Annotated in this window: 52 protein-coding genes (1 of these 52 running past the window's edge); 33 read left to right on the forward strand and 19 right to left on the reverse strand. The window is 63.5% G+C overall.

Going from position 1 to position 56,327, the window contains the following annotated elements:
- Positions 1–333: 333 nt before the first annotated feature.
- The 4 genes from RA20_RS09505 to RA20_RS09520 all read right to left on the reverse strand — a co-directional run bounded on the left by RA20_RS09505 (position 334) and on the right by RA20_RS09520 (position 4,402).
- Positions 334–1,107: a LamB/YcsF family protein gene (locus RA20_RS09505; protein WP_039127390.1), complete on the reverse strand. Its 774-nt coding sequence runs from the start codon at positions 1,105–1,107 to the stop codon at positions 334–336.
- Entirely contained in the window at positions 1,104–2,135 is a 1,032-nt protein-coding gene (locus tag RA20_RS09510; protein WP_039127394.1) for a 5-oxoprolinase subunit C family protein, read from the reverse strand. Before RA20_RS09510 ends, RA20_RS09505 begins: the two co-directional genes overlap by 4 nt.
- Positions 2,132–2,887, reverse strand: a complete 756-nt coding sequence (locus RA20_RS09515) for a 5-oxoprolinase subunit B family protein (protein WP_039127397.1) — start codon at positions 2,885–2,887, stop codon at positions 2,132–2,134. The genes RA20_RS09510 and RA20_RS09515 overlap by 4 nt, the downstream gene beginning before the upstream one ends.
- Before the next feature lie 99 nt (positions 2,888–2,986).
- Positions 2,987–4,402, reverse strand: coding sequence for a methyl-accepting chemotaxis protein (locus RA20_RS09520; protein ID WP_039127400.1), 1,416 nt, complete (start codon positions 4,400–4,402; stop codon positions 2,987–2,989).
- Positions 4,403–4,817: 415 nt separating this feature from the next.
- On the opposite strand from RA20_RS09520, the gene RA20_RS09525 reads away from it, so the two are divergent.
- Positions 4,818–5,858 (forward strand): radical SAM protein, encoded by a 1,041-nt coding sequence (locus tag RA20_RS09525; RefSeq protein WP_039127402.1) that lies wholly within the window; start codon positions 4,818–4,820, stop codon positions 5,856–5,858.
- Between the two features lie 97 nt (positions 5,859–5,955).
- On the opposite strand, the gene RA20_RS09530 is transcribed toward RA20_RS09525, so the two are convergent.
- Complete coding sequence (locus RA20_RS09530) at positions 5,956–6,756, reverse strand: phytanoyl-CoA dioxygenase family protein (RefSeq protein WP_039127591.1); 801 nt, start codon at positions 6,754–6,756, stop codon at positions 5,956–5,958.
- 99 nt (positions 6,757–6,855) lie between these two features.
- Here RA20_RS09530 and RA20_RS09535 point away from each other — a divergent pair, with 99 nt between their 5' ends.
- Positions 6,856–7,788 carry a LysR family transcriptional regulator gene (locus RA20_RS09535; RefSeq protein WP_039127403.1) on the forward strand — a complete coding sequence of 311 codons (933 nt, stop codon included), beginning with the start codon at positions 6,856–6,858 and terminating at the stop codon, positions 7,786–7,788.
- Here RA20_RS09535 and irrA read toward each other — a convergent pair.
- Complete coding sequence (irrA, locus tag RA20_RS09540) at positions 7,753–8,169, reverse strand: iron response transcriptional regulator IrrA (protein WP_039127594.1); 417 nt, start codon at positions 8,167–8,169, stop codon at positions 7,753–7,755. The two genes, RA20_RS09535 and irrA, sit on opposite strands and share 36 nt — an antisense overlap.
- Positions 8,170–8,383: 214 nt before the next feature.
- On the opposite strand from irrA, the gene fabA reads away from it, so the two are divergent.
- Positions 8,384–8,893, forward strand: coding sequence for a bifunctional 3-hydroxydecanoyl-ACP dehydratase/trans-2-decenoyl-ACP isomerase (gene fabA, locus RA20_RS09545; protein WP_039127596.1), 510 nt, complete (start codon positions 8,384–8,386; stop codon positions 8,891–8,893).
- A gap of 75 nt (positions 8,894–8,968) precedes the next feature.
- Here the strand turns inward: fabA and RA20_RS09550 are convergent, their stop codons facing one another.
- Positions 8,969–9,808 (reverse strand): DUF2189 domain-containing protein, encoded by an 840-nt coding sequence (locus RA20_RS09550; RefSeq protein WP_039127405.1) that lies wholly within the window; start codon positions 9,806–9,808, stop codon positions 8,969–8,971.
- A 243-nt stretch (positions 9,809–10,051) separates the two neighbouring features.
- On the opposite strand from RA20_RS09550, the gene fabB reads away from it, so the two are divergent.
- Together fabB and RA20_RS09560 are read left to right on the forward strand one after the other, a co-directional pair.
- Positions 10,052–11,281, forward strand: coding sequence for a beta-ketoacyl-ACP synthase I (gene fabB / locus RA20_RS09555; protein WP_039127408.1), 1,230 nt, complete (start codon positions 10,052–10,054; stop codon positions 11,279–11,281).
- Positions 11,282–11,287: 6 nt separating this feature from the next.
- Entirely contained in the window at positions 11,288–12,079 is a 792-nt protein-coding gene (locus RA20_RS09560) for an enoyl-ACP reductase FabI (protein ID WP_039127410.1), read from the forward strand.
- Between the two features lie 246 nt (positions 12,080–12,325).
- Here RA20_RS09560 and RA20_RS09565 read toward each other — a convergent pair whose 3' ends face one another.
- Complete coding sequence (locus RA20_RS09565) at positions 12,326–12,796, reverse strand: FKBP-type peptidyl-prolyl cis-trans isomerase (protein ID WP_052248918.1); 471 nt, start codon at positions 12,794–12,796, stop codon at positions 12,326–12,328.
- A gap of 138 nt (positions 12,797–12,934) precedes the next feature.
- On the opposite strand from RA20_RS09565, the gene RA20_RS09570 reads away from it, so the two are divergent.
- The 12 genes from RA20_RS09570 (at position 12,935) to RA20_RS09625 (ending at position 24,112) form a co-directional block, all read left to right on the forward strand.
- Complete coding sequence (locus RA20_RS09570) at positions 12,935–13,621, forward strand: haloacid dehalogenase type II (protein WP_039127415.1); 687 nt, start codon at positions 12,935–12,937, stop codon at positions 13,619–13,621.
- 8 nt (positions 13,622–13,629) lie between these two features.
- Complete coding sequence (locus RA20_RS09575) at positions 13,630–14,460, forward strand: alpha/beta fold hydrolase (protein WP_039127418.1); 831 nt, start codon at positions 13,630–13,632, stop codon at positions 14,458–14,460.
- On the forward strand, positions 14,457–15,434 hold the full coding sequence (locus RA20_RS09580; RefSeq protein ID WP_039127421.1) for a threonine ammonia-lyase: 978 nt from the start codon (positions 14,457–14,459) through the stop codon (positions 15,432–15,434). The genes RA20_RS09575 and RA20_RS09580 overlap by 4 nt, the downstream gene beginning before the upstream one ends.
- A gap of 45 nt (positions 15,435–15,479) precedes the next feature.
- Positions 15,480–16,676: an endonuclease/exonuclease/phosphatase family protein gene (locus RA20_RS09585; protein WP_039127424.1), complete on the forward strand. Its 1,197-nt coding sequence runs from the start codon at positions 15,480–15,482 to the stop codon at positions 16,674–16,676.
- Positions 16,677–16,809: 133 nt separating this feature from the next.
- Complete coding sequence (gene pcaD, locus RA20_RS09590; RefSeq protein WP_039127426.1) at positions 16,810–17,601, forward strand: 3-oxoadipate enol-lactonase; 792 nt, start codon at positions 16,810–16,812, stop codon at positions 17,599–17,601.
- Positions 17,594–18,304 (forward strand): alpha/beta fold hydrolase, encoded by a 711-nt coding sequence (locus RA20_RS09595; protein ID WP_039127429.1) that lies wholly within the window; start codon positions 17,594–17,596, stop codon positions 18,302–18,304. Before pcaD ends, RA20_RS09595 begins: the two co-directional genes overlap by 8 nt.
- Complete coding sequence (locus RA20_RS09600) at positions 18,304–19,641, forward strand: lyase family protein (RefSeq protein WP_039127430.1); 1,338 nt, start codon at positions 18,304–18,306, stop codon at positions 19,639–19,641. The genes RA20_RS09595 and RA20_RS09600 overlap by 1 nt, the downstream gene beginning before the upstream one ends.
- Before the next feature lie 108 nt (positions 19,642–19,749).
- A complete protein-coding gene (locus RA20_RS09605; RefSeq protein ID WP_052248921.1) occupies positions 19,750–20,913 on the forward strand; it encodes a TCR/Tet family MFS transporter in 1,164 nt (387 codons plus the stop codon).
- Between the two features lie 80 nt (positions 20,914–20,993).
- On the forward strand, positions 20,994–22,082 hold the full coding sequence (locus RA20_RS09610; protein ID WP_039127432.1) for a Zn-dependent alcohol dehydrogenase: 1,089 nt from the start codon (positions 20,994–20,996) through the stop codon (positions 22,080–22,082).
- 24 nt (positions 22,083–22,106) lie between these two features.
- Positions 22,107–22,475 carry a hypothetical protein gene (locus tag RA20_RS09615; protein WP_039127435.1) on the forward strand — a complete coding sequence of 123 codons (369 nt, stop codon included), beginning with the start codon at positions 22,107–22,109 and terminating at the stop codon, positions 22,473–22,475.
- Positions 22,476–22,478: 3 nt separating this feature from the next.
- Positions 22,479–23,711, forward strand: a complete 1,233-nt coding sequence (locus RA20_RS09620) for a mandelate racemase/muconate lactonizing enzyme family protein (RefSeq protein ID WP_039127438.1) — start codon at positions 22,479–22,481, stop codon at positions 23,709–23,711.
- 119 nt (positions 23,712–23,830) lie between these two features.
- Complete coding sequence (locus RA20_RS09625; RefSeq protein ID WP_039127607.1) at positions 23,831–24,112, forward strand: ArsR/SmtB family transcription factor; 282 nt, start codon at positions 23,831–23,833, stop codon at positions 24,110–24,112.
- 120 nt (positions 24,113–24,232) lie between these two features.
- On the opposite strand, the gene RA20_RS09630 is transcribed toward RA20_RS09625, so the two are convergent.
- The gene (locus RA20_RS09630; protein ID WP_039127440.1) at positions 24,233–25,081 is read right to left on the reverse strand and encodes a fumarylacetoacetate hydrolase family protein; all 849 of its coding nucleotides are present in this window, start codon (positions 25,079–25,081) and stop codon (positions 24,233–24,235) included.
- Positions 25,082–25,110: 29 nt separating this feature from the next.
- Entirely contained in the window at positions 25,111–28,068 is a 2,958-nt protein-coding gene (locus RA20_RS09635; RefSeq protein ID WP_039127609.1) for an ABC transporter transmembrane domain-containing protein, read from the reverse strand.
- 235 nt (positions 28,069–28,303) lie between these two features.
- Between RA20_RS09635 and RA20_RS09640 the strand changes: the two genes are divergently transcribed.
- On the forward strand, positions 28,304–28,696 hold the full coding sequence (locus RA20_RS09640; RefSeq protein WP_039127443.1) for a DUF3307 domain-containing protein: 393 nt from the start codon (positions 28,304–28,306) through the stop codon (positions 28,694–28,696).
- Positions 28,697–28,813: 117 nt separating this feature from the next.
- Here the strand turns inward: RA20_RS09640 and RA20_RS09645 are convergent, their stop codons facing one another.
- Positions 28,814–29,272: an Lrp/AsnC family transcriptional regulator gene (locus tag RA20_RS09645; RefSeq protein WP_039127446.1), complete on the reverse strand. Its 459-nt coding sequence runs from the start codon at positions 29,270–29,272 to the stop codon at positions 28,814–28,816.
- A gap of 147 nt (positions 29,273–29,419) precedes the next feature.
- Here RA20_RS09645 and RA20_RS09650 point away from each other — a divergent pair, with 147 nt between their 5' ends.
- On the forward strand, positions 29,420–32,842 hold the full coding sequence (locus RA20_RS09650) for an indolepyruvate ferredoxin oxidoreductase family protein (protein ID WP_039127449.1): 3,423 nt from the start codon (positions 29,420–29,422) through the stop codon (positions 32,840–32,842).
- 2 nt (positions 32,843–32,844) lie between these two features.
- Here RA20_RS09650 and RA20_RS09655 read toward each other — a convergent pair whose 3' ends face one another.
- Positions 32,845–33,510 carry a TetR/AcrR family transcriptional regulator gene (locus tag RA20_RS09655; RefSeq protein ID WP_039127451.1) on the reverse strand — a complete coding sequence of 222 codons (666 nt, stop codon included), beginning with the start codon at positions 33,508–33,510 and terminating at the stop codon, positions 32,845–32,847.
- A gap of 448 nt (positions 33,511–33,958) precedes the next feature.
- Here RA20_RS09655 and RA20_RS09660 point away from each other — a divergent pair, with 448 nt between their 5' ends.
- The 5 genes from RA20_RS09660 to RA20_RS09680 are packed head-to-tail and all read left to right on the forward strand — an operon-like array spanning position 33,959 to position 41,171.
- The gene (locus RA20_RS09660; protein ID WP_039127454.1) at positions 33,959–35,740 is read left to right on the forward strand and encodes an ABC transporter ATP-binding protein; all 1,782 of its coding nucleotides are present in this window, start codon (positions 33,959–33,961) and stop codon (positions 35,738–35,740) included.
- The gene (locus tag RA20_RS09665; protein ID WP_039127457.1) at positions 35,733–37,646 is read left to right on the forward strand and encodes an ABC transporter substrate-binding protein; all 1,914 of its coding nucleotides are present in this window, start codon (positions 35,733–35,735) and stop codon (positions 37,644–37,646) included. The genes RA20_RS09660 and RA20_RS09665 overlap by 8 nt, the downstream gene beginning before the upstream one ends.
- On the forward strand, positions 37,646–38,674 hold the full coding sequence (locus tag RA20_RS09670; protein ID WP_039127459.1) for an ABC transporter permease: 1,029 nt from the start codon (positions 37,646–37,648) through the stop codon (positions 38,672–38,674). Before RA20_RS09665 ends, RA20_RS09670 begins: the two co-directional genes overlap by 1 nt.
- Entirely contained in the window at positions 38,671–39,828 is a 1,158-nt protein-coding gene (locus RA20_RS09675) for an ABC transporter permease (protein WP_039127462.1), read from the forward strand. Before RA20_RS09670 ends, RA20_RS09675 begins: the two co-directional genes overlap by 4 nt.
- On the forward strand, positions 39,825–41,171 hold the full coding sequence (locus RA20_RS09680; protein WP_039127465.1) for a CoA transferase: 1,347 nt from the start codon (positions 39,825–39,827) through the stop codon (positions 41,169–41,171). Before RA20_RS09675 ends, RA20_RS09680 begins: the two co-directional genes overlap by 4 nt.
- A 212-nt stretch (positions 41,172–41,383) precedes the next feature.
- Here RA20_RS09680 and RA20_RS09685 read toward each other — a convergent pair whose 3' ends face one another.
- Positions 41,384–43,750, reverse strand: coding sequence for a mechanosensitive ion channel family protein (locus RA20_RS09685; protein WP_039127468.1), 2,367 nt, complete (start codon positions 43,748–43,750; stop codon positions 41,384–41,386).
- A 393-nt stretch (positions 43,751–44,143) separates the two neighbouring features.
- Here RA20_RS09685 and RA20_RS09690 point away from each other — a divergent pair, with 393 nt between their 5' ends.
- Genes RA20_RS09690 through RA20_RS09720 form a run of 7 tightly spaced genes read left to right on the forward strand, consistent with a single transcriptional unit; the run spans position 44,144 to position 50,657 of the window.
- Complete coding sequence (locus tag RA20_RS09690) at positions 44,144–45,370, forward strand: glycosyltransferase family protein (protein ID WP_241482230.1); 1,227 nt, start codon at positions 44,144–44,146, stop codon at positions 45,368–45,370.
- The gene (locus tag RA20_RS09695) at positions 45,367–46,611 is read left to right on the forward strand and encodes a glycosyltransferase family 4 protein (protein WP_039127471.1); all 1,245 of its coding nucleotides are present in this window, start codon (positions 45,367–45,369) and stop codon (positions 46,609–46,611) included. The genes RA20_RS09690 and RA20_RS09695 overlap by 4 nt, the downstream gene beginning before the upstream one ends.
- Positions 46,612–46,616: 5 nt before the next feature.
- The gene (locus tag RA20_RS09700; protein ID WP_039127474.1) at positions 46,617–47,705 is read left to right on the forward strand and encodes a glycosyltransferase family 4 protein; all 1,089 of its coding nucleotides are present in this window, start codon (positions 46,617–46,619) and stop codon (positions 47,703–47,705) included.
- The gene (locus RA20_RS09705; protein ID WP_039127477.1) at positions 47,702–48,289 is read left to right on the forward strand and encodes a histidine phosphatase family protein; all 588 of its coding nucleotides are present in this window, start codon (positions 47,702–47,704) and stop codon (positions 48,287–48,289) included. Before RA20_RS09700 ends, RA20_RS09705 begins: the two co-directional genes overlap by 4 nt.
- The gene (locus RA20_RS09710) at positions 48,286–49,422 is read left to right on the forward strand and encodes a glycosyltransferase family protein (protein ID WP_039127480.1); all 1,137 of its coding nucleotides are present in this window, start codon (positions 48,286–48,288) and stop codon (positions 49,420–49,422) included. Before RA20_RS09705 ends, RA20_RS09710 begins: the two co-directional genes overlap by 4 nt.
- Entirely contained in the window at positions 49,419–50,177 is a 759-nt protein-coding gene (locus RA20_RS09715; RefSeq protein ID WP_039127482.1) for a polysaccharide deacetylase family protein, read from the forward strand. Before RA20_RS09710 ends, RA20_RS09715 begins: the two co-directional genes overlap by 4 nt.
- On the forward strand, positions 50,178–50,657 hold the full coding sequence (locus tag RA20_RS09720; protein WP_039127484.1) for a class I SAM-dependent methyltransferase: 480 nt from the start codon (positions 50,178–50,180) through the stop codon (positions 50,655–50,657).
- A gap of 223 nt (positions 50,658–50,880) precedes the next feature.
- On the opposite strand, the gene RA20_RS09725 is transcribed toward RA20_RS09720, so the two are convergent.
- The gene (locus RA20_RS09725; RefSeq protein WP_039127487.1) at positions 50,881–52,023 is read right to left on the reverse strand and encodes an alpha-D-ribose 1-methylphosphonate 5-triphosphate diphosphatase; all 1,143 of its coding nucleotides are present in this window, start codon (positions 52,021–52,023) and stop codon (positions 50,881–50,883) included.
- A gap of 50 nt (positions 52,024–52,073) precedes the next feature.
- Between RA20_RS09725 and RA20_RS09730 the strand changes: the two genes are divergently transcribed.
- Positions 52,074–52,757 (forward strand): DUF1045 domain-containing protein, encoded by a 684-nt coding sequence (locus RA20_RS09730; RefSeq protein WP_039127490.1) that lies wholly within the window; start codon positions 52,074–52,076, stop codon positions 52,755–52,757.
- On the opposite strand, the gene phnN is transcribed toward RA20_RS09730, so the two are convergent.
- From phnN to RA20_RS09750, 4 genes are read right to left on the reverse strand one after another with little or no spacing between them, the layout of a single operon-like run.
- Entirely contained in the window at positions 52,739–53,299 is a 561-nt protein-coding gene (phnN, locus tag RA20_RS09735; RefSeq protein ID WP_039127494.1) for a phosphonate metabolism protein/1,5-bisphosphokinase (PRPP-forming) PhnN, read from the reverse strand. The genes RA20_RS09730 and phnN overlap by 19 nt on opposite strands.
- The gene (gene phnL / locus RA20_RS09740; RefSeq protein ID WP_039127497.1) at positions 53,296–53,979 is read right to left on the reverse strand and encodes a phosphonate C-P lyase system protein PhnL; all 684 of its coding nucleotides are present in this window, start codon (positions 53,977–53,979) and stop codon (positions 53,296–53,298) included. Before phnL ends, phnN begins: the two co-directional genes overlap by 4 nt.
- A gap of 10 nt (positions 53,980–53,989) precedes the next feature.
- Positions 53,990–54,760 (reverse strand): phosphonate C-P lyase system protein PhnK, encoded by a 771-nt coding sequence (gene phnK, locus RA20_RS09745; RefSeq protein WP_039127500.1) that lies wholly within the window; start codon positions 54,758–54,760, stop codon positions 53,990–53,992.
- The gene (locus RA20_RS09750) at positions 54,760–55,617 is read right to left on the reverse strand and encodes an alpha-D-ribose 1-methylphosphonate 5-phosphate C-P-lyase PhnJ (RefSeq protein ID WP_039127503.1); all 858 of its coding nucleotides are present in this window, start codon (positions 55,615–55,617) and stop codon (positions 54,760–54,762) included. The genes phnK and RA20_RS09750 overlap by 1 nt, the downstream gene beginning before the upstream one ends.
- A 46-nt stretch (positions 55,618–55,663) precedes the next feature.
- Here RA20_RS09750 and RA20_RS25760 point away from each other — a divergent pair, with 46 nt between their 5' ends.
- A complete protein-coding gene (locus RA20_RS25760; protein ID WP_193748818.1) occupies positions 55,664–55,840 on the forward strand; it encodes a hypothetical protein in 177 nt (58 codons plus the stop codon).
- Between the two features lie 8 nt (positions 55,841–55,848).
- Here the strand turns inward: RA20_RS25760 and RA20_RS09755 are convergent, their stop codons facing one another.
- Positions 55,849–56,327: the 3' end of a carbon-phosphorus lyase complex subunit PhnI gene (locus tag RA20_RS09755; RefSeq protein ID WP_039127505.1), read on the reverse strand. 622 nt of this gene lie beyond the right edge of the window; the window shows 479 of its 1,101 coding nt (coding positions 623–1,101); its start codon lies off the right edge, out of view; it ends in the stop codon at positions 55,849–55,851.

The following is a 56,327-nucleotide window of genomic DNA, read 5'->3' on the forward strand; positions in this document are numbered from 1 at the left end:
TCAGCGCCGCCGGTGAGGGGTGTTCTATGTTTAGCGCCGGAGAGTCGCAACCCCTTTTTTGAAGTTTCCATGACTTTTTACCAGCCGCCCAAATAAACTCAATAAAAACAGCATCTTGAACAGGTCTAAAACGCTCCTTGCGTGTTTGCAAGCTGGTTGCCTTGGCGCCCTTTCAAGTTCACTCCAATGGGCTTGTTGAAGCGGGGCACAAGATATTGCGGCCAACAACAGAGCGAACACAAGTGCGGCCGGAGCCAGCGAGTCGCAGCAGGGGGAATCTCCTGCGGCCTCCTTGCTGATTCCGCTGGGTTTTCCGCTGTTGCGGCCGGTATCTCAGCCTTTGCGCCCTTGGAACTGATGGATTTCCACCCCGCCTGCTGTCAGGCTGCTCCGGACTGACTGCGCCAGGTCCACGGCCTCGGCGGTATCGCCATGCAGGCAGATGGTGTCGATCGCTGCCGGGATGCGCTTGCCGCTTTCAGTGATGATGGCGCCTTCCTGCACCATCTGCAGGATGCGCGGCCCTGCCAGTTCCGGGTCATGGATCACCGCCCCGGGCTGAGAGCGGTCAACAAGCGTGCCATCGTCGTTATAGGCCCGGTCGGCAAAAATCTCACCGCACCAGTTGCAGCCGAGCCCGCGCACCACCTCTTCCATGGCGGTCGCCGCCAGCACCATGATGATGATCTCCGGATCGACGTCCAAAGCAGCCTCATAGCAAGCACGGGCCATTGCGTGGTCAACGCAGGCCATGTTGGAGAGCGCCCCATGCAGCTTCAGGTGCCGGACCCGGGTGCCCGCCGCCTGCGCCATGCCTTGAGCGGCGCCCAGCTGATACCGGATCATATTGGCCAGCGTGCCATGCGGCACATGCATCTTGCGGCGGCCAAAGCCCTGCAAATCCAGAAACCCGGGATGGGCGCCGATGCCAACGCCATTGTCCCGCGCCATCGCCATGGTCCTTGCCATCACATCCGGGTCGCCCGCATGGAAGCCGCAGGCAATGTTGGCTGAAGAGACAATGTCCAGCAGTGCCGCATCGTCGCCCATGTTCCAAGGCCCGAAGCTTTCGCCCATGTCTGCGTTCAGGTCGACGGATTTGGTCATTGGGTTTCTCCTGTGGCGAAAGGATCTGCATCTGCGGAGACAGCCCCGCTGATCAATTGATAGGATAGCAAATCGCGGATGGCGGCAGGATCACGCAGCAAAGGTTTGCAAGCGCTCGGAAGCGCCTTCACCGCAGCATCCGACTTGGCCTGCGCCTCCAGCCCCTCTTCCAGGCTGATCCAGCGGAAGCGGAAGGCGGCACCGGCCTGGGCCTGCGCCACCTTGGGCAGGTCGCAGGGCAGCACCGTGCCGATCCGGGGGTAGCCGCCGGTGGTCTGGCACTCGCGCAGCAGCACAAAGGGCTTGCCGTCGCCGGTCATCTGCACATCGCCTGGCAGGATCACCTCGGACAGGATATTGAGCTGGCCCGCGGCGGCAAAGCCCTCGCCGTCCGAAACCATCTCGATCCCCATCCGGTTGGCGCGGCTGCCGCGGCTGAAGGCCGTGGCCGTAAACCGGCTGCGCACTTCATCCGGGAACAGGTGGCTTTGGAAACTTTCGACGATACGCAATTCGCCCCCCTGAAAACGGTCCTCCGCTGTCAGAGCCAGACCTGTTTCCATGTTCTGGTCCTGGCCGCCAGGCAGAAAGTCTCCGGCTTTTGCCGCCTGCCCCAGCCCCGCCATCAGATGCACCGCGCGGGCGCCCAGAAGCGGATCTGTTGCGATGCCGCCGCCCAGATGCAGATAGCCGTAGACACCGGACCGGGCCGCACCGATTGACAGCCGCTGCCCCGCTTCCATGCGGTGCGAGGCGTTCCAGGCCAGCGCCTCGCCATCCAGCGCGGCCGCCATCGGCGCGCCGGTCAGGGCAATGCGCAAGGGGCCGGCGGCCTCAAACTCGCCGCCCATACCGCCCATTTCCAAGGCCGCAAAACCGGGATCCTGGCGCAGCAGTGCAGCCCCTTCGGCCAGAGCCAGCGGGTCTGCCGCACCGCCTTGGGAGACCCCCTGCCCCAGCAGCCCGGGGCGGCCCAAGTCCTGGACCGAGGCCGCCGGCCCGATCCGCAGGATCCGCAGACCGCTCATGCGGCGATCTCCGAGACGATGGCGCCGCCGCGCCGAGAGTCTTCTTGGCAATGCTTCAGGAAATCCGGCTTGGAAACCGGCTCAAACACCATCTCGTCCCCGGGGCGCAGAGCAAAGGGATGCGCCGCCTCCGGTTCAAACAGCGTTAGTCCGGTTTGGCCGACATGGCGCCAGCCGGTGGGAGCAGAAGTGGCAAACAGCACAAACTGGCGGATCGCCTGCACCAGAGCACCGCGCGGCACCTTTGGGGTCAGACCCGTCTGGCGCGGCAGGTCCCATTCGGGCCCCAGCGAACCCAGATAAGGCTGGCCAGGGGCAAACCCGATCGTCAGCACCCGCACGCGCGCGCTCCCCAGGCTGTCGATGGCCTGCGCTTCGGTCATGCCGGCAGCATCTGCGGCCTCCGCCAGCTGCGGTGCAAGTTCGGTGCCATAGACTGTTGGCACCCGCCAGAACCGCCGCCCTGCAGGCAAAGCCGCCAGAGACCAGTCCTGTGCCGTCAGCAGATCCTGCAGCCGGGCCTCCAGAACACTGTGCGGCAGGAGGGAGGGATCAAAGCGGACAAACACCGAGGCCAAGGAGGCCATTGTCTCGGCGACACCATCCAGCGCCAGCGCATCCACCGCACTGCGGAAGGCCAGCGCTGCCCGGTTCGAAGGCTCACTCAAACTGCCGGCGAAGCTCACCAGCAGCCCATTCAGCCCCGCCCGCCGGATCAACGGATAAGCTGGCGCTTCCTGGCTGCTGGTCATGTGTTCTCCCCGTCGTTTTGCGCGCCAGCGTCGCGGCGCGGACGGGGAGTGTCAACACATCAAATTCGGGCAATCCCTTCTGCCCGAACGGCACAAGCCTCAGAAATCGTCCCAGCCGTGGGCCGCTGCCAGCGGCGCGGCGCCAAAGCCGTCCGCCGCCGGCGCTGCCGGAGCCTGAAACTGCACCACTTCTGCAGCCGGAGCCGACGCCAGAGGAGTGCCGGTTTTGAACTTGGCCACCTCCTGTGTCAGCTGGCCGGCATCTGCAGACAGCAAACGGCTGGCAGCCGACGTTTCTTCCACCATCGCTGCATTCTGCTGGGTCACTTGATCCAGCTGCGAGACACCCATGTTGATTTCACCAAGCGACGTCGCCTGCTCCTTGGCGCCCGCGGCAATGCGGCTGATGTGGGTTGAGATTGTGCCCACGCTTTCAATGATTTGCTGAAGCTCCTCGCCGGTCTTGCCAACCAGGTCAACGCCGCTGGCCACCTGCTGTTTGCTTTCGCCAATCAGCTGCTTGATTTCCCCAGCAGCCCCGGCTGAGCGCTGCGCCAAGGCGCGCACTTCCGAAGCCACCACAGCGAAACCGCGGCCGGCTTCGCCCGCACGGGCTGCCTCGACCCCGGCATTCAGCGCCAGCAGGTTGGTCTGGAAGGCAATGTCGTCGATCATGCCAATGATCTTGGCAATCTCTTCCGAAGAGGTCTCGATCTGCGACATCGCCTCCACCGCATCTTTGACCACCTTGCCGCTGTGCTCGGCAGTGGCTTTGGCCTCAATGACAATGCCCTCCACCTTTTGCGCACCCTCCGCCGAGGACTGAACCGTTTCCGTCAGCTCTTCAATGGCGGCGGCCGTCTGCTCCAGTGTCGCCGCCTGGCTTTCAGTGCGCTGCGACAGGTCGCCCGCGGACTTCGAAATCTCGCCCGCCGTGCGCTGTACCGCGCCCGAGACCTGGGTTACTGAACCCATAGCAGTTTCCAGCTGCTCAGCCGAGCGGTTAAAAGCCTCACCCAGCGCGCCAATATCGGGCTGATCCGACAGTTTGACGCGGGCGCCCAGGTCGCCCTGGCTCATTGCATCCAGCCCCTTGGCAATTTCCTGCAGACCCTGGCGGCGCACGGTGACATCGGTGGCCACAGCTACAACCCGATCAATCGCGCCATCCGCCCCTTTCACCGGCGCATAGGCCACCTGAAGCCACACTGTGGCGCCGTCCTTCGCCCGCCGCGGAAACTGGCCGCGAACCACTTCGCCATTTGCAAGATCCTGCCAGAACGCCTTGTATTCCGCGCTTGCAGCAACTTCACTACCCGCAAACATCGCGTAGTTCCGGTCAACAACCTCCTCCAGCCGGTACCCCATTACCGCAAGAAAATTTCCGTTTGCCGCCAGAATTGTGCCATCCGGCTTGAACTGGACCACTGCCTGGGTGCGGTCCACCACACTGGCCATCAGTTTGGCCCCGTCATCCTGGGCGGCGGGCTTGGCCTTCTTGGTCTTGAAAAACAATGAGAATACTCCGCGCGTCTGTGATTCTTTGAAAGACGCCATCGGAGTACCGTGAAACCAACAGAAAATTGTTAATCCGGCTGAGGTCCCGCCCGCTCCGGTTCAACTGCGTTAATGCCGGATGAACCCGCCTTCTTCCGCCTAACGGCCAGCGCCCATATATCCGGGCCTGATTCAGCGCCGTTCCAGCCCCCAGGGAGCCTCTAACCAGGTTGAGCATGCGGACCTGCAGCAGGATATTGAAACACCTAGGAAGCTGGCAGATCCGGGTCGCAGCCGCACCCAGCATCCTGCGTGTCTTGAATTTCCCTTCAGGAACATCACGTAAAGCTCACAGGCCGTTACAGCGCAAACGCTTGCCAGCGCGCGCCAGGCCTTTAAGGTATTTCCCAAGAGCACCTTTCGGAGACCCTGAATGAAAGATCTCGCCCCCGCGCCGGACCTCCGTCCGGAGACCGCGCAGCCAGACCTGCCCGAAAATCCGCCCGGCCTGCATGAGCGCGCCCTGCACTTCCTGGCCCGCTTCCTGCCGCTGGCCTATTTCAAGCGTCCGCCCAAGATCATCATCATCGACGCCACCAACAGCTGCAACCTGCGCTGCCCGGTTTGCCCCGTGACCTTTGCCATGCAGCGCAAGCGCGGCATGATGAAACCTAATGTGTTCCGCAAGATCATCGACGACTTCAAGGACCAGCGGGAAAAGCCTGCGATCTACTTTAGCTTCTCGGGCGAACCGACCCTGCACAAGGACCTGCCGGATTTCATCGAATATGCTCATGAAAACGGACATGACACCTACCTGTCGACCAACGCCACCCGCCTGACGCCCGAAATGAGCGAACGGCTGATCCGCTCCGGCCTGGCGCGGGTCAACCTCTGCATGGACGGTTTTTCAAAAGAGGCTCAGGAAACCTACCGGGTCAATTCCGATTTCGACAAGGTGAAGGCCAGCATCGAAGAGTTCCTGACCATCAAAAAGGAGATCGGCTCCAAGTCGCCGGTCACCGTGCTGCAGACGCTGCTCACCAGCTATTCCGAGCCGCAGATGGACGAGATGGAGGCCTGGGCCAAGGACGCTGGCTTCGACCGGGTGCGCTTCAAGACCTTCTCGATCGGCTCTTACACTTCGGCCGACCAGAAGCGCGAGTTTGCCCATTTCCTGCCGCGCCAGAAGGAACTCCGCCGCCATCCGCGCCACACCAGCCACGCCATGTGCACAGTGCCGCTGTTCCAGTCGGTGGTGTTCTGGAACGGCGACCTTGGCCTGTGCTGCATCGACTACGACCAGGTGATCCAGCTGCCCAACGTCGAAAAGGACGGCTTTCTCGCAGCCTACCGCTCGGACGAAGCCGCCCGCGCCCGCAAACGCGGCTTCCTCAAGCAGTTCGGCATCTGCAAGACCTGCTCCTTCTCCAACGCCGAGAACATGGGCATCCGCCGCGATCTGAAAAAATAAGCGCGCAGCCCAGGCTGCACGCTTCCGCTTCTTTCTGGTCCCCAATACCCTGGGGGTGAAGGCCGTCAGGCCTGAGGGGGCAAAGCCCCCTCCTCCCTTACCGCTGCAGCAGCACCGGGAACCAGTCTTCGCGCAGGCGCTGGCCGGGCTGCATATCGTGGCCCGGGAACGGCGGCGAGGTGCGGCCCGGGCGCTCCACATAGCGCGCATCATCTCCGACCAGACGCAGCGAGAACGCGCGGCGGCGCGAGGCTGAGGTATTGCCCCGGGCGCCATGCAGGATCTTGTAGTTGAAGGCCACCGCATCGCCCGGCTGCATTTCGTACTCCAGCACAGTCATGCCGTCCTCGGCATCCGGGTCCGGAACCGCCATGTACTGGCCCTCATCCGGGAAGAAATCCTCCTCTGACACCCAGCGGGTCGGCAGCACTTCCTTCTCCCATTTATGCGAGCCCGCCACGCAGCGCAGCGCAGCTTCCTTCACCTCGTCCAGCGGCGACCAGAAGCTGATGGTCTGCTGGCCTTCAACAAAGTAATAGGGCCCGTCCTGGTGCCACGGCGTCGGCATCGAGGTGCCCGGCTCCTTGACCAGCACGTGGTCGTGGAACATCTGCACCGAAGAAGACTTCATCAGATCGGCTGCAACTTCGGCAACCGGCGACTGCTCGATGGCCTGCTGAAACTCAGGGATCCGGGTCCAGTTGCAGTAGTCGTCAAAGAAGCGGCCGGTCTGGCCTTCCTTCTTGTTTTCCGAAGCATAAGGCCCCGGCTTTTCCATATTCGCTGCAACGCCGTTGCGCAGCAATTCGACCTGATCCGCAAACAGGCCCCGGATCAGCACGACGCCATCGCGCTGGAACTGCTCGACATGTTCCTGGGTGATTAAGGGGTGGACCATTTCTGCCTCCGCTGCTGAATGATGCATTTCTGATGCGTCCTTCCTGCCGCGGCAAAGACATAGTTTCAAATCATATCTTTCTAATATACCCTTCATCTCATGTTATACCTCACCCTGCGCCACTACGAATACATCTGCGCCGTTGCACGGCATGGCAGCCTGTCCGCCGCGGCCGAGGCTGTGCATGTCAGCCAGCCAGCCCTGTCGGCAGCGCTCAGCCGGATCGAGGACCATCTGGGCCACCCGCTGTTCCTGCGCCGCCGCGGCGCCGCCTTGGCGCTGACGCCGCAAGGGCGGCTGTTTGCTGAGAAGGCACAGGCGCTGCTGGAGCAGGCCGCGCAGCTGGAAGATCCCAAAGGTGCAGGAGCTGGACAGCAACAGCTGGTTCTGGCGTGTTTCGCGGACCTCGCTCCGTTCCTGCTTGCGCCAGCGCTCAAAGCCCTGCGCGAAGCTCTGCCGGACGTTGAAATCAGCCATCGCGCCTGCGGGTTCGAGCCCTTGATCGCCGCGTTGACAGGCGGCGAGGCAGATCTGGCCATCACCTATGACCTGGGGCTGGATGCCGGTTTCAGCCGGGCCGAACTCGGCCGGTACGTCCCGCATGCACTGGTGCCGCCGGAGCATCCGCTGGCAAAGCGAAGCGGCATCACCCTCGAGGAGCTCACGCAATACCCTCTTGTCCTCTCACAGGAAGGCATGTCGCTGCAGCACATGCTGGGGCTGTTCAAGACGCACGGGCTGGTGCCGCGGATCGCACACCGGGCGGATTCGCTTGAGCTATTGCGCAGCCTGGCAGCCAATGGCGAGGGGGTTGGCATCAGTTACAGCCTGCCGCCCGGCGGGATGAGCTATGACGGCAAACCCCTGCGTGCGGTGCCGGTCACCGATCCGGCAGCTTCAGAGCCGGTGATTCTCGCCGCCCATGCGCAGCTGCCCGGGGCCTCCCCAGCCTTCCAGGCACATGAGATTCTGCGGAATGTTTTGAGTGCCGGCGGGTCAGACCTTGCGCAGGCGGATCACCACGTCGACTGAAGCGATTTCCATGCCTTCAGGCGCTTCCGGCAGCTTGTGAATCACCAGGTCCTGCGCCGGCGCGTCGCTGACACGGCCCTCGTCTTCCCAGAAGAAATGGGGGTGGTCGTGGGTGTTGGTGTCGAAATAGCTCTTGGAGCCGTCCAGCGGGATTTCCTGCAGCACACCGGCATCGCAGAATGCGCGCAGCGTGTTGTAGACGGTGGCCAGCGACACCGCAGCCCCGTTTTTCTTGGCGGATTCGAACAGGCTTTCGGCGGTGATGTGGCGGTGTTTGCCGTCGCCGACCAGCAATTCGGCAAGCGCCACCCGCTGCCGGGTGGGTCTCAGCCCGGCCTCTGTCAGCCAGCGTGTGGCTACTTGTTCGCTGTTTGGCGTCATGAGCAGGTCCTGCATCGCGTTGCTGACCGTATATATAGGAGCAACACCCCGGGTTTTTCAAATGAAATTCATTCGCAGCTGGTGCACATTTTCCGGTGCATCTGTGGCACATTCAGCGCAGGAAGTGACGCAGGGTACCCTTGCGGGACCCTTCGGCCCGGTGTTACAGGGTTTCAGATATACAGACACGAACCTCAGGCAGGAGATGCGCCGGATGGCCGATTACCCCAGCAGCTTTGACAAGGACGATTTGCTGAAATGCGCGCGGGGCGAGCTGTTTGGGCCGGGCAACGCCCAGCTGCCGGCGCCGCCGATGCTGATGATGGACCGGATCACCGAGATTTCCGGCGATGGCGGCGAGCATGGCAAGGGCCATGTGATTGCCGAATTCGACATCACTCCGGACCTGTGGTTCTTTGACTGCCACTTCCCCGGCAACCCGATCATGCCCGGCTGCCTGGGCCTGGACGGCCTGTGGCAGCTGACCGGCTTCAACCTGGGCTGGCGCGGCTGGCAAGGCCGCGGCTATGCGCTGGGTGTGGGCGAAGTGAAGCTCACCGGCATGGTCCGCCCGGACCGCAAGATGCTGACCTACCGCATCAACTTCACCAAAGCCATTCAAACCCGCCGCCTGACCATGGGCGTCGCGGACGGCATCGTCGAAGCCGACGGCGAAGTGATCTACCAGGTCAAGGACATGAAAGTGGCGCTCAGCGAGAGCTAAGCCCCGGCCTTTAAGGGCCAAGCAAGATCAGAAAGAGGCCGCACGGCCTCTTTTTTTGTTTCAACAAGCAACTGTTTAATGCTCTGGCCGGACAGTTTCGCCCTCCGCCGGCGGCACCGCCCGCTGGTAGAGATGCCATGTCGTGTGGCCAAGGATCGGCAGGGTAAAGATCAAGCCAAGAAACGCCGGAACAAGCGATACCAAGACAGCGGCCGAGATGATCGCCGCCCAAGACAGCATGACCACCGGGTTTTCCGTCACGACACGGATAGACGTCAGCATGGCGGACACGAAATTGGTTTCCCGGTCGAGCAGCATAGGCATGGCGACAACGGTCACCGAGAACATGACAGCCGACAGAAAGGCACCTACGCAGGTGCCGATCACAAGGAAAGTCCAGCCCTGCGGTGTGAAGAATACAGTGTGCAGAAAACCGTCGAAATCCGAGAAGGATGCATTCTGCAGAATGATCGCAAGCCAAAGCCGGACCTGGTAAAGCCATACCCAGAAAATGAACAGGGTGACAAAGGCCATCCAGCCCATCTCCCGCTTGCGCTGATTGGCCATGACGGTGAGAATTTCGTACCAGCCGAAACTCTCTCCCTTCTGCAACCGGCGGGACATCTCATAAAGCCCGGCGGCGGCAAAAGGTGCGACCAAAGGAAAACCGACAGCGGCGGGAATGATCATCCAGATCTTTCCGAGCCAGACCAGGCACCAAACAAACAGGATTCCGAAAACCGCGTAGAACAAACCGAAGAAGCCGCTCAGCAATGGGCGCGCCAGAAAGTCGGAAAATCCGGCCTTCAGTGATGCGGTGATATCACCGGCAGTCAGCTTGTTGACCTGCAGAGTTGCCGGCCTCGGCGGTGTCAGCTTTTTCGGCGGTGTGGATCCTTCGGTCTTGGATGTCATGACACGCTCCTCCCAAAGCATGGCCACAAACTGGACCCTCTGCCGACAGGCCCAGCGGAAAAACAGACATCGCGCCTCCGCATACAAGTTTGCATCAGACGCGGCACACCGACAAGGGGAGTATTGCCGCCAAGACCCGCAAACCGGACGGAACCCCTCACCGCAGCCGCCCTTAGGTCAACCCATCTTGCACCTCACCCCCTCAAAGCCTAGTAAGGCTTAAGCAAACAAGGGAGTGCACGTATGCGTCGTGTCGTCGTCACCGGTCTGGGGATCGTCTCCTCCATCGGGAACAATGCCGAAGAGGTCACCGCCTCGCTGAAAGCCGGCAAATCCGGCATCGTTGCCAGCCCGGAGATGACCGAGCATGGCTTCCGCAGCCAGGTGGCCGGCACGCTCAAGATCGACACGGCGGAACATGTGGACAAGCGCACCCTGCGCTTCATGGGCCCTGGTGCGGCCTATGCCCATATCGCCATGAGCCAGGCGATTGCCGACGCAGGCCTCTCTGAGGATCAGGTGGTGAACGAGCGCACCGGCCTGGTGGCCGGTTCCGGCGGCCCGTCGACTTCTGCCATGCTGGCTGCGCACCAGGTGGTGGCCAAGACCGGCGCGACTAAGCGGATCGGCCCCTTTGCGGTGCCGAAGTGCATGTCCTCGACGATCTCCGCCAACCTGGCGACCGCCTTCAAGATCAAAGGCATCAACTACTCGATCACCTCGGCCTGCTCGACCTCGCTGCACTGCATCGGCAATGCGGCGGAGCAGATCATGATGGGCAAGCAGGACGTGATGTTCGCCGGCGGCGGCGAGGAGCTGGACTGGACCCTGTCGTGCCTGTTTGACGCCATGGGCGCGATGTCCTCGAAGAAGAACGATGATCCGGAGAAGGCCTCGCGCGCCTTTGACCAGGACCGCGACGGGTTCGTGATCTCGGGCGGCGGCGGCATCGTGGTGCTGGAAGACCTGGACCACGCGCTGGCCCGCGGTGCCAAGATTTACGCGGAAGTGACTGGTTTTGCTGCGACCTCGGATGGCCACGACATGGTGGCACCGTCCGGCGAGGGCGGCGAGCGGGCAATGCGCCTGGCACTGTCCACCCTGCCCGAAGGCCGCAAGGTGGATTACATCAACGCGCACGGCACTTCGACCCCGGTCGGTGACGTCGGTGAAGTTGAGGCCGCCCGCCGTGTGTTCGGCGAAGGCAAGGTGCCGCCGATCTCCTCGACCAAATCGATGACCGGCCATGCCCAGGGCGCAGCCGGCGCGCTAGAGGCGATTTTCTGCCTGCTGATGCTGGACAATGATTTCATTACCCCGTCGATCAATGTAGAGGCCCTCGCCGAAGGCATCCTGCCAGGCGAGATCGCCACGGACCTGGTGGAAAATGCCGGTCTGGATTCGGTGATGACCAACAGCTTCGGCTTTGGCGGCACCAACGGCTCGATGGTTCTGAGCAAATACAAGGGATAAGTGACGATGGCGGGACTGCTGACAGGCAAACGCGGCCTGATTATGGGCGTGGCCAATGACCGCTCCATCGCGTGGGGCATTGCCAAGGCCATGGCGGAGGCCGGGGCCGAGCTGGCCTTTACCTACCAGGGCGAAGCCTTCGGCAAGCGGCTGGAACCGCTGGCGCAGAGCGTCGGGTCGGACTTCATGGTCGATGTGGATGTGACCGACGACGCCTCGCTGGATGCGGCGTTTGAGCAGCTGGCGGGCCGGTGGCCGTCGATCGACTTCGTGGTCCATGCGATTGCCTATTCGGACAAGAACGAGCTGACCGGGCGGTTCCTGGATACCACACGCGCGAACTTCAAGAACTCGCTGGATATCTCGGCCTATTCCTTCATCGAAGTGGCGCGCCGTGCGCATCCGCTGATGCAGGAGAACGGGGGCACCCTGCTGACCCTGACCTATCAGGGCTCGAACCAGGTGGTGCCGAACTACAATGTGATGGGTGTTGCCAAGGCAGCATTGGAATCGGCCACCCGCTACCTGGCCAACGATCTGGGCCCTGAGGGCATCCGGGTGAACGCCATCTCGCCAGGTCCGATGAAGACCCTGGCCGGCGCCGCCATCGGCGGTGCACGCAAGACCTTCAAGCACACCGACCAGAACGCACCGCTGCGTTCCAATGCGACGCTCGAAGCCGTTGGCGGCACAGCGGTTTATCTGGCATCTGACGCGGGTGCCTGCACCACAGGCGAGATCATCCGCGTGGACGGCGGCTTCCACGTGCTGGGCATGCCGCAGCCGGATCACCTGTAACAGACAGCCTCGCACGCCGAAGCACGAAAGGCGCCCCTCCGGGCGCCTTTTTTTACCCCGCTGCCCGGCTGCAGCGGTTTCCTGAAATCCATTCTGGAAGAGCTCCCGCCCGTCGCCAGGCTTTCTGCGAAGCCGGCTCCCGTTGGGCGTGGCACCGCGCCATGCGCGGTGCCACGCCCAAGGCCGCCAAGTATCGCTCCAGCACAGCTGGAGGGATCTGCGGGCGCGGGAGGCTTTACCTTGCCTTTAGCAGCAGCCGCAGCCGCCCTCTTCTTTTTCTGCGGCCGGAGCGTTGACCGAAACCAGCTCGATATCGAACACCAGATCCTTGCCCGCCAGGAAGTGGTTGGCATCCAAGGTTACGGTTTCTTCGCTGACTTCCACCACGGTCACGGGCAGCACGTGGCCTTCCGGGCTTTGCATCTGCAGCTGGGTGCCAAGGTCCAGCGGGATATCGGCAGGGATACCCTCGCGCGGGATTTCCTGGCGGGCGGCCGGATTGATCGGGCCATAAGCCTCGGCACAGGGGATGTTGAGTGTCTTGATTTCGCCCACGGCCATGCCTTCAAGGCCTGCATCCATGCCGGCAATCACCTGGCCGGCGCCGACAGTGAATTCCAGCGGGTCGCGCCCCTCGGAACTGTCGAAGACAGTGCCATCCGTCAGCTTGCCTGTGTAATGGATGCGCACGGTGTCGCCGTTCTTGACCTCGGTCATGGGATCTCCAGTCCAGATGAGGGTTACCAAAGCCGCGCAGCCTAAGGTGTGACGCTGCGATGTAAACCCGTAAGGGGTACAATTATCCGCTTTGCCGGCCCTGCCCTTCATGCAACTCTCCCGCCAGGGGAGGACACCATGCCGATCACCACCTGCATCTTTGACGCTTATGGAACCCTGTTCGATGTGGCCGCCGCCGCGCGGCAGGCCGCAGGCGAACCGGAGTTCCCGCATCTTCAGGACAACTGGGCGGAACTTGCCAACCACTGGCGTCTGAAACAGCTGCAATACACCTGGCTGCGGGCAATCACCCAGGCCCACGCGGACTTCTGGGATGTGACCCAGGACGGGCTGGACTGGGCCATGGAAGCCACCGGGCTGGCAGGCGACGCAGCCTTGCGCCAGCGGCTGCTGGATCTTTATTGGGAGCTGCAGGCTTATCCGGAAGTGCCCGCGATGCTGAAGGCGCTGAAAGCGGCGGGCATGAACACTGCGATCTTGTCAAATGGCTCGCCCGCGATGCTGGACGGAGCGGTGCAATCTGCCGGGCTTAGCGATGTTCTGGACGATGTTCTGTCGGTGGAGAGTGTCGGCATCTTCAAGCCGGACAGCCGCGTCTACGATCTGGTCGGCAAGCGGTTTGGCTGCGCTAAGGAGGAGGTGCTGTTCGTTTCGTCCAACGGCTGGGATGCGGCCGGCGCCTCGGGCTACGGCTTTGTCACCGCCTGGGTAAACCGCGCCGGCGAGCCTGTGGACCGGCTGCCTTGGAAACCGGCGCACATCCTGCCGGACCTGACCACCATTCCTGATCTCGCCAAGGGCTGAACACGTCTATGCCGTACTTCAAATCCTCTGACGGACTGAACCTGTTCTATTCCGATACAGGCGAAGGCCTGCCGCTGCTGTGCCTGGCGGGTCTCACCCGCGACAGCCGGGACTTCCGCTACTTTGCCCTCCATGCCGACCGGTATCGGTTGATTACCCTGGATGCGCGCGGGCGCGGGCAGTCTGACCATGACCCGGATTTCATTAACTACAATGTTCTGCGCGAGGCGCAGGATGTGCTGGAGCTGCTGGACCACCTGGGTCTTGATCAGGCCGCCATTCTTGGCACGTCGCGCGGCGGATTGGTGGCGATGACCCTGGCGGCCACTGCCAAGGACCGGCTGGCAGCCGTGATCCTGAATGACGTTGGACCGGAGATTCCATCCGGCGGCATCGCCCGTATCATGGAGTATGTGGGCCGCCGTCCGGCAGCAAAGACCTGGAAGCAAGCCGCTGAAACGCTTGAAACCTTGATGGCCCCCGCCTTTCCGGATGTTCCGGCGGCACGCTGGCGCCAGGAAGTTGAGGCCTTCTACAACGAGACGCCTGAAGGGCTTTCCCTGCGCTATGATCCGCTTCTGCGCGATGCGCTGCTGGCACAGGCCGAGGCAGGCCCACCGCCCGACCTCTGGCCCTTGTTCCTGGCGTTGGAGGGTTTGCCTTGCGGCGTGATCCGCGGCGCCAATTCGGACATTCTGAGCCGCGGCACCTATTCAGAAATGCAGCGCCGCCTGCCCGCTCTGCACGCCGTAGAGATTGCCAGCCGCGGCCATGTGCCGTTTCTGGACGAGCCGGAGGCACTTGCCCTCATTCATTCCGTACTGGAGCAGATCAAATGACCTCGATTGCCATGATCGAAGCCGCCGCTGAACGGCTGAAAGGCCATGCAAGGGTAACACCGCTCTTGTCCTCGCCGTTTTTGGACGAAATCGCCGGGCGCCGCCTGTTTGTGAAGGCAGAGTGCCTGCAGCACACCGGCTCCTTCAAGTTCCGCGGCGGCTGGTCGGCGGTTTCGGCGCTGCCGGAGAACGACCGCAAACGCGGAGTGATCGCCTATTCCAGCGGCAACCACGCCCAGGGCGTGGCTGCGGCGGCCAAGGCGCATGGGGCTCCGGCAGTCATCGTGATGCCAGCGGATGCTCCGCAGCTGAAGATCCAAAATACCCGCGACCTGGGCGCCGAGGTGGTGCTCTATGACCGTGCAGGGGGGGAAAGCCGTGAAGCGGTTGGTGCTCAATATGCGGAAGAACGCGGGCTGACCCTGATAAGACCCTATGATGAGCCGCTGGTCATTGCCGGCCAGGGCACCAGCGGACTGGAAATCGCGGAACAGGCCGCTGCAGAAGGCGTCACGCAGGCAGATGTGCTGGTCAACTGCGGCGGCGGCGGCCTGTCCTCAGGCATCGCACTGGCGCTGGAAGCCCGCGCGCCGGGCCTGCGGGTCCGCCCCGTGGAGCCGCAGGGGTTCGACGATGTGACCCGGTCGCTGGAGACAGGAGAGGTCCAGCAGAACCCCAGCCACTCCGGCTCCATCTGCGACGCGATCCTGACACCGCAGCCGGGCGAGATCACCTTTCCGATCCTCAGCCGCCTGTGCGGCCCCGGCATCGTGATCACCGAAGACGAAGCGATGCGGGCCATGGCGCTCGCCTTCCTGCGGCTGAAGATTGTGCTGGAGCCCGGCGGCGCGGCTTCGCTGGCCGCGGCACTGTTCCATGCCGACCGAATCGAAGGCGAAGCCGTGATTGCGGTCGCCACCGGTGGCAATGTGGATGCAGAGCTGTTCCGGGAGGCACTCTCGCGCTATGCTTGAAACCTGAGCGCGCGATTTGCCGCGCGCAACTCAGGGGGGCACGTCATGACACGTTTCACCATCGCATCGTTCAACGTGAAGAACCTGATCGGGCCGGAGCGGGAGTACTACCGGTTCCAAAGCTACACGCCCGAGGAATACGCGTGGAAAGCCGATTGGATGGCCGACCAGCTGCTGACACTGAATGCGGATATCGTCGGCTTTCAGGAGATTTTCGAGGAAGCGCCGCTGCGGCAGGTGATCACGGAAGCAGACCGGCGCGGGGCTGAGGCCAATGAGGCCAGCATCCCCGACCCCTCCAAGCGCTATCACCGCAAGGCGATTTTCCAGAAACTGGCTTATGGCTCTTATGCCGAAGCCGAACTGGCCTTTGCCCCCAATCTCAACGACACCGGCGAGCCGGGCAAGCGGCGGCCCGGACTGGCAGTTCTCTCGCGTTTCGGGTTTGAAGGCGAGCCGGAGGTGATCCAGGATCTGGAACAGCCTCTGGACATCCCGATGGCCTGCCTTGGCGAAGAAGAGGATGCCGGCTTTTATACTCTGCGGCGCCTGTCGCGCCCGGTCCTGAAGGTGCGGGTGCCGGTTGGGGATCAGGTGATTACGGTTTTCAACTGCCATCTGAAGTCAAAACTTGGCGAGTTCATCAAGCCGCAGGGTGCCCCCTACCCGCCCGAAACCGTGCTGACTGCCTATGACGCCGCAGGCCGGGCGATGGGCGCGCTCAGGGCCGCTCTCAGGCGAATGGGGGAAGCCTGGGTGCTGCGGCGCGCGGTGCTGGACGAGCTGGAACAGGGCCGCCCGGTGATGGTGATGGGCGATTTCAATGACGGCGAACATGCGGTCAGCAGCGAGATCATCTCGGGCGAGACACCGTTCAAAAACTACGCCTGGATGCTGCGCCATGATGCCCAGCACCCGGGCGACCGCTACAGCGAGGCGGAAGACGCGCAGATCCGCGAGGCGGTCGACCGGGTGCGGCTGCGCTCTGCCGAGAAGATGTTCCTGAAAAAGAGCCTGCGCGATGTGGTCTACACCACCGCTTTTGGCGGCGTGCATGAGAGTATCGACCAGATCTACATGTCGCGCCATTTCGACCCGGCCTGGGACAGTGCGGTTGGGGAGATGCTCTATTACAGCGTCTTCAACGACCATTTGACCGACGGCAGCCATCCTGAGGCGCCTTACAACAAGCTGGCTTCGGATCATGGGCAGATCATGGCCCACATGGAGCTGCGCCGCTGAGGGGCGCCGGAAAAATGCAATTTTTCCGGCCAATTTTCTTAAGGAAGAAAATTCCCCCGCCTGCGGCAGGCGGCTGGTTTACCTCTCTGCCCTGGCGCAGGTAGACTGCGGCGGAACAAACACGGGGCTTTCCATGCAGACCGCAGACCTGGGCGATGTACAGCTCAACTACCGCACCGACGGAGATCCGGACGGCGCGCCGCTTGTCTTTGCCAACTCGCTCGGCACGGATTTGACCGTCTGGGATTCGGTTGTCGAACGTCTGCCCGCCGGCCTGCGCATCATCCGCTACGACAAACGGGGGCACGGTTTGTCCTCCTGCCCGCCCGCGCCCTATTCCATGGGTGCGCTGGTGCGCGATGCAGAGCGGCTGCTGGATCATCTTGAGGTGCGCGGCTGTGTTTTTGCCGGCCTGTCGATCGGCGGCATGATTGCGCAGGGGCTGGCAGTGAAGCGGCTCGACCAGATCCGGGCGCTGGTGCTGTCGAACACGGCAGCCAAGATCGGCACTGCGAAGATGTGGCAGGAACGGGTTCAAACCGTGCAGGAAAGCGGCATCGAAGCGCTGGCGGACGCAGTGATGGAGCGCTGGTTCTCTAAAGGCTTCCGGACCACGCCGGAACTGCAGCACTGGCGCGGCATGCTGGTACAGCAGTCCCGCGAAGGCTATGCCGGCTGCTGCGCGGCAATTGCCGGCACCGATTTCTACACGCCAACCAGCGGCTTGCGGCTGCCCTGCCTTGGGATTGCGGGCAGCGAAGACGGCTCCACCCCGCCTGATCTGGTGCGGGAGACAGTGGAGCTGATCCCAGGCAGCCGGTTCCAGCTGATCCGCCGCGCGGGCCATATCCCTTGTGTCGAGCAGCCGGATGAATACGCGCGGCACCTGACTGCCTTCCTGCGGGAGACCGGGCACATTGGCTGAGATCCTTCTGGTCCACGGTTCCTGCCACGGCGCCTGGTGCTGGCGCGATGTGCTGCCGGCGCTGGAGGCCCGCGGCCATACCGCCCGCACCGTTGCATTGCCGGGGCACAGCGACGGGCGCGACCCGGCCGGCGTCACACTGGATGAATCCGCAGCGGCGGTACTGGCGGCCTCCTCTCCCGAAACCATTGTCCTGGGGCACTCCTGGGGCGGCTTTCCGGTTTCGGCAGCGGCTGAAGCCGGCACCGGCAGACTGCGCGGGCTGATCTACCTGTGTGCCTACCTGCCCGTCAGCGGCATGTCGCTGATTGATATGCGCAAGGCCGGGCCGCGGCAGACACTGACCGGAGCCACGCAGAAGAATGCTGCAGGCACCGGCTACAGCCTGCTACCGGAAACCACGCCCGATCTGTTTTACCATGACTGCCCCGAAGAGGCTGTGCAGTATGCCATGGAAAACCTCTGCCAGCAGCCGATCCTTCCACAGGACACGCCCATCGTTCTTGCAGAACAGTTTGCGAGCGTTCCCAAGGCCTATATCCGCTGCACCGGCGACCGGGTGATCCCGCCGGAATACCAGGCACAGATGGCGGCCTCCCTTCCGCCGCAGCGGGTTCACAGCATGAATACATCCCATTCGCCCTTCTTTGCCGACCCCGATGGTCTCGCAGAGCTGATCGGGCACATTGCAAAGGACTTCTGATGGTGGGTTCCGTCTTTGACAGCCAAGTGTATGGCGATCTTTTCAGCAGCGGCGAAGCCAGCCGCCTGTTTTCCGACAGCGCCGAGGTGCGGGCCATGCTGCTGGTGGAGGGCGCATTGGCCAAGGCACAGGGTGCGGCAGGCGTGATCCCGCAGGAGAGCGCCGCGGCCATTGGCCGGGCAGTGGTGGAAATCGCCGTCGACCCCGGCGTTCTGAAACAGCCCGCAGCGCAGAACGGCGTGCCGGTTCCGGGACTGGTCGCCGCCTTCCGGGAAGAAATGAAAGCCCCGGAACATGCCCAGTTCGTGCACTGGGGCGCCACCTCGCAGGACATCATGGACAGCGCGCTGATGCTGCGGCTGCGGCAGGTACTGGCTCTGGTGGAGGCCGATGTGAAAACCGCAGTGAAGGCGCTCGGCAATCTTGCCAAGGCTCATGCGGAATTGCCTATGCCCGCCCGGACCTATGGCCAGCATGCGACGCCGACCAGCTTTGGCGCAGTGGCAGCAGGCTGGGGGGCACCTTTGCTGGACCTTCTGGAAGAACTGCCCGCGCTGCGGCAGTCCTGCCTTGTTGTTTCGCTGACTGGTGCGGCCGGCACCTCTTCGGCCCTGGGGGCCAAGGCCGCAGAAGTGCGCGCCGCAATGGCCAAGGGCCTGGCCCTTCAGGACCCCGGGCGCAGCTGGCACACGGACCGCACACCCGTTCTGCGGATTGCGGACTGGCTGCTGCGGGTGACGCTGGCCTTTGGCAAGATCGGCGGGAACAGCACCGCCCTGGCGCAGACCGGCATCCAGGAAATCCTGCTGGGCGGCGCGGGTGCGTCCTCGACCATGCCGCAGAAACAGAACCCGGTGGCACCTTCGGTGCTGGCAGCGCTGGCCCGCCAGGGCAGCGGTCTGTTTGCGGTTCTGCAGGGCGCCTCGATGCAGCAGCACCAGCGCGACGGGGCGGCCTGGTTCACCGAGTGGATGTGCCTGCCGCAGATTGTTCTGGGTGCGGCAAGCGCTGCCAGAACCGGAAAGGAACTCTGCGCCGCAATCATGCCCAGCCCGGAGGCAATGGCCGGCGCTCTGTCCGGCGGGCTGGACATGATCCACGCCGAGGCGCTGAGCTTTGCCCTGGCAGAACAGATGCCGCGCCCCGATGCGCAGGCGGCGGTCAAAGCGCTATGCCAAGAGGCACAAGCCTCTCGCAAACCGCTGCGGGAACTGGCAGCGCGGGATTATCCCAATCTGGATACCGCGGCGCTGTTTGACCCGGCGCAGCAGATGGGCCGTGCCCCGTGGGAAGCCTTGCAGTTTGCCAGGAAAGCAGAAGAGCTTGGGAACGAATAGCGTCTGCTGAGGAGAGAAGGCTTGCCCGCGTTTTCCGCAAAGCAAGGTAGCGATGCCGGGAACGGGCGGTTCAGCCGGCTCTCGCTGGTCTTCGTGCTGGCGACCGTCATGATCGATGCCATGGGCATTGGCCTCATCATGCCGGTGATGCCTAACCTGATCACCGAGGTGCAGGGCGGTTCGCTGGCCCAGGCGGCGGTGTGGGGCGGCTTGCTCAGCACCGTTTTTGCGGTGATGCAATTCCTGTTCAGCCCGATCCTCGGCAGCCTGTCCGATGCGGTGGGGCGCAGGCCGGTGCTGCTGGTGTCGCTGTTTGTGATGGCGCTGGACTATCTGATCATGGCCGTCGCAGGAACCATGTGGCTGCTGCTTCTGGGCCGGGTTCTGGGCGGCATCACCGCTGCCACCCACTCGACCGCTGGTGCCTATATCGCCGACATCTCGCCACCGGAGAAAAAGGCGGCGAACTTCGGCCTTTTGGGTGCCGCCTTTGGCGCCGGTTTTGTGCTCGGGCCGCTGATGGGCGGGCTGCTGGGCGAACTGGGCACAAGGGCGCCCTTCTATGCCGCAGCGGTGCTGGTGCTGCTGAACTTTGCCCTCGGCTGGTTCGTAATGGGCGAAACCGTCAAAAAAGAAAACCGACGCCCGTTCGAGTGGCGCCGCGCCAATCCTTTCGGAGCCTTCCGCGCGGTCGGGCGTATCCCCGGCATCAAGGCGCTGTTGTGGGTGTATTTCCTCTATTCCGTGGCGATCTACGTCTATCCGGCGATCTGGTCCTATTTCACGCTGGAGCGCTTCGGCTGGCAGCCGCAGGTGATCGGCCTTTCACTGGCGGTTTATGGGATTTCGATGGGGTTGGTGCAGGGCTGGCTGCTGCGCTACACGGTGGTCTGGTTCGGCGAACGGCGCACGGTGATCTGGGGTCAGATTTTTGACTTCATCGCCTTTGGCATTCTGGCCTTCATTTCCAACGGCGTGCTGGCGATGATGCTGATCCCGGTGTCGGCTCTGGGCGCCCTGGTGCAGCCTGCGCTGCAAGGGATGATGTCAAAGACCGTCGAAGATAATCAGCAAGGCGAGCTGCAGGGCGTGCTGACTGCCGTCAATGCGCTGGCGATGATCCTGTCGCCCTTGATGATGACCGCAGTGTTTGCCCGTTTCACTGCAGAAGGCGCGCCTGTCTACCTGCCCGGCGCACCGTTCCTTTTGGCGCTGCTGCTGATGGCCATCGGCTGCGCTGTGTTTTTGCGCAGCAAATCTTCCGTAGCGTAAAACCGCCGCCCTGCTGCCGCATACCGGCTTGATACACTGCCTCCCCCGCGCCACGCTGGCTGAAAACGGGGAGAGAGATCATGCAAACCATCAAGGCCGCCGTCTGCCGTGAATTCGGCACCCCGCTGGTGATCGAAGAGGTGCAGCTGGCCGCGCCCGGCATGGGCGAGGTTGAGGTCACGCTGAACGCGGTTGCCATCTGCCACAGCGATATTTCATATGCCGAGGGCGCCTGGGGCGGGCATTTGCCGGCCGTCTACGGGCATGAGGCCGCTGGGGTGATCACCGCCGCGGGCGAGGGCGTGCAGGGCTTTGCCGAGGGCGATTCCGTTGTTGTCACCCTGATCCGCAGCTGCGGCACCTGCCCCTCCTGCGCGGGAGGCAAACCCACCATCTGCGAAACACCGCATGATACGGTGAACGGCCCGTTGAAAACCGCCGACGGCCAGCCCTTGGAGCAGGCCATGGCCTGCGGCGCCTTTGCCGAGAAAGTGGTGGTGGACCAGCGCCAGATTGTGAAGATCCCGGACAGCATGGCAAAGGACGCCGCGGCACTCGTCTCCTGCGGGGTAATCACCGGTGTCGGCGCGGTGGTGAACGCAGCCCAATTGCGCGCAGGCCAGGATGTGGTGGTGATCGGGGCCGGCGGCGTGGGTCTCAATGCCATTCAGGGCGCCCGTATCGCCGGCGCCCGCCGCATCGTTGCAGTGGACATGAGCCCCGAGAAACTGGAGATCGCCAAGGAGTTCGGCGCCACCCATGGGGTGCTGGCCACTGAAGAAAAACCTTGGAAGGCAGCCTATAAGGCGCTTGGCGGCCGCGGCGCGGACGCGGTGCTGATCACGGTCGGCGCCATCCCCGCTTATGAACAGGCGCCCCGCTATCTGGCCCGTGGCGGCAGGGCGGTGCTGATCGGCATGCCGCACTCCGGTGCCAAAGCGGCTTATGAACCGGTCGTGCTCGCCGCGGTTGGCCAGGGGCTCATCGGCTCCAAGATGGGAGATGTGGTGATCCAGCGGGACATTCCCTGGATGGTGGACCTGTATCAGCAGGGCCGCCTCAAGCTGGATGAGCTGATCTCGGGCCGCTGGCCGCTGGAGCAGATCAACGAAGCCATTGCCGACACCAAGACTGGAAGCGCCAAACGCAATGTGATTGTGTTCAGCTGACCCAACCCAAGCGGAGCGCGGCCCGTGCTGAAATTCCTGACCGACCTGTTCAAACCCGAAGCCCCCAAGGCGCAGCCGATCACCTCTGAAACCTCGATGAGCTTTGCCAGCATCGAAGTTGCTCCCTTCCTGACCCAGCTGACCAATAATCCGCGCTTTGGCCTGCCCGCCAATTTTGCGGCCTCCATTGCAGATGGAATTCCCAGCATGGCACTGGACGAAACCCTCCGCTGGAAGATCGAGGGCGGCTTTGACGGGGCACTGGTCGAACTGGAGATCGAAGTCTTCATGAACGGTACTGACGCGCCCGACCTCACTTTCTTCAGCAGTCAGGCTGCAATCGAAGAGATCGAACGGGAGCTGACCATCTTTGCCGCGGCAATGGAAGGATAGCGCATGAAGCTGCAGGACCTGGACATCATCGTCACCGCGCCCCCCGCCCCCGGCTGGGGCGGGCGCTACTGGATCCTGGTGAAAGTCACCACCGACACCGGCATCACCGGCTGGGGCGAATGCTATGCCTCCTCGGTTGGTCCCGAGGCAATGTCCCATGTGATCCGGGATGTTTTCGAGCGACACATGGCCGGCGAGAATCCGGAAAACATCGAGCTGATGTTCCGCCGCGCCTATTCCTCGGGCTTCACCCAGCGTCCGGATCTGACGGTAATGGGGGCGTTTTCAGGGCTCGAGATCGCTTGCTGGGACATCCTGGGCAAGGACCGCGGCCGCCCGGTGCATGCGCTGATCGGCGGCCGGATGAATGACCGCATCCGCGCTTACACTTACCTCTACCCGCTGCCTGATCAGGACATACTGGCGTTCTGGACTTCTCCGGAAATGGCCGCCGAGGCTGCCCGGCAGCGTGTTGCGGAAGGCTACACCGCGCTGAAGTTCGACCCGGCAGGCCCTTATACCCTGCGCGGCGGCCATATGCCTGCGATGTCCGACATCTCGATGTCCGTGGCCTTCTGCAAGGCGATCCGCGAGGTGGTGGGCGACAAGGCGGACCTGCTGTTCGGCACCCACGGCCAGTTCAGCACCGCCGGCGCCATCCGCCTGGGCCAGGCGCTGGAGCCCTACTCCCCGCTCTGGTTCGAAGAACCCACCCCGCCCGACAATATCGAGGACATGGCCCGCGTCGCCCGCAACGTGCGCATCCCCGTGGCCACCGGCGAGCGGATGACCACCAAATCCGAATTCGCGGCTGTTCTGCGCTCCGGTGCTGCTGAGATCCTGCAGCCAGCCCTGGGGCGTGCGGGAGGCATCTGGGAAATGAAGAAAGTTGCCGCCATTGCCGAAGTTTTCAATGCCCAGATGGCGCCGCATCTCTATGCCGGGCCGGTAGAATGGGCCGCCAACATCCACCTGACCGCCTCGATTCCCAACATCCTGCTGCTGGAAACCATCGAAACGCCGTTCCACGACCAGCTGATCAAAGGATCAATCCGGGTTGAAAACGGCTTTGTCATCCCGCCGGAAACCCCCGGCCTCGGCATCGAAGTAGACGAAGACCTGGCCCGCGCCCATCCTTTCACCGGCAGCGACCTGCATCTGAACATGCAGGAAGCCCCCTGCGACTATGCCAATGGCAATGCCTTTGCCGGTGGCTCTCCGCCGATCATTGACTGAAACGCAACGCCGGGGTGACTTGGCTGCCGGAAAGGGGCAGACTGCAAGAAAAGACGACAGCAGGACAGCGAGCATTGCCCCCTCCGGCCAGCGACGACACCTCGGAAGCACTGCAGAACATGCAGGAGAGCGCCGCAGCCGCTGCTGCGTTCCTGAAAACGCTTGCGCATGAAGGCCGGCTGATGATCCTCTGCCATCTGTCCGCAGGGGAACGGTCCGTAAGCGAACTGGAGGCGCTGTTGAACATGCGGCAGGCAGCCGTCAGCCAGATGCTGGCGCGGCTTCGCGAGGACGGGCTTGTCGCCACCCGGCGCGAGGGCAAGACGATTTACTACTCTCTGAACGACGGAAACACCGAAGAAATTATCGCATTGCTCTACAAGCAATTCTGCAGCAGTTGAGCCAGTACGTTCCGGAACCGGCAGACAGCCCGCTTTGCGTCCGCCGCCGGCCAATGAGACAGATCGGCTGCTGCGCGCGAAAAGCGCGACGTCAAGCCCAGCTGTGGCGGAAGAGCTTCCTCAGCCGTCTGCCCGCACGGTCTGCGTCTGCACCCCCAGCCCCTCGATCTCCAGCCTCATCACGTCGCCCGGCTGCAGATAGACCGGCTCCGGCTTGATCCCCATGCCGACACCCGGCGGGGTGCCGGTTGCGATCACATCACCCGGATGCAGTGTCATCAGCTGGCTCAGATGCGAGATGATCTGCGCCACCGTGAACACCATAGTGCCGGTATGGCCGCTCTGCCGCCGCTCCCCGTTCACATCGCAGGCGAGCCACAGGTTCTGCGGGTCCGCCACCTCGTCCCGGGTCACAAGCCAGGGTCCGATGGGGCCAAAGGTGTCGCAGCTCTTGCCCTTGGTCCATTGCCCGGCAAGCTTGGTCTGATAGTCGCGCTCGGACACATCGTTGATCACGCAATAGCCCGCCACATGGCTCAGCGCATCCGCTTCGCTGACGTATTTGGCCGCCGTGCCGATCACCACGCCCAGCTCCACCTCCCAATCCGCCGCAACCGAGCCGCGCGGCAGGATCACATCGTCATTGGCGCCAGCCATAGAGGACGTGGCTTTCAGAAACAGGATCGGGTGCTCCGGCACCTTCATGCCAGCCTCTTCCGCGTGGTCGGAATAATTGAGGCCGATGCCGAGAAACTTGCCCGCCTGCCCCACGCAGGGCGCCAGGTCCACCGGCCCCTCCACCTGCGGCAGCGCCTCTGCGTCCAAGGCGGCCAGCCGGCCCAATGTATCCGCGTCCAGCACGGCGCCGGTGATATCCGGCACATGCGCCGACAGGTCCCGCACTTGGCCTGCAGCATCCAGCAGCCCCGGCCGGACCTCTCCATCCGCGCGGTATCGCAGCAGTTTCATAACGCTCTTCCCCGTTGTTGATTTTCAGGTCAGTTGGAAACGTAGCCCGCCACCACCTGCAGCAGCTTGAAGGCGGTCGAGGCATCATTTTCGACCACCGCCAGGAATTCCTCCTCGCCGATCCGCAGGCAGTTGAGATCAGTAGCCGCAATCATGCTCAGCGCCCGCGGCTCGTGCCGGATCAGGCCCAGCTCCCCCACCAGCCGTCCGGGGCCCACCGTAGCAATCAGCCGGTCCTCGGCACTCTCCTGCGGCAGATACAGCCCGGCCTCGCCTTCCAGGATCATATAGGCACCGTCCGAAGCCTCATCGTCCTTGAGGAACACCACTTCACCCGCCTTGGCGCCGTACCAGCGCGCTCCAAAGGCCAAAAGGCGCAGCTGGCGGCGGTTCAGGCCGGAAAACAGCTCGGTCTGCTCCAATGCCCGCAGCTTGCGGGCCAAGTCCTGGCTTGCTGCCCCGTCGCCTGCTGCAGCAGCCTGGGCTTCATCACTCACGAGACGCCCCTGGCGAAGCTCAAAGTAGACATCAAAGACATCCGGGCTTTGGAAAGCAGGCGCCAGGTAGATCAGCGTGGTCTCCGGCAGGAGCTTGCGAAGGTTCTTGTGCACCGCCACCCGGGTTTCCAGATCATAGCTCGCCATCGCTGAATCAAGGATCAGCACATCAGGCCGCTTGATGGTGGCCCGGCAGAAAGCCAGCGGCTCCGCAAAACTGGCGGCCAGCCCCTGGCCGCCCACGGCAATCGGCATGTCAAAAATCAGCTCCACCACCTGATCACGCAGGCCGTCCCGCACCATGAGGTCCGAAACGAGTTTCCGCACCTCGTCCCCCTTGGCACCGGAAGCATCGGAGATTTTGCCGAACAGGGCGTTTTCCAGAACCGTCAGGCTGGGTGCGAAACTGTCATTGGAAAACGGCACGAACCCTGCGCCCAGCGCCTTGCGCAATCCCTGCCCGTGGCTGCGGCGGAAGCCGAGGATACGCTCCATCATGCCGTCCTCGAAGGCCGGGCCGATCTGTTCGGCGGAAATGGTGAAGGGCACGATCAGCAGTTGAGCCAGTTCTTCACGGCTTAATGCTGCCGCATTGACTTCGCCTGGCTTGTCGACAAGCGCCAGCGCCGCTTCATACGCCTCGACGTCCAGGCCAAGCTTGCGGAACAGCGGATGGGTTGTGCCGTCCATTCCGAAAATCTGCCGCAGCATCTCGACCACATCGCGGGTCAGTGCCACCAGCCCCTCGTCCAGGCCCAGCTGCTTGAGCTGATCGAGAAACTCAGCATGGCGGTGCAGCATTTCGCCAGTCATTGCTTCCTGCGAGGCTGCAAACAGCAAGTTCTCCGCCACCGGCAGTGCCGGGTTGTAACTCTCGGCCTCCAGGAAATGCACATGGGCGTCAAGCCCAGCCTCCTGAAGCGCCTGCCGGACCGCAGGGCGCAGTTTAACAAGCTGCTCTGCCAGTTCCGCATGAGCCGAAGCATCAAATACCTGCTCGATGCCGCGGCGGAACAGAGCGGTGTCCGAACCGATCCCCTCGACCAGTTTCAGCCACCAGTCCCGCAGCTCTGCCTCGCTGGAAAAACCTGCAAGTTGCGGATCCAGCCAAGGCACATCAAAGGGGTCAGGGCTGTTGCCTGCTTTTTTGGCGATCTCAAGCTTCTGCCGGTCCCGCGGCTCGCCCTGCGGGCGCAGCCGCATCGGCATCATCACATTGTCGCCAAAAGAGCCCTGGAACAGAACCGGCCGCGAGGTGGCGTAGCCGATCCGCGCCGCGACGGTGGCCTGATGCAGCCCGCTGAGGTTCTGCTCTGCCACTGTGACCGTCCCCGCCGTGGGCAGGATTTCCCGGGTCAACAGCTCCGCCAAGGCCCGCCGGTCCTCCTCCGAGGGCGCCGAAATGCCGATCACCTGTCCTGCCGGGAAGGTCGCGCTGAGATCCTCCAGCACCAGATTGCCGTCAGTGTCGCGCACATTGACCGTATCCAGCACCACATCGCCCTTGAGCCGCCCAAGCTCCTCCGGCGCGCCGCGCATCAGGCTCTCGTCGACCATGCCTTGCGGTGCAAACCGCTCCAGGATCACCTCCCAGCGCAGGGACATGTCCTGTGTCTGATTGTAATAGGCCAGCAGTTCCTTCCACGGGCTGGCCAGATCCTTGTAGGCCGCCAAGGCCGCCACCAGCGCCCCCAGCGAGACCTTGCCCTGCAGCACCAGAAAACCGCCCACCGCATAAAAGAAGAACGGCGTCAGCTGGGTAATGAAGTTGTTGAGGAACTTCATGAAGAACTTTTTCTGGTAGATCTCGAAGCGGATGTCGAACAGCCGCCCCAGCCGGTCGGTGATCACCGCCATCCGGTAGCGCCAGCCGCCATTGATCCGCAGCGTCGAAGCCCCCGCCGCGCTTTCGCCGATCTCGGTCGCCAGCGCCCGCACCTGCTTGATGCGTTTCTTGTTCAACAGATTGATCTGGCGCTGCAGCTTGGGAATCAGCCAGCCCTGCAGAGGAATGAGCGCTATGGCCGCCAGCCCGAACCAAACGCTTTGCAGAAACAGGAAGAACAGGATGGTCAGCATCTGACCCGCCTGCAGCACCGGCTGGCTGACTGCATCCCCCATCAGCCCGCCCATCGGTTCGGATTCGGAGGTGACCATGGAGACCAGCTCGCCTTGGCTGACCCGCTCGAAATAGGGCTGCGGGAAGCGCAGCACCCGGGCAATCAGCTGATAGCGGAAGCGGCGCAGCATCCGTTCGGCCAGCACCCCCTTCATGGTGTTGATCCGCATCTTCAGCAGGCCGTGGCACAATACGGCAAGCAGGAAGCCGCCGCAGAGGATCCACAGGAAGGTCAGCTGATCAAAGCTCTGCCCCAGCACCGTGATGGTCGAGGTTTCCGAGCCGATCGCGTCATTGATGATCCGCTTGGGCAGTTCCAGCGTCAGATAGAGCAGCGGGAACAGGCAGGCGGTGACCAGCAGCAGCACCAGCTGGTCGCGTTTTGAGTATTTCCAGATGAAACGGAACAAAGAGCGTTCTATGGGAAAGCTCCATAAATGGCGGCTTCGGATATGGGCTGACATATGGGTAGCGCGGATTGGCAGCTACAGGCAATGGGCAGAAACCTGCCTCGTCCCGTTGCGGCACCCTGCCGGCACAGCATTTGCCAGACGGTGAAAAATCCGTAAGGTTCCAGCACCGTACACTTGCTGGAGGTCATTCGGTTTGCCTGAATACGTCGGTTCCGTCCTGCTGCTGCTCTGCGCCCTGCAGGTCAAGCATCTGTTTGCCGACTTCTTTCTGCAAACGCCGAAAATGCTGTCCGGCCGCTGCGCCTATGCGCATATGGGGCGCGCCCAGCACGCCGGCGTGCATATCATCGGCTCGGCCATCGTGTTTGCCCTGTTCAGCGCGCCGGTGATGTTTATTCTGGTGCTGGCGGTGCTGGAGTGGATTGTCCATTTCCACATCGATTTCGGCAAAGCCCGCTACTCCGAGGTGAAAAAACTGAACCCGCAGCAGGCGCGGTTCTGGCAGGCAATGGGCTCGGACCAGATGCTGCATCAGCTTACCTACATCGCAATGGCCTGGGCCTGGGTGAAATACGCCGCGATGTAAGACACTGGGGCCAGCCCCCAGACCCCTGGAGTACTTCCGGCAAGATGAAAAGGCGGGCAGCTGCTTCGCCTTGCTTCAAGTACTCCCGCCGGAGGCATGCGCCGCAAGGCGCAACTCCTAAGATACCACAGGCCGATCCCGCTTGATGGTTCGCAGCACCACATTGGTCTGGGCGCTGGCAACTGCCGGCAGGCGGAACAGGAAATCCTCCAGGAACCGGTTGTAGGCCTCCAGATCCGGCGCCAGAACCCGAAGGTGGTAATCAGCCTGTCCGGTGGTGGCATAGCACTCCTGAACCAGCGGGCTGGTCTCCACTGCCCGGATGAACTCAACCAGCTTGTCCGGGTCGTGGCGCGTCAGGTGCACATGCACCAGCGCCTGAAATCCCAGCCCCATCGCTGGCGCATTCACCACCGCGCCATAGCGCTCGATGATACCGGCCTCCTCCAGCGCCCGCACCCGGCGCCACAGAGCCGAAGACGACATGCCCACAGCCTCGGCCAGATCTGCATTTGAAATGCGGGAATCTTCCTGCAGCAGGGTCAGAATGCGGCGGTCACGGTCGTCGAGCTTCATGATACGGTCCAAATTTTCAGAATGCCGTGTCTGATCGGGTAATCTAACCATAAATCTCCGCAAAACCAGCAACAGGGGCAAATCTTTTCAGGCTTTGAGGATTATTCTTCCGGAAAACACGACTTTGCCCGCAAGGATCCGCCCGCGATGACCAAGCTGAGCCACGATTTCCGCAGCTACAAACTGGACGACCGTTACGACATGACCAAGGGCCGGGTGTTCCTGACCGGGACCCAGGCGCTGGCCCGGATCATGCTGGACCAGGCCCGCCGCGACCGCGAGAGCGGGCTGAACACCGCAGGCTTTGTCTCGGGCTACCGCGGCTCGCCCCTGGGCGGCGTCGATCTGGAATTCTGGCGCGCGCAGGAGCGGATGCAGGCGAACCGGATCAAGTTCATGCCGGCGGTGAACGAGGATCTGGGGGCAACGGCTGTCCTGGGCGCGCAGCAGGCGGTGCTGGACCCGCACTGCGAGGTCGAGGGCGTGTTTTCCATGTGGTACGGCAAGGGCCCCGGCGTCGACCGCTCCGGCGATGCGCTGAAGCATGGCAACGCCTATGGCTCCTCGCAAAAGGGCGGCGTGCTGGTGGTGGCGGGCGATGACCACGGCTGCGTCAGCTCCTCAATGCCGCATCAGTCGGATGCCGCATTCCTGGCCTGGTTCATGCCTGTCCTGAACCCGGCGGATGTGTCCGAATACCTGACTTTCGGCGAATACGGCTTTGCCCTGTCGCGCTACTCCGGCACCTGGGTGGGGTTCAAGGCGGTCTCGGAAACCGTGGAAAGCGCCCGTTCGGTCGAGCTGTGCCCGGACCGCAAGTTCATCTACCCGGAGCTGCCGGACTATCCCGGCGGGCTGCATATCCGCCGCGCCGACCTGCCCTCGCCCGAGATTGAGACCCGCATCCATGCCAAGCTCGACGCGGTGCGCGCCTTTGCCGAAGCCAATCCGATCGACAAACGGATCTATGACATCAAGGAAGCGCGCTTTGGCTTTGTCTCCACCGGCAAGGGGCATCTGGACCTGATGGAGGCGCTGCGGCTTCTGGGTCTGGACGAGGCCGCCTGCCGCCGCCTGGGGATCGACATCTACAAGGTCGGGATGGTCTGGCCGCTGGACCGCACCGATGCGCTGCGGTTTGTACGCGGCAAAGAGGAAGTGCTGGTTGTCGAGGAAAAGCGCGGTATCATCGAAAGCCAGTTCAAGGAGAACTTCTACGACTGGCCCGGCAGCAAGCCGGAGAAGATGGTCGGCAAATACGACAGCCAGGGCAAACCGCTGATCCCCTGGACCGGGGAGCTGAGCCCGCTCTTGCTGGCGCCCATCGTGGCGGCGCGGCTGGACAAGTTCTTCCCCGGGGAGAACCTGCCCGCCAAGGCCGCCGCGCTGACAGCTGAACCACCCAAGGCGCTGAACGTGCCCGGCGCCACCCGAACGCCCTATTTCTGTTCGGGCTGCCCGCATAACTCCTCGACCAAACTGCCGGAGGGGTCCAAGGCGTTCTCCGGCATCGGCTGCCATGTGATGGCCAGCTGGATGGACCGGGAGACGGCAGGCTATGCGCAGATGGGCGGCGAAGGCGTGCCCTGGACCGTGGCCTCGCAATTCAACGGCAACAAGCATGTGTTCCAGAACCTCGGCGAAGGCACCTGGTATCACTCGGGTTCTTTGGCGATCCGCCAGGCGGTCGCGGCCGGAACAAACATCACCTACAAGATCCTCTACAATGACGCGGTAGCGATGACCGGCGGCCAGCCGGTGGACGGACCCGTCTCAGTCCACGGCATCGCCCAGACCTGCCGCGCCGAGGGGGTTGAGCGGATCGCCCTGATCTCGGACGACATCGGCAAATTCATCCACGGGGACTTCCCGCGCGGCACCACCTTCCACGACCGTGCCGAGCTGGACACCGTGCAGCGCGAGCTGCGCGATACCCCCGGTGTCACCGTGCTGATCTATGAGCAGACCTGCGCCACCGAGAAACGACGCCGCCGCAAACGCGGCAAGATGGAAGACCCCAAGCGGTTTGCCTTCATCAACGATCTGGTCTGCGAGGGCTGCGGCGACTGCTCGGTGGAAAGCAACTGCCTGAGCGTGGAGCCGAAGGAGACGCCCTTTGGCCGCAAGCGCAAGATCAACCTCAGCTCCTGCAACAAGGATTTCTCCTGCCTGAACGGATTCTGCCCCTCCTTTGTCACTGTCGAAGGCGCCACCCGGCGCAAGAAGAAACCTGCGGGGCTTGATGCGGCTCAGTTGACCGCCAAGCTGCCCGCCCCCGAATTGCCATCCCTCGCGGAGCCGTTCGACCTGCTGGTCACCGGTGTTGGCGGCACCGGCGTTGTCACTGTCGGCGCGCTGATCACAATGGCAGCGCATCTGGAGGGCAAAGGCGCCAGCGTGCTGGATTTCACCGGCTTTGCCCAGAAGTTCGGCACTGTTCTCAGCTACATCCGCCTGTCCAAGGAACCGGAAACCCTCAATCAGGTGCGCATTGATCAGGGCGGCGCCGATGCCGTCATCGGCTGCGACGTGGTGGTGAGCTCGGCGCCCAAGGCCTCGGTGCATTACCGCCATGGCACCAAAGTGGTGCTGAACCGGGCGGAGATGCCAACCGGCGACCTGGTGCTGCGCCGCGATGCCGACCTGATGGCCGGGGTGCGGGAACAGACCATCGCAGAAGCGGTGGGTCCGCAGAACCTGTCAGGCTTCAACGCCAACGAGGCAGCAGAGGAGATGCTGGGCGATGCGGTGCTGGCCAATGTGATGATGCTGGGCTTTGCCTGGCAGAAGGGGCTGGTGCCGGTCAGCGCCGGTGCTTTGGATCAGGCGATTGAGCTGAATGGGGTCGCGGTCGAAAAGAACCGCCTGGCTTTTGCAATCGGCCGGGCAATGGCGGCAGACCCGCATTTGGTTTCCGGCCACTACGAGGAAATGCCTGAAAAGACAGAAACGCTCGACGCGCTGATCGAACGGCGCGCCACCTTCCTCACCGGCTATCAGAACATGGCCTATGCCGGGCGCTTCACCAGCGCCTTGAAGCGCTTCCGTGAGAATGTGCCGGAAGATGCCCGGGACGAGCTGACGGCAGCCGCCGCAAAATCACTGTTCAAACTGATGGCCTACAAGGACGAGCTCGAAGTCGCCCGGCTGCTGACCAGCGAATCCTTCCGGCATCAGCTGGAGGATGAATTCGAGGGTGATTTCAGCGTGAAGTACCATCTCGCCCCGCCGCTGCTGAACTGGAAGCGGGATGCGCGGGGGCGCCCCGCCAAACGCGCCTTTGGCGCCTGGCTGCGGCCCGCGATGAACGTGCTGGCCAAAGGAAAAAGCCTGCGCGGTTCCGCCTTCAACCCCTTTGGCTACCACGAAGAGGCAAGGCTCCACCGGGAATTGCTGGCGTGGTTTGAGACCGCTTTGGACACTGTCGCCGGCCGGTACAGCGCGGAGACCCGAGACGTCTGCCTGAACATCCTGCAGGCGCCGATGGAAATCCGCGGCTACGGGCCCGTGCGCATGAAAGCAGCGCGGGAAGTGCGGGCCAAAGCTGAGGAACTGCTCGCCAGACTCTAGGTTCAGACGTCCCAGTGCTGCTTGGTAAACTCGGTAAAGGCCTCCATCTCCTCAGGCAGCGGTTCACGCCCAGTGAACACCTTGAGGTATTCCGGCGTCACTTCCAGGCGGTGGGCATGACTCTCATTCGGGTCGGCCATGTCGTAGCCCAGCTGCATGTAATAAAGCACCTTGGCGCGGGTCATTGCCTCGCGCTCAGCGTAGCCGTAGCGTTCGAACATGCCTGTCAGCGCTTCGACCCTGCGGCTGTCAGAGCGGTCCAGCAGGCTGCGCACCTTCCCCGAGCGCCGCGACCAGTCGCGCACTGCGAAGTCCAGCGCGGTGTTGAACAGATTCGGGTTGGTGATGCAGTGGAACACGTTCAGCACCGCGCCAGTGATTGTTTTGGCCGGCGCCTCGGCCTGGCGCACCATGCCGGCGGTGTTGGTCTGCTCCCAGGTTTTCAGAAGCGCATCCAATAGATCCTGGCGCGACTTGAAATACCAGTAAAAGGACGAGCGCGACACCTGCATCCGCTCGGCCAGCGCCAGCACCTTCACCTGCTCCACCCCGTCCGAGATCAGCACGTCCATCGCCACATTCAGCCAGTCGTTGCGGGTGACCTTGATATTGCCTACCAGCGGCTCGGCCTCCGGATCGTCCCGGTGCAGTACAGGTTTTTGCGCCATTTGCCGCCTTTCGCTTTTATCGCTTCCCGCCGTCATCCTAGGAGCGCCAGCGCGCGGCGCCAACATGGCAATCCCGCCAGCCCGCAAATCAAGTGGCGGCCAGGCCACAGCGGCCTTCTCGCTCCTCTGCCGGGAATGACCCCTTGGCGCACAACCGCTAGCTGCGCAGCGGGGAATGGAACCTATAACCGCCACGCGGATGTTATCCATTGTGAACTTGCCCTATGACCTAGGCTGGAAACCGTCACAAAACTGGTACGCAGGCTGGTTAGCAGGCCGACGCGCGCGCTCTGCTGCAGCTCCCAGGCCGTTCACATTTCCCTTGTGCCGCGGGCATCTGGCCAAATGGGGTTTGACTAAACGGCGCCGGTCGCGCGAAGGTGAGGCAAAAAACAGGGGAAAACACGATCTCATGAACGCCGTGAACCAGCCGGGCGGGCAAAACTGAATGCGTCCGCTGCTGACCGTCGAAAATCTCAGCATCGGATTTGGCAAGGGCGAGCCGGTCGTGAAGGACGTGAGCTTTGCCGTCCAGCCGGGCGAAACACTGGCCCTGGTCGGGGAAAGCGGATCGGGCAAGACAATTTCCTGCCGTGCTGCGCTGCGCATCCTGCCAAAGGCAGCACAGCTGCGCACCGGGCGCATTCTGCTGGAAACCCGCGGCCAATCCTTGGACTTGGCAACGCTGGACGAACGCCGGATGCGGGATGTCCGCGGCAACATTGTATCGATGATCTTTCAGGAGCCGATGCGCTCGCTGTCACCCTTGCACCGGATCGGCAACCAGGTGTCCGAAGTTTTATGGCTGCACGGCCGAAAATCCGAACGCGCCGCCCGCAAGGAAGTGCTGGAATGTTTTGAGCGTGTCGGCTTCCCGGACCCTGAGCGCACCTACCGCTCTTACCCGTTTGAACTGTCCGGAGGCATGCGCCAGCGGGCGATGATCGCCATGGCGATGGTGGCCAAGCCGGACCTGCTGATTGCCGACGAGCCCACGACAGCGCTGGATGTGACCACCCAGGCGCAGGTGCTGGGGCTGATGAAGGAGCTTCAGCGCGAAACCGGCATGGCGATGATCCTGGTGACGCATGATCTGGGCGTGGTCGCCAATATGGCCGAGCAGGTGGTGGTGATGCACAAGGGCCGGGTGATGGAAGCGGGCCCCGCCGAACCGATGCTGCGCGCTCCTGCGCACCCCTATACCCGGGCGCTGTTTGATGCCGCTCCGGAAATCCCGGATGAAGCTGTCGTCGCCATACCGCCCTCCCGCGACGATCTGATCATGGAGATGAAATCCGTCTCCAAAACCTATACGCTGCGCGCCAGCAAGGGCTGGCAGGCGCCAACCCTGATCCACGCCTGCCGCGAAATCGACCTGCGGGTCACGCGGGGCGAAACGCTGGCAATTGTCGGCGAAAGCGGCTCGGGCAAGACCACAGCAGCCCGGATTGCCCTGGGCGCCGAACTGCCTGATCCGGGCGGCGAGGTGCTGTTCCACCCTGCCGCCGGGCAGCCTCCAATTGCCGTGCACGATATGGACCGGGCAACCCGGACGGCCTTTCAGCGCCGGGCGCAGATGGTGTTTCAGGATCCCTATTCCTCTTTGTCTCCCCGGATGCGCATCCAGGACACATTGGTGGAACCGCTGGAGATCCACGGCATCGGCAGCCGTTCAGAACGTCGTGACAAGGCCGCCGAGATGCTGCGGCTGGTCGGTTTGTCGCCAAACATGCTGAAGCGCTATCCGCATGCGTTTTCCGGCGGGCAGCGCCAGCGGCTGTCGATCGCCAGGGCGCTGATGCTGGACCCGGCGCTGATTGTTTGCGACGAGCCGACCTCAGCGCTGGACGTCTCGGTGCAGGAGCAAATCCTGAAACTTTTGGAAGAGATCCGCGACCAGCAGAACCTGTCCTACCTGTTTATCAGCCATGACCTGGCTGTCGTGGCCCGGATTGCCGACGAGGTCGCTGTGATGCGGCGCGGGCTGATCGTCGAGCAGGCGCCGCCCGAGACACTGTTCTACAACCCTCAGCACCCCTACACCAAGGCGTTGATCGCCGCCCAGCCTGAGCCGGACATCGACCGCCCCATCGACCTCAATCTGGTGGCCCAGGGCGCAGGCGCGCCGGAATGCTGGCCCGAAGAATTCCGCTTCAATGGCATCCAAGCGCCGCCGCTGGTGAACCTAAGCCACTTGGAAGCCGGCCATAAGGTACGCTGCCATGCTTGATATGCTGAAACCCCTGCTGGCCGCAGCCCTCTGCCTGGCGCCACTCTCCGCTCTGGCCGGGCCGGAAGCTCAGGAAAGCAAATTCTGGAGCTCGGAAGTCAAGGCAGGCTATTTGCCGCCTGTCGCAGAGCGTCTGCCGGAAGTGCCGTTGGTGGTGAACCTGGCTGCCAAGGGCCGGGAATTCGGCATTCAGGGCGGCACACTGAACACCATGGTGACCCGCTCCAAGGATATCCGGCAGATGGTGGTCTATGGCTACGCACGGCTGGCAGGCTATGACCAGAACTACCGGCTGCAGCCTGATATACTGCTGGGGTTCGAGAATGAGGGCAACCGCCGCTACACCCTGAAACTGCGCCCCGGACACCGCTGGTCCAGCGGCGACCCTTTCACTTCGGATGATTTCCGCTACTGGTGGGAGGATGTCGCCAACCACCCTGAGCTGAGCCCGGCCGGGCCGCCGGATTTCCTGCGGGTGATGGGGCAGCTGCCGCAGGTCAGTTTCCCGGATGAAACCACCGTCATCTTTGAGTGGGACGAGCCCAACCCGGGTTTCCTCTATGTGCTGGCACAGGCCCGGCCGCCGTTCATCTACCGTCCGGCCAAATACCTCAAACGCTTCCACGCGGATTATGCAGAGCCGGAAAGCCTGGAAGAGGCAATTGAGGCGTCCCGGGTTAAGAGCTGGGCGGCGCTGCACAACAAATACGACAACATGTACAAGTTCGATAACCACGAACTGCCCACTCTGCAGCCATGGATCAATGCATCGGCCGGCAAGAAAATCCGCCACCAGTTCGTGCGCAACCCGTACTATCACCGGATCGACAGCCACGGCGTTCAATTGCCTTACATCGATACAGTCGAGATGGAGATCGTCAGCCCCGGCCTTGTTGCGGCCAAGTCGAATGCGGGCGAGGCCGATCTTCAGGCCCGCGGCATCGGCTTCCGTGATATCCCGATCCTGCGCAAGGGCGAGAAGGACGGCTCTAAGTACAAGACGTTCCTATGGGGCAACGGCACTGCCTCGCAGATCGCGATCTACCCGAACCTTAATATCAATGATCCGGTTTGGCAGAAAATCCTGCGCGACGTGCGTGTGCGCCGGGCGCTGTCCCTGGCGATCAACCGGCGCGCCATCAACCGGGCGCTTTATTTTAACCTTGCAAAACCGGGCGCCATGACGGTGCTTGAGGAAAGTGAGTTCTTTGACCCGGAATTGCGGGCAGCCTGGGCGGATTTCGACCCGAGTGAGGCCAACCGGCTGCTGGATGAGGCCGGGCTCTCAAAAAGGGACGGCTATGGCATCCGCTATCTGCCTGACGGGCGGCTGATGGAGCTGATCGTCGAAACCGCGGGGGAACGCCAGGAGGTCGAGAATGCGCTGCAAATCATTACCGATGACTGGCGGGATGTCGGCATCAAGCTGGTGATGCGGCCGCTGGACCGCGACATCCTGCGCAACCGGGTGTTTTCCGGCAGTGCCATGGCCTCGGTCTGGTTCGGCTGGGACAACGGCTTGCCGCAGGCCTATACGTCGCCGGGGTATCTGGCCCCGACCGATCAGGTGTTTCTCTCCTGGCCGAAATGGGGCCAGCATTTCCAGACCGGCGGCGAGGCAGGCGAAGCACCTGACATGCCCGCCGCCCAGCGGCTGCTGGAGCTGCTGCACAATTGGGACATGGCCGGCACTGACGAACAGCGCGCCGCCGCCTGGCGCGAGATGCTGCAGATCCACGCAGATCAGGTCTTTGCCATCGGCGTGGTTGCCGGAGCGCCGCAGCCCGTGGTGGTCAGCAACCGTCTGCACAACGTGCCGAAACAGGCGGTTTGGGCCTGGGATCCAGGGGCGCATTTCGGCCTCTACCGCCCGGATGAATTTTTCTTTGAGGATGGCAAGGGCTGATGGAAATCCTGAAATACGCCATTTACCGCTTTGGCACCATGCTGCTCACCCTGCTGGTGGTGTCGGTGCTGGTCTTTGCCATCATCAACCTGCCGCCCGGCGACTATCTGTCGAACCAGATTGCAGAACTGCAAGCCACCGGCCAGTCCGCGGGAGTCGCCAAGGCGGAATTCCTGCGCCAGGAATATGCCCTCGATAAACCCTTGTGGCAGCAATACATGATCTGGATGGGCTTCATGCCCGGCCCGCATGGTTTTTCGGGCATGATCCAGGGCAATTTCGGCTGGTCCTTCGAGTTTGACAGCCCGGTGGCGGACATTGTCGGCGACACCCTGTGGCTCACCGTGCTGGTGAACCTGGCCGCAGTGCTGTTTGTCTATGCTGTGGCGCTGCCGCTCGGGGTGCTGGCCGCCGCCCGGGCCCGCACCTGGGTCGACTACACTTCCGCCTTTGTCGGCTACCTCGGGCTCGCCACCCCGAACTTCCTGCTGGCTCTGATCCTTTTCTACTACGGCCACCGCTGGTTCGACCTGCCAATCGGCGGGCTGATGGATCCGATGTTCGAAGACATGCCGATGACCTGGGAGAAGGTGAAATCCATCCTGACCCATCTGATCGTGCCCACTTTTGTGATCGGCACCGCCGGCGCCTCCGCCATGATGCAGAGACTGCGCGCCAATATGCTGGACGAACTGGGCAAACCTTACGTGGAAACCGCCATTGCCAAGGGCATGAAATCCTCGCGGATGCTGGCAAAATACCCGCTTAGGGTCGCCTTCAACCCCTTTGTCGCTGACATCGGCAACCTGCTGCCCTCTATGATCTCCGGCTCTGTGCTGGTGTCTGTCGTGCTGGGGCTGCAAACCATCGGCCCGTCTCTGCTGCAGGCGCTCAAGTCCCAAGACATGTTTCTGTCAGGTTTTGTGCTGATGTTCGTCGCCTTGCTCACCCTGATTGGCACCATGGTCTCGGATGTGCTTCTGGTGCTGCTGGACCCGAGGATCCGCTATGAGGGGCGCGGCGCATGACACAGCTACCCGACGGACGCTATGTCGACGACGCCCCCTTCGATCCGCAAGCCTCTCTCTTGGAGGTGGAGCGCAAGGATCTGGACGCGCCCAACTGGCTGCTGGTCTGGCGGAAGTTCCGCACCCACAAGCTGGGACTGATCTCCGGCGCTTTCCTGCTGGTGTGCTATCTGCTGCTGCCGGTGGCTGGTTTCATCGCACCTTACGGGCCGAACCAGCGCCACAGCGAGCACCTTTATTCGCCGCCGCAGTCAGTGAACTTCTTCCACCAGGGCGAGTTCATCGGACCCTATGTCTACCCCCTGACCTCGCATGCCGATCTGGAGAACTTTCAATGGGTGTTCACTCCGGACCTGGAAAACCCGCAGAAACTGAAGTTCTTCTGCGAGGGGCGCGAATACAATATCGCCGGGCTGATCCCTTCCACCACCCACCTGTTCTGCACCCCGGACAAGAACAGCCCCGTCTTCCTCTGGGGCTCAGACCGGCTGGGCCGCGATATCTTCTCGCGCATTCTCTATGGCGCGCAACTCTCGCTCACCGTGGGTCTGATCGGCATTTCGGTCTCTTTTGTGCTTGGCATCTTCTTCGGTTCTCTGGCGGGCTATTTCGGCGGCAAGACCGACTGGCTGATCAACCGCGTGATCGAGATTCTGCGCTCCCTGCCCGAGCTGCCGCTGTGGCTGGCGCTCTCAGCTGCGGTGCCCTCGAACTGGTCGCCGGTGGCCGTGTTCTTCATCATCTCGATCATCCTCGGCATCCTCGACTGGCCAGGCCTCGCCAGATCCGTGCGCGCCAAATTCCTGTCCTTGCGCGAAGAGGAATATGTCCGCGCCGCCGAGATGATGGGCGCGTCTTCCGGCCGGGTGATCCGCAAGCACCTGCTGCCGAACTTCATGTCGCATCTGATCGCCTCGGCCACCTTGTCGATCCCGGCAATGATCCTGGGCGAGACCGCCCTCTCCTTCCTCGGCCTCGGCCTGCGCGCGCCTGCGGTCAGCTGGGGCGTGATGCTGAATGACGCCCAGAACCTGGCCAATATCGAGATCTATCCCTGGACGGCGATCCCGATGCTCCCCATCGTTGTGGTTGTTCTCGCCTTCAACTTCCTGGGCGACGGCTTGCGCGACAGCCTGGACCCCTATCAGCAATGACCCTGCTCACCGCTCTGCCTGCCCCGGACACGTACCGCGCCACCGGCGGCGGCCAGTGGCGCAGCGCCTTTGCGGTGACCGAACTGGCCAATGCCTCCGTAGCGGCTGTGGGGCTGGAGCTGGCGCGGCTCATGAAGGTGCTGAACCTCGCAGCTGAAGCACCTGAGGTCACCGTGAACCAGCGCCTCGCATCGCTCTGGTTCAGCTACAGTTTCCGCCCCGAGGGCTGGGAGCTGCCCAGTCTCTGGGACGCGATTGCCGGTGTCTATGAAACAGCAGACGGCTGGATCCGCCTGCACACCAACCTGCCGCACCACCGCCTGGCAGCGCTGAAAGTGCTCGGCTGCAAAGACGAGCGCGAGGCCGTAGCAGCTGCGGTTAAGCATTGGCAGGGGGACAGGCTGGAAAGCGGAATTGTTGCGGCGTGCGGCGCGGCAGCTGCCATGCGCAGCCGCAAAGCGTGGCTAGCCCACCCGCAGGGCTGCGCTGTTGCCGCCGAACCGCTGATCCAATGGAGCGAACCCGCTCCGGTGAAATTGCGGCCCCGGCCGCAAGCCACCGCAGAGCGGCCCTTGGCCGGCTTGCGGGTGCTGGATCTCACCCGGATTCTGGCAGGACCTGTCTCAACCCGCACCCTGGCCGGCTTCGGTGCTGACGTGCTGCGCATAGACCCATCCGGCTGGGACGAGCCGGGGGTGATCACCGATATTTCCTTGGGCAAGCGCATGGCCGCGCTGGACCTGACCAAAGGCGAAGACCGGCTGGTGTTCGAGACCCTCCTGGCGCAGGCGGACGTGCTGGTTCACGGCTACCGCCCTGGCGCGCTGGACAAGCTGGGGTACGGCGAAGCAGTCCGGCGCCAGATCGCGCCAAACGTGGTAGAGGCAACGCTCAGTGCCTACGGCTGGAGCGGTCCCTGGGCCGGCAGGCGCGGCTTTGACAGCCTTGTGCAGATGAGCGCCGGCATCGCGGAGGCTGGCCGGAATTGGGCCGGGACCAGCACACCGCACCCCTTGCCAGTGCAGGCCCTGGACCACGCCACCGGGTACATGCTGGCTGCGGCAGTGCTTTCTGCGCTGGCTTCCGCGGCCCGCCATGGCTCCGCGCCTGCGGCCTCTCTGTCTCTCGCCCGAACCGCAGAGCAGCTTGCCGGGATGGAGAAATCCTCCAGTGACCCTGAACTCGCCTCCCCGGCCGCAAGCGATTACTGCCAGCAAACCGAGAACACCGGCTGGGGGCCAGGCCGCCGCCTGGCGGCGCCTCTTCTTTTGAGTGGAACGCAGATGCACTGGGACTTGCCCGCCAGCCGCTGCAACAGTGCCCCGGCACGCTGGCCGGACTAGGCTCCCCCGGACGCGCTGCCCTCTTGGCCTCCGGCCAATTCACCCCAGAGTACTGCGGACCAGAAAGAAGCCGGGGCTGGGTCTCCTGCTTCTTTCTGATTTCAAATACTCCCGCCGGAGCCGGCGCCGCGCGTCAGCGCGGCGCCAGGCCCAACCCCAAGCTGAGCGCGCCAGCGGTCCGGCGCGGGGACGGGAGGACCCCGCGCGCCTGATCAGCGGTCATCGCCGCCGGGACCGCCCATTTCCTCCAGAAGATCTTCGTCAATGGCGGCCTGTACCGCGCCGACAGCCGCTTCCTTCTGCTTCGGCGTCACCTCGCCTTCCTGGTCCGGAGCCAGGCGCACCGTGACTTCACGGTGGGCGAACTTCACACCTTCCTTGGCAAACAGCTCCCGGATTTCCTGATAGACCCGCTTGCGGACAATCCACTGGTCGCCCGGCTTGGTCATGAACTTGACCCGGATGATCATCGCCGAATCCTGCATTTCGATCACCCCCTGCGACTTCAGCGGCTGGATGAAGGTGTGCCCGACAACCGGGTCATCCATCAGCCGCTGCCCCAGCTTCTTGATCAGCTTGCGGACCTTTTCGACATCCGTGTCATAGGTCACCCGGAGCGGCAGCTTCATCATCACCCAATCGCGGGAGTAGTTGGTCAGCACCTTGATCTCGCCAAACGGAATGGTGTGCAGCGCCCCCAGGTGGTGACGCAGCTGGAAGGAGCGGACAGAGATCTTCTCGACCGTCCCTTTCACGTCGCCGATGTCGATGTATTCGCCTTTGCGGAAGGCATCATCCACCAGGAAGAAGGCGCCGGAAAAGATGTCCCGCACCAGGGTCTGCGAGCCAAAGCCCACGGCCAGGCCAACCACACCGGCACCGGCAAACAGCGGGCTGACATTGATGCCCAGCTCCAGAAGCACGATGAGGACGATCGAGACCAGAACCACCGCCAGAATGGCGCCCCGGAACAATGGCAGCAGGGTCGCCAGGCGGCTGGCGCCGCCCGCGCCGCCTTCATCCCCCAGTTCTCCCGGCTGGACTTCGCCGACCTCTTCGTCAATCTTGCTGTCGATCCAGATCCGGAACAGGTGGTAGACGATATAGCCGATGAACAGGATCACAGTGACGTCGGTAACCCGTTCAGCAGCCGTGGTTTCGGTCCAGCTGGCGTCCGGGTTCCAGACAATGATCAGGGAATAGGCTCCGACCACAAAGGCCAGGATACCGGCAACCCGGCGGGCAAGGTCCTCGTAGGTCGCAATCGGGTGCCTGGGCGCCGGCGCAGGAATTTCATCCTCCGGCTCTTCGTCTGCATCCAGGCTTGCGCCTTCTTCAATGTCTGTTTCGTCACTGCCGCCGTCAGTACCCGGAGCGCCGGCAGCAGCCGTAATCAGCCGGGACCGGCTGAAGTAGCGTTCGATGAAATAGTTGATTGCTCCGTATACGATCAGGATCGTGGTCAGAACAAAGTAGCTGCCCGCCATCAGCGGGATCGAAATGTCATTCTCCAGAACCAGGTCAAAGGCCAGTTTGAGCCAGCCAAAGGCCATGTAGGTCATCAGCAGCGGCGCCCAGACCACTGCAAGAATGCGTACCAGCCAGGAGCACTCCTCAGGCACCCGCCCGGCCCGGATCGCATTGGAAATCGCCCGGCCGTTGACCAGAACCATCAGCAGGTTGCCGAGCATCCCGACCAGCGCCAGCAGGCCGTAAACCATGGCGTAGACATTGTAATTGAGTCCGAAGTCGCCAACCCAGGTGGCAAACAGGACAGAGGAAATATCATAGGTCGCCAGCAGCGCCGCCCAGACATAGAGCCGCTTGGCATCCTTGTCCGAGAACACCGGAATCCGGTACTGCGCCAGAAACGGCGACAGGACCATTCGCCACAGATCCGACACTGTCCGGGCCAGAAAGAAAGCCGTGTAAACTGCCGTTGCAGTGAATTCGATAGACGGATCGCCAGAGGCGCCGAAAATCAGGTAGGAAATCAGCGCAGCAAAGACCATCGCAAAAACCGTCCCGCCAACTCCCATCAGGAAGCGGTAGACCAGGAAGGGCATTTTTTCCTGGTAGCCTTCCGGGTTCTGCCGGATCCGTGCCACGACAAACCGCTTGGCAAAGCGCTTGCCGTAGATTTCCGTCGACAGCCAGCGGCCGATGAGCAGGAACAGCACGCTCCAGCCCAGCACCTCGACATAGGTCATGATGCGCCCGTCCGGACTGGTCTGGCGCAGAATATACTGCATCTCGAAGATCGAGTAGGGCAGCGCCTCAAGGCGGCTGTTCAGTTCTGCCCGGAACGCAGCGACTTTGGATTGCGCCTTCATCAGCGCCGAGGGCTGCTCCATGATGTCCGAGGCCGGCTGATCCGCTTGCTGCCCGTCAGGCGGTGCGTTCAGCAGCTGGCCGCTGCTGTCCACAACCACGACACTCACACCGCTCTCCGCAGCCTGTTCGATGGCCTGGGCCAGCGTATCTGCTCCCGCAGCGTCACTTTCCTGCGCGCCGGCGTGAGCCGCCAGGGTGATGCTCAGCAGCCCGCAAAGCAGGAACCGGTAAATAAAATGCAGCATGAGCGCCTATCCTTTTGGAAACTTGAGTCAAATTAACCACGCACAAAGGCGTTGCGCAAATAGCGCGGACGCAATTTCCTGTGCGCTATGCAACAAAGGCGCATGATTGCATGCACAGGGGCTCCGGGCTATACAATTTCAAACATCCGCCCCTAGGGCGGAACGCCGAAATCCCGGCCTGGCAGGATCCGGCCGCGCCTGGAATACGGCAAAAGCAAACACTGACCGCGTTCCCGCCGCAGCCGGCTGCGGGGCGTGCAAACTGAGGCGGAAGATGGCGGAGCACAAGAGCACGCGCCCGGGAACGAGCGGCAGCCGCGGCTGGCTTGGTTCCGGCCCCGCCGGAACCTGCCCCCTGCCGGGCGCAATCCGGCACCTCAATCAGGCATCCCAATGACGGACACAGGCACCACAAAGACAGCGGCGGAAACCGGCACGCGCGGGCCGCGGATCATGTTCTACAGCCACGACACTTTCGGGCTGGGGCATCTGCGCCGCTCGCGGGCGCTGGCCGGCGCCATCACCGCCGCCAATCCGGATGCCTCTGCACTGATCCTGACCGGTTCGCCGGTGGCAGGCCGGTTCTCCTTCCCCTCCCGGGTCGACCATGTCCGCCTGCCCGGGGTGATCAAACGCTCGGATGGTTCTTATGCCTCGCGCACCATGGGCATGAGCATCGAGGAAACCGCCGAGCTGCGCGCCGCGCTGATCCGCTCGACGGTGGAGCAGTACGAGCCGGATGTGCTGATCGCCGACAAGGAACCCACCGGCTTTCGCGGCGAACTGATGCCGGCGCTGGAACTGCTGAAGTCCAAAGGCCGCTGCAAGATCGTGCTGGGTCTGCGCGATGTGCTGGACGAGCCCGAGGTGCTGGCCGCCGAATGGGAGCGCAAGCACGCGGTTGAGGCCACCCGCGACTTCTATGACGAGATCTGGGTTTACGGTCCGCGCTCGGTCTATGATCCCACTGCCGGGCTGCCCTTCACGCCCGCCATGCAGGCCCGCATGCATTGGACCGGCTACCTGCGCCGCGACCTGGGCCAAGTCGGAGAACCGCCCGAGCAGCCCTACCTGCTGATCACCCCCGGCGGCGGCGGCGACGGCGAGATGATGGTGGACCTGGCGCTGGCCGCCTATGAGGCCGACCCCGGGCTCACCCCCCGCGCAGTGCTGGTCTACGGGCCCTTCCTGTCCGGCGAAACCCGCGAGGATTTCGAGGAACGCGTCGCCCGCCTTGATGGCCGGGTCACCGCCGTCGGTTTTGAATCGCAGATCGAGACCCTGTTTGCCGGCGCCCAGGGGGTCGTATGCATGGGCGGCTATAACACTTTCTGCGAGGTGCTGTCCTTTGACAAACCGGCTGTGATCGTGCCCCGCACCACGCCGCGGCTGGAGCAATGGATCCGCGCCAGCCGGGCCGAGGAGATCGGCCTTACCACGATGCTGGATGAGACCCGCGACGGCTGGAATGCTCCGGCGCTGGCCAAGGCAATCCGGGCGCTGGCCAACCAGCCGCCGCCCTCTGCCGCCGGCTCCGAGGGCCTGCTGGACGGGCTCGATTATGTCACCCGCCGCGTGGACGCCCTCTTGCAGGATACTCATCAAGAGGCTGCAGAATGAGCACGCCCCGCCCGCCGCTGGCGGTGGTGGTCAAGGGCTGGCCGCGGCTGTCCGAGACCTTCATCGCGCAGGAACTGGTTGCCCTGGAGGCGGCCGGCCACGCGTTCGAAATCTGGTCGCTGCGCCACCCCACCGACATCAAGCGCCACCCGCTGCACGCACAGCTGAAGGCGCAAGTGAACTACCTGCCGGAGTACCTCTATGAGGAGCCGGAGCGGGTCTGGCGCGCCCGCGCCATCGCGCAAGGCCTTCCCGGCTACGCCGAGGCCTACCGCATCTGGCGCGCTGATCTGCGGCGCGACCTCACCCCCAACCGCATCCGCCGCTTTGGCCAGGCCTGCGTGCTGGCGGCCGAAATGCCGGACGCCGTGCTGGGGCTTTACGCCCATTTCCTGCACACGCCCTCCTCAGTGGCCCGCTATGCCGCCATCATGCGCGGCCTGCCCTGGAGCTTCTCGGCCCACGCCAAGGACATCTGGACCTCGCCAGATTGGGAGCTGGAGGAAAAGCTGTCCGCTGCCCACCATGGCGCCGCTTTCGGCGCCACCTGCACCGGCTTTGGCGCCAAGCACCTGCAGCAGATGGCCGACACGCCGGAACGGGTTGATCTGGTCTACCATGGGCTCGACCTGTCCCGTTTTCCGGCTCCGCCCGAGCGCACCCCGCGCCAGCCGCAGGATCCGGTGCATTTCATGTCCGTCGGCCGCCTGGTCGAGAAAAAGGGCTTTGACCGTCTGATTGCCGCCTTAGCGCTGCTGCCCGCAGGCCTCGACTGGCACTGGACCCATATCGGCGGCGGCGGCTTGGGCGACCTCTTGCAAGGCATTGCCGAGGATGCAGGCATCGCGGACCGCATCACCTGGCGCGGCGCCTGCGACCAGCCCGAGGTGATCGAGGCAATGCGCGCCTCGGATCTGTTTGTGCTGCCCAGCCGGGTCGCCGCCGACGGTGATCGCGACGGGCTGCCCAACGTGCTGATGGAAGCCGCCTCGCAGGCTCTGCCGATCCTGTCGACCCCGGTCTCGGCAATCCCCGAGTTCATCGACCACGGCACCCATGGCCTGTTGAGCGACGACAGCCCCGAAGCTCTGGCCGAAACCCTGCTCTATGCGGCCCGCCAACCGCAGAAGCTGGCGGAAATGGCAGACGCAGCGCTCACCCGCCTGCGCACTGACTTCGGCATGGACCCCGGCATCGCCCAGCTCTCCAAGCGGCTGAACTCGATGCTGCAAGGCAGCTGAGGCCGATGCCGCCGGGAGCCGGAAAGCAGGTTGCCTTCTACGCGCCGATGAAACCGCCGCACCACCCGGTGCCCTCCGGCGACCGCGAGATCGCCCGCAACCTGATGAAGCTGCTCAGCGGCAGCGGCGCCGGGGTGCAGCTGGTCTCGGACCTCAGGATCTATGACAAGCGCGGCAGCGCTGAGGTTCAGGCAGAATTGAGGCAGCAAGCCGAGGCGGAAACGGCCCGGCTGATCTGCGAAATGCCCGAAACGGATCTTTGGGTCACCTACCACAACTACTACAAGGCGCCGGACCTGATCGGCCCCTCCGTGGCCCGCGCCCGCGGCATTCCTTATGTGCAGATCGAATCCACCCGCGCCAAGAAGCGCCTGATGGGTCCCTGGGCAGGCTTTGCCGAAGCTGCCCACACCGCCGCAGATGCAGCCGCGGCGATCTTCTACTTCACCGAACAGGACCGTTTCGCCCTGAACCGGGACCGTTGCGGCGGCCAGGCCCTTGCGCATCTGCCCCCATTCCTGCCGCTGGAGGCTCTGCCCCCGGTGTCCACGCTGGACGGCCCGATGCTGGCCGCAGGCATGATGCGGGACGGCGACAAGCTCACCTCCTATCGCATTATTGCCGAAACGCTGGCAGAGCTGCCCGGCAGCTGGAAACTGGATATTGCCGGCGACGGCCCAGCCCGGCCTAAGGCCGAGGCACTCATGGCGCCTTTCGGGGACAAAGTCCGTTTCCTGGGCCAGCTCTCCCGTGCGGAACTGGCAGAGGCCTATGCCAAGGCCAGCCTGTTTCTCTGGCCCGGCGTCAATGAGGCCTTCGGCATGGTCTATCTGGAAGCACAGGCGCACGGCCTGCCGGTTGCTGCCCAGGACCGCCCCGGCGTAAGGGACGTGCTGCTTCCAGGGAGCTATCCTGCACCCGAAGACGGGCCGCAAGCTCTCGCAGCCTTTACCGCCGGCCTGCTTGCAAATCCTGCCCGGCGCACTGAAATTGGCCAGGATGCACGCAACTTCATTTCCTCCCGCCATCTCTCTCCTGCCGCGGCCCGGCAGTTTTGGTCCACTGTTCTGCCGCTGATTGAGGCCCGCACATGATCCGCCTTGCCCTTCTGCGCCACGGCCATACCGCCTGGAACCGCGCCGGCCGTATCCAGGGCCGCAGCGACATCCCGCTGGACGACCAGGCCCGCGCGGAACTGGGCGGCTACGCCCTGCCATCGGAGTGGAGCCAAGCGCAGCTCTGGTCCAGCCCGCTGATGCGCGCAGCAGAGACGGCAGAGCTGGTGGCTAGCCGCCGCCCCCTCACTGCACCGGAATTGACCGAGATGAACTGGGGCGAGTGGGAAGGCCTGCACGGTCTGGACCTGAAGGCTGATCCGGACAGCGGCTTTCGCGATATCGAGAACTGGGGCTGGCATTACCACCCGCCCGGCGGCGAAACCCCGGCCGAAGTCTGGGCCCGCATCGAGCCTTGGCTTCACAGCCTGACGCAGGATGCCGTCGCAGTCTGCCACATCGGTATCATGCGAATGATCCTGGCCCGCGCCTATGGTTGGGACTTCAACGGCCCGGCCCCCTTCCGTATCAAACGCAACCGGCTGTTTGTGGTGGAAGTCAACGGCCGGGCTCTGACCCCATTGCCCGAACCGGTACGCCTCATCCGCAAGGACGCAGCATGAAAGTTCTGATCGCTGTCACCCATCTTCTGGGCACCGGCCACCTGTCGCGCGCCTTCACCCTGGCCCGGGCTTTCACCGCGGTCGGCCATCAGGTGCAAGTGGCCTCCGGCGGTTTTCCCGCCCCGCAGCTGAACTCCGATGAGATCGACCTGATCCAACTGCCGCCGCTGCGCTCGGACGGGGTGGATTTCACCAAGCTTCTGGCAGAAAACGGCACGCTGGCCGATGACACCTATCTGGCCAGCCGTCAGGACGCCCTCTGCTCCGCCCTGCAGAACCTGCAGCCCGATGTGCTGATCACCGAGCTCTACCCCTTCGGCCGCCGCTCTCTGCGCAAGGAGTTCCTGGCGCTGCTGGAGGCCGCCCACGGCCTGCCCAAGCGGCCAGTGATCCTGTCCTCGATCCGCGACATCCTTGCCCCGCCTTCCAAACCGGAAAAGGCAGACAAAGCTGACAGGGTCATCGGCCAATACTATGATGCGGTGCTGGTCCACTCCGATCCCGCCGCCACCAGGCTTGAGGCCAGCTGGCCGGTCAGTGACATGCTGGGCGCCAAGCTGCGCTACACCGGCTATGTCGCCCCGCCCGCCGCAGGCCCGCACCCGCAGCAGGCAGGCCGTGGTGAAGTGCTGGTCAGCGCCGGCGGCGGCAGCGTCGGTACCCCGCTCTATGAAACCGCTCTGGAGGCGGCCAAACTGATGCCGGGTACCCCCTGGCGCCTGCTGGTTGGCGGCACGGATGCGGCGGACCGAATCAAGGCCTTCTCCGAAACTGGTTCCCCTGCCCTGCTGGAGCCCGCCCGCAAGGACTTCCGGCAGATGCTCTCTCACGCCGCGGTTTCGGTCAGCATGTGCGGATATAACACCGCACTGGATCTGCTGCAGGCCGGAAGCCCTGCCGTTCTGGTGCCGTTTGATGCTGGAAACGAAACCGAACAAGGGCTTCGCGCCGCGAGCCTGGCGCCCTTGGATGGCTTTGAAATCGTCAAAACCGCAGACCTCTCCCCCGCGGCGCTATGCGCTGCGGTCAATTCGGCTTTGCGCGCTCCCAGGCGGGTTGCAGGCGGTTTCAGGTTTGACGGCGCCGCCCGGTCTGTGGAAATTGCCGCAGAACTGGCGGGGGAGCGCGGATGACACCGGACTGGAGCGAGCTGGACAGGGAACTGGCCCATTGGCAGGAGGCAGGCATGACTCTGCCGCTGTGGTGGCGGGACGACGACGCAATGTCCCATTCCACCGAGCTGGAGCGCTTGGCCGCGCTCGCCGAAGAGCTTGACCTGCCTGTGCATCTGGCGGTGATCCCGCAGGGCGTGACACCCGATCTCAGCCGCTTTGTGGCAGAACGTCCTCTGCTCATTCCAGTGGTGCATGGCTGGGCGCACCAGAACCACGCCCCCGCAGGTGAGAAGAAGGCCGAGTTCGGCGCGCATCGCCCGCTGGAAGAGCTTCTGGATGATGCAGAACGCGGCCTGGCCAGCCTGCAGGAAATGTTCGGTTCCGGCCTGCGGCCGATGTTTGTGCCGCCCTGGAACCGGATCTCGCCTGAGATGATGACCTGGCTGGCAGGTGCAGGCTATACTGCAGTCTCCACCTTCACGCCCCGGACGGCTGCCAAACCCGCCCCCGGCCTGCTGCGTGTAAACACCCACCTCGACCCGATCGACTGGAAACGCGGCCGCAGCCTCGTACCCCCGGAACAACTGATTGCGCAAGCGGCCCGCCAGCTGCGCGACCGCCGCCTGGGCGAGGCGGATAATGCTGAACCCTACGGCCTTCTCACCCACCACCTGGTGCATGACGAAGCGGTCTGGACCTTCACCGCTGCGCTGGCAAAACGCCTGCTCAACGGCCCGGGAGAAGCCTGGATCTATGATGAAAGGATGTCCTGAATGAGCCGTCTTGATTCCATGCTGCGCCGCTTCACCGCCCAGCGCGACGGTCTGAACTGGGCCGCGGAGCAAATCACCGCAATGAACGGCGATGTGCTGGACATGGGCCTCGGCAACGGCCGCACCTATGATCACCTGCGCGAGATCCTCTCCGACCGCCGGATCTGGGTGATTGACCGGGTGCTGCAGTGCCACCCCTCCTGTGTGCCTCCGGAACAGGACTTCCTCCAGGGCGAGGCCAAGCCGATGCTGGAACGCCTGGCCGCGGAGGGGCACAAGATTGCCCTCGCGCATTACGACTTCGGTTTCGGGGTCAAGGAACAGGACGTGGCCGAGGCCGCAGCCCTGTCACCGGTGATTGCCAAGGCCATGGCGCCGGGGGGCATCATCGTATCCGGCCAGCCGCTGGCTGGTTTCGAGGAACTCGCAGGCCCTGAAGGCATCCCGCCGGGCCGCTACATGTTCTACCGCGTAAGCTGAACTTTGCCCCAGGCCCGCGGTGCCGGCCGGCCCCGCGCCTGAACGCCCCAAGCGGTTCCAGGTTATGAGCCTGGCGGCAGCATGCTCCGGCCAGCCCGGCACAGCCTAGCGCACAGGAAAGAAGAACAGAACCGCATTGCAGACCGGACCGCCCGGCCAAGGGCCGGGCAGCGCGGGGCCGCCCTCGATGGGCGGGGCCGCGCTGCGCCCCTTCCGGCGCCGCTCAGGCCACCCGCGCCCCGCGCGACCAGACCCCGCGCAGGGCCGGGGTGCCAGCCGTGATGCCAAAACGGATCAGGTCCGCGCGCTTGCCTATCTGCAGCCGCCCGCGGTCGCTCAGCTCCACCGCATCTGCGGGCGCATGGGTCACGGTGCCAAGGCCGCGCGCCATGTCGCCCCACAGCTCCCCCAGCTTCACCGCCGCCATCAGCAGCGCCGCGGGCACATAGTCGGACGAGACAATGTCCAAAAGCTCAAGCTCCGCCAGCTCATGCGCCGCCACATTGCCGGAATGCGAGCCGCCGCGGATCAGGTTCGGCGCGCCCATCATCACCTTGATACCGTGTGCATTGCAGGCCTGCGCCGCTTCCACTGTGGTCGGGAACTCCGCCAGCCGGATGCCGTGGCCGGCCGAAACCGCCACCTGCTCTGCCGTGGTGTCATCATGGCTTGCCAGCACCGCGCCAAAGCGGTTGGCCGCCTTCACCGCTTCAGCCTCATGCAGCGCGCCATAGGTTTCCTGCAGCTCCAGCAGATGCGCAACATGCGCCTTGAAAGCCGCATCATCAAAACCGTGCTTTCCTTTCACATACTGCTCCAGCTTGGAGATGTCCCGGAACTGCCGCTGCCCTGGCGTGTGATCCATCAGCGAGACCAGACCAACCCGGTCGGTTTCACCAAAGGCATTCAGTTCTTCCACCAGCGTGTCGGTGCAAACCTCTGCCCGCAGATGCAGGAAATGCGAGATTTTCAGCGCATCCGACGCCCGCAATTCCAGCAGCTCCGAGGCCAGCCCGCGGGCGTAGGCGCCATAGCGGCTGTCCCGGCGGCTGATCGAACCGACCCGCATCGCATCAAACACCGTGGTGATGCCGGTCCCGGCCAGCTCCGCATCATGCGCCATGATCGCACTGGCATGCGGCCAATCCACTTTGGGGCGCGGCTGGATGTGGCGCTCCAGATTGTCTGTATGCAATTCGACCAGACCCGGGCAGACATAGTCGCCGCCGCAGTCCACGGCGCCCGCAGGAACCGAAGCACCGCCGGCAATATCCGCAATCTCACCGCCCGCGATCTTCACGCTGCCCGCCCGGATCTCTCCTGGAAGCACCAGCGTGGCATTGGCAAGGATCAATTCATCTGTCATCTGAACTTCACATCTTTCGAGCTATGGAAGGCCACGTTTAGGAGGCCAATGTGACATTCACGCGATACGCGATCTATTACGCCCCGCCCGCCAACGCGGAATGGAGCCGCTTCGGCGCCAGCTGGCTGGGCTGGGACATGGAAACGGGTACAGAGCTGCCGCATCCGGAGATAGCCGGGCTGGACATCGCGGCAATCACGGAGGTGCCGCGCAAATACGGGCTCCATGCCACGATGAAACCGCCGATGCGCCTTGCCGAAGGCCAGACGCAAGCCGCGCTTGAGACTGCCTGCGCCGCACTGGCCGCCGCTCAGAAACCCGTCACGCTGGACAGCCTGCACCTGGCCCGGCTCGGCCGTTTCCTGGCCCTGCGCCCTACCGGGGATCAAGCCGCGCTGAACACGCTGGCCTCGGCCTGCGTGACGGAACTCGACCCGTACCGCAGCCCAGCACCTGCAGCCGAACTGGAGCGCCGCCGCGCCGCCGGCCTGACACCGGAGCAGGACAGCAATCTGACCCGCTGGGGCTACCCTTACGTGCTGGACCAGTTCCGCTTCCACATCACACTTACCGGCAAATTGCCCAAGCCTGAGCTGCCCGCGGTGGAAGCCGCTTTGACGGAGCACCTGATCCCGCTGCTGCCCGCGCCCTTTGCGATCACCGACCTGGCGCTGATGGGCGAGGCAGCGGACGGGCGGTTTCATCTGATCCACCGCTACGCCCTTTCCGGCTGAATGGCCGCCAGCGCGGCATTCACCGCCGCGCTGAGCACGCCGCTGTTGTCGATTTCATAGACACGGGCCAGCCCCTCCGGCAGCGGATTGACTGCCCGCGCTAGCCGTCTCTGAACTTCTTCCGCGTCCTCCCGCCCGCGCGCTGTCAGACGCTCAGCCAGCACCTCGGGCCGGGCCGTTACCGACAGCACGATGAAGTCGCCAAACACCTCCTGCGCCTGCAGCAGCACAGCGCGCGACAGGTTCACGAGCACCCCGCCCGATCCTTCACGCAGCTTTTCAATGTCGCGGGGAATGCCGTAGTGCAGCCCATGCGCCTGCCAATGCAGGGCAAAGACACCGCTTTCGGCCAGTGCTGAGAACTCCGGCTCGCTGACCGGCTGATAATCCTCGCCGCCAGCCTCGGGTGCACGGGTGATCACCCGGCGCATCAGCCGCAGCTGAGGGCCAGAGACAGCAAGCGCAGACATCAGGCTGTCCTTGCCCACCCCGGAGGGGCCAACAACGGCTATGACCGGCCCTTTTTGCGAAGCCGTTCTCATGCCGCAGCCTTGGGCGAGAAACCGGATACATCCACGAAGCGGTCGCAGACCTGCGCCCGCGCTGCCTCGTCATGGAAGATGCCGATAATCGCTGCTCCGCGCGCCTTGGCGCCTTCGATCAGCCCCAGCACTGTGGCGCGGTTCTTCGCATCCAGGCTGGCCGTCGGCTCATCCAGCAGCAGCGCCGGATAATCATGGGCAAAGCCGCGCGCGATGTTCACCCGCTGCTGCTCCCCGCCCGAGAAGGTGGTGGGGCTGAGGCCCCAAAGCCGCTCCGGGATATTCAGCTGCGCCAGCAGCGACGCCGCCTTGTCGCGGGCCTGTTCCACCGGCGTGCCCACGGCCAGCAGCGGCTCTGCCACCACATCCAGTGTGGCCACCCGCGGCACCACCCGCAGGAACTGGCTGACATAGCCCAGGGTCTCGCGGCGCAGCGCCAGGATCTCGCGCGGCTGCGCCTTCGCCACATCCACACCGCCAACCACCACACTGCCGGAGGCCGCCAGGTAGTTGCCATAGATCACCCGCATCAGAGTGGACTTTCCCGCCCCGGAGGCCCCTATCAGCCCGGCACATTCACCCGGCTCGACGCTCAGGCTGGCGTTTTCCATCACCGGAATCACGGCGCTGCCCTGATTGTGCAGAGTGAAGCTCTTGCTCACATTTTTAAGTTCAATCATCTCGCCACCCTCAGACTTGCAGCACGCTGGAGACCAGCAGCTGGGTATAGGCGTGCTGCGGATCGTCCAGCACCTGGTCGGTCAGACCATTTTCCACCACATGGCCGTCTTTCATCACCATCAGCCGGTCCGCCAGCAGGCGCACCACAGCCAGATCATGGGTGACAATGATCGCGCTCAGCCCCATCTCACGCACCAGGCCGCGCAGCAAATCCAGCAAGCGTGCCTGCACCGAGACGTCCAGTCCCCCGGTGGGTTCGTCCATGAACACCAGCCGCGGACCGGTCACCAGATTGCGGGCGATTTGCAGGCGCTGCTGCATCCCGCCGGAAAACGCGCTGGGGCGGTCGTCGATCCGGCTCTCACTGATCTCCACCCGGCCCAGCCAGTCGGCGGCACGTTCGCGGATGGAGCCATAGTGCCGGTCGCCCACGGCCATCAGCCGCTCGCCGATATTGCCGCCGGCAGACACCGACATCCGCAGCCCGTCGCGGGCATGCTGATGGACAAAGGCCCAGTCGGTGCGGCTCAGCATCCGGCGTTCCGGCTCGGACATGGTGACGGTATCCACCGGCCCCTCCGTGCGGGTGTCAAAGATCACCTCTCCCCGGTCCGGCGTCAGATGGCCCGCCAGGCTGTTCAGCAGGGTCGATTTACCTGACCCGCTTTCACCGACGATCCCCATCACCTCGCCGGGATAAAGATCAAAGCTCACATCCGTGCAGCCGATCCGTGCGCCATACATCTTGGCAACGTTCTTCACTTGCAGCAAAGGGGTCATCACGCTGCCTCCTCACTCAGGCGGCCGGAGTGGCCTGCCTCGCGCCGCGAACGGCAATAGTCCGTGTCAGAGCAGACAAACATCCGGTTGCCCGCATCATCCAGGATCACCTCATCCAGATAGCTGTGCTCGGAGCCGCACAGGTCGCAGGCATGCTCGGCCTTGCTGGCCTCAAACGGGTAGTCCTCGAAATCCAGCGAGACGACCTGGGTATAGGGCGGCACCGCGTAGATGCGCTGCTCGCGGCCTGCGCCGAACAGCTGGATGGCCGCCATCTCCATCTTGGGGTTGTCGAATTTGGGGATCGGCGAGGGGTCCATGACATAGCGCCCTTCCACCTTGACCGGGTAGGCATAGGCTGTCGCGATGGCCCCGTGCTGGCTGATGTCCTCGTACAGCTTCACATGCATCAGCCCGTATTCCTGCAAGGCGTGCATCTTGCGGGTTTCGGTCTCACGCGGTTCCAGAAAACGCAGCGGCTCTGGGATCGGCACCTGATAGACTAGGATCTGGTCCTCGGTCAGCTCTGCCTCGGGAATCCGGTGACGGGTCTGGATGACGCTGGCCTTTTCCGTTTCCTCGGTGGTCTCTACTCCGGCCGTCTTTTCAAAGAACTTCCGAATCGAGACCGCATTGGTGGTGTCATCCGCCCCCTGGTCGATCACTTTCAGCGTATCATCCGGCGTCAGCGTCGCGGCGGAGACCTGCACCCCACCGGTGCCCCAGCCATAAGGCATCGGCATCTCGCGGCTGGCAAAGGGCACCTGGTAGCCCGGCACCGCCAGACCTTTGAGGATCGCCCGGCGGATCATCCGCTTGGTCTGCTCGTCGAGGTATGCAAAATTGTAGTCAGACATGGCTTGGCCTCACTGCCTTGGCGGATTGTAAAATCGGGTGATAGAATTGAGCGAAGACACAGTCCTGAACATTGTTTCCGCCATTTCCGGAACCGCGCTCATCGGCCTTATCCTGTGGTTGTCGCTGCGCAAGCCGACCCCAAGAAAACGCAACCACCCTTCCCGCAAGCGCCGCAGGGAACGCCGGGACAATGACCGGAATACTCCCCCGGACGTCTTCTGAAGCGCAGATCATTGTGCAGCCTCCCGCGCCGCCAGTGTCTCGGACAGCTCTGCTGCCTCGCGGCGCAGTTTGCGGACCAGCTCCAGCTCGGATTGAAAATCCACGTAATGCGGCAGTTTGATATGCTCCAGAAAACCCGTGGCCTGAATGTTGTCGGCGTGGCTCAGAACAAATTCCTCGTCCTGCGCAGGCGCGCCCAGATTGTCCTCGCCCAGCTCCTCCCAGCGCAGCGCCCGGTCGACCAGCGCCATGGCGATGGATTTGCGCTCTGACTGGCCGAAAACCAGACCGTAACCGCGGGTGAACTGCGGCGGCACCGTCTTGGAGCCCTTGAACTGGTTCACGGTTTCGCATTCGGTCAGCTCCACCTCGCCGATCTCAATGGCAAAACCCAGTTCGGGGATCTCCATCTCCACCGGCACGGTGCCGATACGCAATTCACCGACAAAGGCGTGGTTGCGCGCGTAGCCCCGCTGGGTCGAGTAGG

This window comes from Leisingera sp. ANG-Vp, from assembly GCF_000813725.1.
Taxonomy (GTDB): domain Bacteria; phylum Pseudomonadota; class Alphaproteobacteria; order Rhodobacterales; family Rhodobacteraceae; genus Leisingera.

Excerpts from the sequence above, each read along its gene's own strand:
- RA20_RS09655 (WP_039127451.1), bottom strand. The coding sequence starts at position 33,510 with ATGGCGCAAAAACCTGTACTGCACCGGGACGATCCGGAGGCCGAGCCG.
- phnL (WP_039127497.1), bottom strand. The coding sequence starts at position 53,979 with ATGATTGAACTTAAAAATGTGAGCAAGAGCTTCACTCTGCACAATCAG.
- RA20_RS09650 (WP_039127449.1), top strand. The coding sequence starts at position 29,420 with ATGACCAAGCTGAGCCACGATTTCCGCAGCTACAAACTGGACGACCGT.
- RA20_RS09715 (WP_039127482.1), top strand. The coding sequence starts at position 49,419 with ATGACACCGGACTGGAGCGAGCTGGACAGGGAACTGGCCCATTGGCAG.
- RA20_RS09600 (WP_039127430.1), top strand. The coding sequence starts at position 18,304 with ATGGTGGGTTCCGTCTTTGACAGCCAAGTGTATGGCGATCTTTTCAGC.
- RA20_RS09690 (WP_241482230.1), top strand. The coding sequence starts at position 44,144 with ATGACGGACACAGGCACCACAAAGACAGCGGCGGAAACCGGCACGCGC.
- RA20_RS09570 (WP_039127415.1), top strand. The coding sequence starts at position 12,935 with ATGCCGATCACCACCTGCATCTTTGACGCTTATGGAACCCTGTTCGAT.
- RA20_RS09710 (WP_039127480.1), top strand. The coding sequence starts at position 48,286 with ATGAAAGTTCTGATCGCTGTCACCCATCTTCTGGGCACCGGCCACCTG.
- RA20_RS09675 (WP_039127462.1), top strand. The coding sequence starts at position 38,671 with ATGACACAGCTACCCGACGGACGCTATGTCGACGACGCCCCCTTCGAT.
- fabB (WP_039127408.1), top strand. The coding sequence starts at position 10,052 with ATGCGTCGTGTCGTCGTCACCGGTCTGGGGATCGTCTCCTCCATCGGG.
- RA20_RS09560 (WP_039127410.1), top strand. The coding sequence starts at position 11,288 with ATGGCGGGACTGCTGACAGGCAAACGCGGCCTGATTATGGGCGTGGCC.
- RA20_RS09580 (WP_039127421.1), top strand. The coding sequence starts at position 14,457 with ATGACCTCGATTGCCATGATCGAAGCCGCCGCTGAACGGCTGAAAGGC.
- RA20_RS09625 (WP_039127607.1), top strand. The coding sequence starts at position 23,831 with ATGCAGGAGAGCGCCGCAGCCGCTGCTGCGTTCCTGAAAACGCTTGCG.
- RA20_RS09505 (WP_039127390.1), bottom strand. The coding sequence starts at position 1,107 with ATGACCAAATCCGTCGACCTGAACGCAGACATGGGCGAAAGCTTCGGG.
- RA20_RS09610 (WP_039127432.1), top strand. The coding sequence starts at position 20,994 with ATGCAAACCATCAAGGCCGCCGTCTGCCGTGAATTCGGCACCCCGCTG.
- pcaD (WP_039127426.1), top strand. The coding sequence starts at position 16,810 with ATGCAGACCGCAGACCTGGGCGATGTACAGCTCAACTACCGCACCGAC.
- fabA (WP_039127596.1), top strand. The coding sequence starts at position 8,384 with ATGGCCGATTACCCCAGCAGCTTTGACAAGGACGATTTGCTGAAATGC.
- phnK (WP_039127500.1), bottom strand. The coding sequence starts at position 54,760 with ATGACCCCTTTGCTGCAAGTGAAGAACGTTGCCAAGATGTATGGCGCA.
- RA20_RS09575 (WP_039127418.1), top strand. The coding sequence starts at position 13,630 with ATGCCGTACTTCAAATCCTCTGACGGACTGAACCTGTTCTATTCCGAT.
- RA20_RS09670 (WP_039127459.1), top strand. The coding sequence starts at position 37,646 with ATGGAAATCCTGAAATACGCCATTTACCGCTTTGGCACCATGCTGCTC.
- RA20_RS09700 (WP_039127474.1), top strand. The coding sequence starts at position 46,617 with ATGCCGCCGGGAGCCGGAAAGCAGGTTGCCTTCTACGCGCCGATGAAA.
- RA20_RS09705 (WP_039127477.1), top strand. The coding sequence starts at position 47,702 with ATGATCCGCCTTGCCCTTCTGCGCCACGGCCATACCGCCTGGAACCGC.
- RA20_RS09530 (WP_039127591.1), bottom strand. The coding sequence starts at position 6,756 with ATGGTCCACCCCTTAATCACCCAGGAACATGTCGAGCAGTTCCAGCGC.
- RA20_RS09510 (WP_039127394.1), bottom strand. The coding sequence starts at position 2,135 with ATGAGCGGTCTGCGGATCCTGCGGATCGGGCCGGCGGCCTCGGTCCAG.
- RA20_RS09565 (WP_052248918.1), bottom strand. The coding sequence starts at position 12,796 with ATGACCGAGGTCAAGAACGGCGACACCGTGCGCATCCATTACACAGGC.
- RA20_RS09695 (WP_039127471.1), top strand. The coding sequence starts at position 45,367 with ATGAGCACGCCCCGCCCGCCGCTGGCGGTGGTGGTCAAGGGCTGGCCG.
- RA20_RS09550 (WP_039127405.1), bottom strand. The coding sequence starts at position 9,808 with ATGACATCCAAGACCGAAGGATCCACACCGCCGAAAAAGCTGACACCG.
- RA20_RS09620 (WP_039127438.1), top strand. The coding sequence starts at position 22,479 with ATGAAGCTGCAGGACCTGGACATCATCGTCACCGCGCCCCCCGCCCCC.
- RA20_RS09515 (WP_039127397.1), bottom strand. The coding sequence starts at position 2,887 with ATGACCAGCAGCCAGGAAGCGCCAGCTTATCCGTTGATCCGGCGGGCG.
- RA20_RS09680 (WP_039127465.1), top strand. The coding sequence starts at position 39,825 with ATGACCCTGCTCACCGCTCTGCCTGCCCCGGACACGTACCGCGCCACC.
- irrA (WP_039127594.1), bottom strand. The coding sequence starts at position 8,169 with ATGACGCCAAACAGCGAACAAGTAGCCACACGCTGGCTGACAGAGGCC.
- RA20_RS09665 (WP_039127457.1), top strand. The coding sequence starts at position 35,733 with ATGCTTGATATGCTGAAACCCCTGCTGGCCGCAGCCCTCTGCCTGGCG.
- RA20_RS09605 (WP_052248921.1), top strand. The coding sequence starts at position 19,750 with ATGATCGATGCCATGGGCATTGGCCTCATCATGCCGGTGATGCCTAAC.
- RA20_RS09645 (WP_039127446.1), bottom strand. The coding sequence starts at position 29,272 with ATGAAGCTCGACGACCGTGACCGCCGCATTCTGACCCTGCTGCAGGAA.
- RA20_RS09750 (WP_039127503.1), bottom strand. The coding sequence starts at position 55,617 with ATGTCTGACTACAATTTTGCATACCTCGACGAGCAGACCAAGCGGATG.
- RA20_RS09660 (WP_039127454.1), top strand. The coding sequence starts at position 33,959 with ATGCGTCCGCTGCTGACCGTCGAAAATCTCAGCATCGGATTTGGCAAG.
- RA20_RS09525 (WP_039127402.1), top strand. The coding sequence starts at position 4,818 with ATGAAAGATCTCGCCCCCGCGCCGGACCTCCGTCCGGAGACCGCGCAG.
- phnN (WP_039127494.1), bottom strand. The coding sequence starts at position 53,299 with ATGAGAACGGCTTCGCAAAAAGGGCCGGTCATAGCCGTTGTTGGCCCC.
- RA20_RS09685 (WP_039127468.1), bottom strand. The coding sequence starts at position 43,750 with ATGCTGCATTTTATTTACCGGTTCCTGCTTTGCGGGCTGCTGAGCATC.
- RA20_RS09585 (WP_039127424.1), top strand. The coding sequence starts at position 15,480 with ATGACACGTTTCACCATCGCATCGTTCAACGTGAAGAACCTGATCGGG.
- RA20_RS09630 (WP_039127440.1), bottom strand. The coding sequence starts at position 25,081 with ATGAAACTGCTGCGATACCGCGCGGATGGAGAGGTCCGGCCGGGGCTG.
- RA20_RS09720 (WP_039127484.1), top strand. The coding sequence starts at position 50,178 with ATGAGCCGTCTTGATTCCATGCTGCGCCGCTTCACCGCCCAGCGCGAC.
- RA20_RS09535 (WP_039127403.1), top strand. The coding sequence starts at position 6,856 with ATGTTATACCTCACCCTGCGCCACTACGAATACATCTGCGCCGTTGCA.
- RA20_RS09725 (WP_039127487.1), bottom strand. The coding sequence starts at position 52,023 with ATGACAGATGAATTGATCCTTGCCAATGCCACGCTGGTGCTTCCAGGA.